Source organism: Rathayibacter sp. AY1B5, assembly GCF_002932795.1.
GTDB lineage: Bacteria > Actinomycetota > Actinomycetes > Actinomycetales > Microbacteriaceae > Rathayibacter.
In genome coordinates, this window is the sequence record NZ_PSWM01000031.1 from 1 (window position 1) to 50,552 (window position 50,552).

Sequence of the window (50,552 nt, forward strand, 5' to 3'; positions counted from 1 at the left end):
GTCCGGGGTGGGTGCGGCCGGGACGGCGGGGCTCGAGGCGCCGTCGCTCGAGGCGCCGGGGGCGGCCGTGCTCGGGTCGGCAGCGTCGGGGACGGCAGCGTCGGGGACGGCAACGTCCGGCTCCGCACCGTCCGGCCCCGCACTGTCGAGATCGGCACCGGAGTCGGCAGCGTCCTGCTCGGCCGAGCCGGGCTCCTCTCCGCGCGCCCCGGCAGCGGACGCCTCAGCCGCCACCGCCTCCTCCGCCGCACCAGCCGGGTCGAACCGCGCCAGCGCCGCCGTGATGTTGTCGTGGCCGCCGCGCTCGTTCGCCCAGGCGACCAGCGCCTCCGCGAGCGTGACCGGATCGGCGCCCACCCGTTCCTGCGCGTCGCGCAGCACGCGCGCGAGGTCCTCGGCGGCGGACGCGTAGTTCCAGAGCCCGTCGGAGCAGACCAGCACCCACCCCGGCTCGATCAGTTCCTCGGTGGTGACCCGCGGCTCCTCGTCGTGTGCGTCGGCGCCGAGCCAGCGGGTGATGGCGTGCGCGTCGGGCGCCGTCTCGGCCTGCTCCCGCGGCACTCCCGAGGCGATCTGCTCCTGCGCCCACGAATCGTCGACCGTGAGCTGCCGCGGCTCGCCCGCGTCCGGCATCCAGTAGCTGCGGCTGTCCCCCACGTTGCCCGTGACGAGCAGCGCGCCGTCGAGCACCGCCGCGGTGAAGGTGCACGAGGGCGGATTCGACCGCTTCTCGGGCACGGCCGCGTCGATCGCTCCGGAGGCGCGCGCGGTCGCCATCTGCAGGAGCGCGCGCCAGCGGTCCCCTCCCGCGCTCCCGCCGCCGACCTCGGCCTGCAGCGCGCTGAGTGCGGCGCGGGCGGCGGCGAGCGACGCCTTGTCGGAGTCGGGCGTCGACGAGACCCCGTCGCAGACCACGAGCAGCGCCGTCTTCAGAGAGCCGTCGTCGCCGGTGGTCGCCCCCAGCGCCATCGCGTCCTCGTTGGCCGGGTGCCGGAGTCCGCGGTCGCAGACCCCGCCGACCAGCGGGTGCGGCGCCTCCGCCCAGTGCTCGCGCTCGCTCGGTGCGGGGCGTCCGCACTGCTCGCAGTAGCCGTCCTCGGCGACCGCTCCCCCGCAGGAGACGCAGGTGGCGGATCCTCCGACAGCGACGGGCGGAGCGGAGGGAGTGGCCGCGACGATCAGCGGTGTCCCGCAGGCCTCGCAGAACGCGTCGCCCGTCGTGACCGGCTCGCCGCAGTTCGGGCAGGGCGTCGACAGCGCGCCGCTCATGTCAGCGTCCAGCGTCGGACCTCGTTGGCCCGGTCGACGAGGCGCAGGCGCTCGTCGCGCTCGCGGGTGGAGGCGGCGAGCGCGCGATAGGAGGCCTCGAGCCCATCGCGGATCGCGGCCTCGTTCGCCTCGACTCCGCCGAGGGTCGCCCCCTCGGCCGGGCCGTCGCGCCGCACCAGCTCGAGGGCGGAGGCGAGGACCTGCGTCGTGAGCTCGAGGCGGGTCCGCTGATCGATCGACACGGAGTCGACGCTCGCGAGAGCGGCCGAGAGCGCCGGCAGCCCGCGGCCCGACTCCGCCAGCAGCTCCGCCCGGCGGCGGCGCGCGTCGGAGTAGGAGGAGCGCGTGGGCGCGACGATGTCGAGGGCGTCGAGCGCCCCGTCGAGGTCGGAGCGCAGCTGCCGCACCCGGGCGAGCCCGAAGGCGGCCGGTGCCGTGTAGTTCGCGTCGGCGCGGGCACAGATCACGTAGAGGGACTCGGCGACCTCGGGCTCACCGCTCGCCTCGCACGCCGCGGCGAGCGCGAGCTTCGGGGCGAGCTCGCCGGGGACCTGCCCGTAGACGGTGTTGAAGGAGGCGCGGGCCCCGATGTCGTCGCCGCGCGCGAGCTGCGCGAGGCCGCTCATCCAGACCGCCCGCCACTCCCACGGGTCCTCCGTGAGGATCTCGCCCGTCGCGCGGGCCGCCTCCTCCCAGCGCTGCGCCTCGATCGCCGCCCGGGCGCGGGCGAGCCGCACCTCGACCGTCACGGTGGGGGCGAGCTCGAGAGCGCGCAGGCGCACGATCGGGTCGGCCACGTTCACGCCCGCGAGCCACGACCGCGCGGGATCGGACTCGTCGCGGCGGAGCGCCGGCAGCGCGTCCCACGGCGGGACGCGGTCGACCACGTCGGCCACGGGCGCCTCGAACAGGGCCGACTCCGTCGAGTGCAGCGCGGGGTGCCCCGGACCGCGATCGGTCGCGACGACCTCGCGCAGCACCCCGAGCAGCTGGCCGCGCATCTCGTCCACCGTGGCGAAGCGGTCCTGCGGATCGGGAGCGCACGCCTTCGCGATCAGGCGGTAGAAGGAGTCGTAGCGCTGGAACAGCGGCGTCTCGGACACCGGCGGCAGCGAGGCGACGAAGGTCGTCTGGTTGCCGCGGAAGTCGAGCACCAGCGAGGCCAGCGTCCGGCCGATCGTGTAGACGTCGGAGGCGACCGAGGGACCGAGGTCGGCGACCTCCGGAGCCTGGTAGCCGACGGTGCCGTAGATGGCGGAGTCCTCGTCGTCGATCCGGCGCACTCCGCCGAGGTCGATCAGCTTGACCTGGTCGCCCACCTGGATCATGTTGTCCGGCTTGAAGTCGCAGTAGAGGAGCCCGTGGTCGTGCAGGTAGGCGAACGCGGGAAGGACCTCGAGCACGAAGGCGAGCGCCTGGTCCACCGGCAGCGGATCCGCGGCGCCGCCGTTGGCGTCCAGCCGCTCCTTCAGGATCTGCTTGAGGCTCGGCCCGCCGACGTACTCCATCACGATGTAGCCGGCGCCGTCGTGCAGGACGAAGTTGTAGATCTCGACGATCAGCGGGTGCTCGACCTCGGCCAGGAACCGGCGCTCGGTGACGGCCGCGGCGTACGCATCGGGGTCGCCGGAGTTGAGCAGGCCCTTGAGCACCACCCAGCGTCCCGAGACGTTCCGGTCGCGCGCGAGGTAGATCCAGCCCAGGCCGCCGTAGGCCAGGCAGCCGACGACCTCGTACTGGCCGCCGACCACGTCGCCCTTCACCAGCTGCGGGGTGAACGAGAACGGCGTGCGGCAGTTGGGGCAGAACCCCTCGGTGCGGCCGGGCCGACCGTCGCGCCCGCGGCCGACGGCGGTGCCGCAGTGCGAGCAGAAGCGCTTGCGCTCGGGGAGGACCGCCTCGGTCATCAGGGCGGCCGTCGGGTCGGCGGCCGGGCGGGACGGGACCGTGGTGAGCCCGGCGCCGAGCCTCGGGCCGCGCAGGCGGGTCGAGGTGGTGCCGACGCGGCGGGTGACCTTCGAGCCGGTCTGCGCGGTGCGGGCGGAGCCGAGGGCAGCGGTGGCGAGGCGGGCGGAGGAGGTGCGAGTGCTGCGCGCGGTGGCCGACTCCTCCGCGGGTCCGGGTGCCGCGGCACCGGGCGCGCCCTCGACGAAGCCGGTGCCGAAGGCGGCGGAGGCGGTGGCCGGCGGGGAGGCCGGGGCGGCGCGGCGCGCGGTCGGCGTGGAGGCGGCGGCGCCCTCCTCGGGCGGGAGGCCGCAGACGTTGCAGTAGCCGTCCTCGATCGTCCCGGTGCAGCCGGGCGTCGCGGTGCAGCCGGGCGTCGCGGTGCAGGGGGCGCCGTTCATGGGGTGGCCTTCCGGTGGTGCGCGGGGACGGGATGCGGGAGGTCGCGGGTGACGACGTCGTACTGCTCGACCAGGTGGCGGGCGAGCGGGACGGAGCAGGGCACCGCGTCGAGGGCGGCGCGCACCTCCTCCTCGGCCGCGACGCCGACGGCGGTAGCAGCGCGACCGTTGCCCTCGGCCCGCTCCCGCAGCGCCCGGAGGCGGAAGCCCAGAGCGGCGCGCTCGCGCAGGGGCGACGTGTAGGCGGCCTCGACCGCGTCGAACGCGCGGCCGACGGCGGTGAGCCGCGCGAGGTGCGCGTCGAGCGCCTCGCGGTCGGACGGAGGATCGCCCAGCCGGGAGACGTCGGGCACGGCCAGCCGCGGCGGGTCGGCGATCTCGCGGCGGCAGCGGGCCACGAGCTCGCGCAGCGGCGCTTCGCGGCGCTCGGCCGCCTCCGCCAGCTCGCGCGCCCGCCGGCGGTCGCGCTCGAGTCCGCGCCGCTCGGACGCGGCGATGATCAGGTCGCGCTCGAGCCGGGCGGAGTCGCTCTCGAGCTGGCCGAGCGGCCCCGACACGTCGGCTCCCCGGCCCGCCCGCTCGGCGAGCGCGTCGAGGCGGGAGCGCAGCACGCCGACCCGCTCCGCCCGCTCGCGGTCGACCGTGCCAGCCCCGTCGCGGGTGAGATCGCGGCAGCGCTCGATCTCGGCGCGCACCCCGACGATCCGCCCGGCGACGTCGGTGCCGCTGGGGTCGAGCTCGAGCCGGGAGCGCAGCTGGCCGACGACCGCGTCGCAGAGGCGCACGGCCTCCACCAGCGAGACCGCGCCGCTCCCGGAGGCGTCGAGACGGCCCCAGATCAGCTGCGACATCCGCTCGCGCGCCACCACGTCGACGCGGCCGGAGTCCCAGACCGTCTCGAGCTCGGCGAGACGCCGGGTGACGGATTCGCGGAGGGACTGGGCGAGCACCACGTCCGCCGTGTAGTTCTCGGCCTGCGGCGACGCCAGCGCGGCGGCGTCCAGCCGCGAGAGCTCTCGCGTGGTCCGCTGGAGCCAGCGGGTGAGAGCGGCGAGGTACTCGAAGAGCTCGCGCTGCGGCGCGGCCTCCCCCAGCCGGCCCGGAGCGACGGGGGTCCCCTCCGCGAGACCGGTGCTCATCGGCCGTACACCGGGGCCGGCGGCGATGCCTCGCCGAGGACCCCGAGCCAGCGCTCGTAGATGCTCTGCCAGCGGCCGTCGGAGCGGATGCTCTCGAGGGCGGCGTTGACGAAGCGCACGAAGTCCGGGTCGTCGGCGGGGAGGCCGAGGCCGTAGGGCTCCGAGCTCAGGGCGTCGCCGACGACCTTCGCGTACGGGTCCTGCGCCACGAAGCCCGCGAGGATCGTGTCGTCGCCCGCGATCGCGTCGACCTCGCCGGCCTGGAAGAGGGCGAGGCACTGCGAGTGCGTGGCGGCCTCGACGGCCTCCACCTGCGGGTAGTCGTTCTGCAGGCGGCTGAGCGTCGTGGTGCTGCTGGGCGCGCAGACCTTCTCGCCGTCGAGGTCGCCGATGCCCGTGACGGGGGCGCCGTCCGGGTCGTCCGAGACGAGCACCTTGAGGCCCGCGTCGTAGTACTCGGACGAGAAGGCGATCGAGCTCCAGCGGTCGCAGGTCATCGTGAGGGTGCGGGCGACCATGTCGACCTGCGGGGCGCCGTCACCGCCGGTGAGCGCGGGGAGGCGCTGAGCGGAGGTGATCACGACGTAGTCGATCGAGTCGGTGCCGAGGATCGCGCGGGCGACCTCCCGGGCGATGTCGACGTCGAAGCCCTCGATCGACCCCGTGATCGGGTTGCGCGCGCTCATCAGGAGGGTGTCGGCCGAGACGCCGACGCGGAGGGTGCCGCGCCCGCGGATCTCCGCGAGCCTGGTGCTGCCGGTCACGCCGGTCGGCGCGTAGGAGGTGACCGCCGAGGGCGAGCAGTCCGACGCGGCCGGAGCGGCGGGAGCGGCCTCGCTCGCCGTCGGAGTCGGGGTCGCCGCGGCGAGGGGCGTGCCGAGGTCGTCCGCCCCCGTCGTGCAGCCGGTGAGGGCGAGCGCCGCGGCGGTGGCCAGGGCGAGGGCGGCGGCGCGCAGGCGGTTCATCGGTACTCCTCCAGTCGCTGGGCGATGCCGCGCCAGGCGGACACGGCTCCGGCGAGACCCGCCGCCAGCAGGATCCACGAGACGAGGGTCGCGAACTCCGCACCCCTGTCGAGCGTGGTGGCGGCGGCCAGGGCCTTCTCCTGCACCACGTCGCGGGCGTCGTCGGAGAAGGTGGTGAAGAGGTCGTTCGGGGTGCCGTTCCCGGTGATCGTGGCGACGCGGACGGCCTGGTCCCAGTTCCCGGCGTCGTCCGCCGCGCGGATCTCCTCGTGGAACGACTGCCACTGCCCGAACTCGTCGACGAGCCGCGTCCTCGCCAGCTCGTCCTGCAGGCCTCCCGAGAGCTTCTCCCGGGCGGAGTCGACGGCCTGCGTGTAGCGCTCCTCGAGGGCGGCGCCGGAGCCGCGCTTGATCAGCGTGAAGCTCTCGAGCGACTTGGCGTCGCTCGCGGCGATCAGCGCGTTCGAGACGGTGAGCGCCTCGCGGTAGGACTCGACCCGCGCCGTCCCCGCGTCCGCCGCGACCGATCCGTAGGCGAGCGCCCCGCCGACGCCGACGACCAGGAGGAGGGCGGTCCCCGTGGCGAGCGGGCGGTTGAGGTAGCGGTGCGTGCGGCGGGCGAGCCAGAGCTGCGCCGCGAGGAGGAGGACCAGCATCACGAGCGAGCCGATCATCAACAGGACGCTCCAGCGGACCGCGTCGTAGGCGGCCGCGACCCGGTCGGCACCGGAGTCGACCAGCCCGTCGAGGTCCTCGAGGATGCCGCCGTCGCCGGAGAGCGCCGTCGACGCCTGGTCGAGGTAGGCCGAGGCGACGGGGAAGCCCTGCCGGTTGTTGGCTCGAGCCTGCTCGATCAGCCCGCTGTAGGTCGTGATGCTGCTGGCGACGCGGGCGAGGGCCTCGGTGTCGGCCGAATCCGCGGCCGAGAGCCCTGCGATCGCCGACGCGGCGCCGGTGAGGCTCGAGACGTAGGACGCCCGCAGCTCGGTCGGCTCGAGTCCGCCGACGAGGAAGGTGTTGGCGGCGATCGCGTTGGCGTCCACGAGCAGCGTGCGGACGTTCTGCACGCCGAGGAGCTGGGCCGACTGCTCCCGGGCCGTCGTCGCGGCGCGCGCCTGCATCGCTCCGGCCTGCTGCGCGAACACGCCGAACAGCACGGCGGCCAGCGCCGTCAGGGCGAGCAGGAGGCGCAGAGTGCCCGGAGTCGTCGCGGTCGCGCGGGCCAGCAGCGACGGCCTGCGCCGGGCCGCCCGGTTGGCGACCTCGACGAGGGGCGGCTCGGGGATCCTCTCCGCGGGCGGCGCGGCGGGTGCGGTGCTCAACGGCTCTCCTCCTCGGGGTCGTCGGTGACGGGGGGCGCCGCGCCGCTCGGGGCTGCGTCCGGCTGCCCGAAGGCCTCCTCCGAGCCCGCGACCGCGCCCTCGGCGTCCTCGCCGGGCCCGTCCGGGCCGCCCGAGGCGTCGGGGCTCTCCACGACGTCCTCCGGCAGCAGGATGCGCAGCTCGTCGAGCGTCGGCTCCTCCACGTCGCGGAGCCGCCACGCGTGCCGGGCGATCGCCGCGTCGAGGACGTTGCGGACCCAGCGCCCGTTGCCGAACGCCTCCGTGCGCTGCTGCGCCGAGGCGAGGCCCGCGAACGCGGCGAGCGCCTCCTCCGTCGGCTCGAAGTCCGCGGAGGCGGCGAGGCGGCCGAAGATCGCCGAGAGCTCGTCGTCCGAGTAGTCGGCGAAGTCGATCGTGGTCGAGAAGCGGCTGGCGAGACCCGGGTTCGTGTCGAGGAAGCCCTGCATCGGCCCGGAGTAGCCGGCGACGATCACGACGAGGTCGCCGCGGTGGTCCTCCATGTCCTTCACCAGGGTGGTGACCGCCTCTGCTCCGTACTGGTCGAGCGCGAGCGCGTAGGCCTCGTCGATGAACAGGACCCCGCCGCGCGCGGAGGCGATCACCTCCGCGGTCTTCGTCGCGGTCTGCCCGAGGTAGCCGGCGACCAGCTCCGAGCGGTCGACCTCGACGAGCACGCCCTTCGAGAGGATGCCCAGCGATCGGTAGATCCGCGAGACCAGCCGCGCCACCGTCGTCTTGCCCGTGCCGGGGTTCCCCGTGAAGACGAGGTGGCGGGTGAGCGTGGGCGTGCTGAGTCCGGCGGCCTGGCGCAGCGTGTCGATCCGGAGCAGCTGAGTCTGCCGCTTGATCTCGCTCTTCACCCGGTCGAGCCCGATCAGCGCGTCGAGCTCGGCGAGCAGGTCGTCGATGGACTCCGGCGGATCGAGCGGCTCCGGCTCCGAGGCGGGCTCCGCAGCGGCAGCGGCGGCGGGGGCCGGCTCGTCCTGCGGGCCGTCGTGCTCGGTCCGGCGGAGGCGCTCGAGGATCTCGTCGACCCCGGGCACGCCGGCGGGCAGACCGGTCGGCAGGTCGGCGCTCGCGGCACCGTCCGGCGTCCGGCCGGTCGTTCGCAGTGCTCCCCCGCCCGTCGTCGCAGCGGCTCCCCGGGCGCCCGGGACGGCCGAGAGCTGGGCCGCGGCGGTCGCGGAGGCGGAGGCGATGCCGCCGATGCCCGGGTCGCCGAGAGCGCTGGCCGCCGATACGACCTCGGTGAGGGCGCGGGCGTAGGGGGCGGCGTGCGGAGAGCCGGCGGCGACCAGTGCGGCGAGCTGATCGGTCGGCCCCGACCGCCAGCGCCGGCCGCTCGAGGCGGCGGTGAAGAACGCCTCCAGGCCGCCCGTCGCGCCGGTCGCGGCGAGCCAGTCCGGCCCGGCGCCACGGATCGACTCGGCGACGGCGGCGGCCAGACGCGCACCCTCGTCGCGGACGGCGGCGGCATCGAGTCCGGCGGCGGTCCCCGCGAGCACGAGGGCGTCCAGGGCCGGGGCGAGCGCGGTCACGAGGCGCTCGGCGGGGTCAGCGAGCCGGATCCGGACGGCGCTCCCGGCTGCGGAGGCGCGTCGAGACCGCTCGGGGAGAGCGAGGACTCCGTGAACTTCTCGGCCAGGAACTGCCCGTGCGCGATCAGCGCCGAGGCGTCCTGCCGTGAGACGGCGTCCGAGATGCGGTCGAGCGTGCCTCCGAGGAGGTCGAGCTGGTCGCAGAGGATCATCAGCGAGGTCTTCCCCCTGTGCACGGCGCGGCGGTCGGCGAAGTCCCTCGGCAGGCGGAGGTAGCCCTCGACCGCCTCGGGGAGGTAGCTGGTCGCGGTCGCGACGACGGTGTGGCCCTGCCGGCTCATCCCGCCGAGGCGGTCGAGGCGGGGCACCATCTCGCGGACCGTCTCGTCGATCCGCTGGATGCGCGCCGCGACGATGCCGGGCACCTGCCCCTCGGTCCGCGCGCCGACCCTGTCGAGCGCCGCGAGGATGTCCTCGCTCGTCGGGACGCTCGGCAGAGCGGGCGCGGTCTCCTCCGGTGCCGCGGGGGCACCCGTGAACAGTCGGGAGAACCAGCCCATCGGCTAGCGGCCGAGATCGAGCGAGGACGTCGCGTCGATGTCCGAGTTGCTGCGGCGGGCCCGCTCGACGTACTCGCCGGCCTTCGCGGTCTCGGTCTGGAGGACTCCGACGGTCTGGGCCATGCTGTCGAGCGCCTTGATCTTGAAGTCCGAGATCGAGTCCATCGTCTGGTAGATGTTCGCGAACGCGGCCTGCAGCTGCGGCAGCCCGACCGTGGCCGAGGCGGCCTGCGACTGGATCGAGGCCGACTGGTCGGCGAGCATGCGCGAGGTGGCCTCGATCATGTTGGACGTCGTGGTGTTCAGCGCCGTGATCTGATCGAGCACGAGCCGCTGGTTGGCGAGCGCCTGTGCCACGATGACCGCGGTCCGCAGCGCCGAGACGGTCGTGGTCGTCGCCCGGTCCACGCCCTTGATCAGCTCGACGTTGTTCTTGATGACGACGTCGATCGCGAGGTAGCCCTGGATCGACACGGCCAGCTGGGTCAGCAGGTCCTGGTGCTTCTGGCGCGCGTAGAAGAGGACGTCCTCGCGCAGCGCCTTCGCCCGCTCCGGGTCGGTCGCGTCGAGCTCGGCGATCTTCGCCGAGAGCTTCACGTCGAGCCGCTCGGCGACGTAGATGTACTCGTTGAGACGGGTCATCGTCTCCCAGAGGTTCTGCTTCTCGAGGTTCAGGGCCGCGTTGTCCTTCCGCAGCTCGTCCTGCCCGTCGTACAGGGCCTGGATGATCGCGTTCAGGTGCGACTGCGCGCTCTCGTACCGGCGGAAGTAATCGGTGATCCTGTTGCCGAACGGGATGAAGCCGAGGATCTTCTTCTGCAGGTTGTCCTCGGACGGGTCCAGGTCCTCCACCGTGCGCCGCAGCTCGAGCAGCGTCCTGCCGATGGTCGAGCCCTCGGCGAGCCCGCCCTCCTTCAGAGCGCGCACCGGCGTGCTCAGCAGCCGGTTCGACGAGTCGGCGGCCGAGCGGATGTCGGCGTCGCCCATCGTGCGGATGTCGTTGGCCCGGGTCGCGAACTCGGGGCTGCGCGCCTCCGTCGCCAGGAGCGTGTCCAGGTAGCCGTCGACCTTCGCCTCGAGGCCGGGCAGAGCGGCCTCCGGCACCTTCGGAGCGATCGACGGCGCCGAGGTGGTCGGCACCGCCGCCACCGGCTCCGGCGGCGTGAGCGAGAGGGCGTTCTGGACGGGCGGCTGCAGGGCCTCGGTCATCGGGATCCTCACCGTTCCTGGCGCTCGGCGCCGACTGGGATGAACGTCCGCCCAGCATATCCCGGGCCCTCCCGCGGGATCCCCGCGAGCCGCCTCGTCCGAGGACTCGACGCGAGAGGGCGGCTGTGGAGGAGCGTCGGCCGCCGGTCAGACCGCCTTCGGACGCCTCCGCAGCGTCGCCACCGCGACTCCGGCCAGGGCGAGCGCGCCTCCGAGCAGCGCGGCGAGCGGCGGGGTCTCGCCGAGGACGAGCCAGGACAGCAGCACGACCACCGCGGGCACCGCGTAGGTGGACGCCGCGGTGCGGCCCGCGCTGGAGCGCGCGAGGACGTATCCCCACGTCGTGAAGGCGACGGCCGTCGGGAAGATCCCGAGGTAGACCACGGCCAGGATCGAGGAGAGCGGAGCGGCGGCGAGCGCCTCGACGAGCTCCGGGGCGAAGGGCAGGCACGCGACCGTGCCGGCGAGGCAGCCGAGCCAGGTCATCGTCGGCGCGTCGATCCGGCCCAGCAGGCGCTTCTGGAGGGTCGCCGCGCTGCCGTAGACGACGGCGGCGACCAGGCCGAGGGCGACACCGATCACGTCGAACTGCCCGGTGGAGGTGGAGAACGCGATCACCGCGACGCCGGTCAGCGCCACGAGCATCCCCGCGAGGAGGCGGCGGGGGAACCCCTCCCCCAGCAGCAGCCCGGCGAGCACGGCGGTGATCATCGGCGCGATGTTGACCAGCAGCGCCGCCGTCCCCGCGTCGACGTGCCGCTCCGCCGCGTTGAGCGCCAGGTTGTAGACCCCGAACCAGGCGACTCCCCAGCCCAGCACGAGCAGGAGGAGGCGCCCGCGCGGGACCGCCGCGCGCGGGTCGGGAGCCGCCTCCGAGCGGCGCCTCCGGGCGGTGAGGACGACACGCACGACCGTGAGCGCGAGCGACCCGACCACGATGCGGCCGAGGGTCAGCGCGCCCGGGCCGAAGTCCTCCGTCGTGGCGCGGATGCCGACGAAGGCCGACGCCCAGAGCAGGACGGTGACCGCGATCGCGCCCCACAGCAGGAGGGCGTCCCTCGTGGAGGGCGGGGCGGAGGAGGAGACGGCGGTCATGAGGCCATCGTGGCGCTGCCGGCGATTCAGCACCAGTTCCGTTCACTGTCGGATCATTCAGCGGGACTGTACGGTCGTCCCATGCTCGACGTGCACCGGCTCCGCATCCTCCGCTCCGTCGTCGCCTCCGGCTCGATCGCGGGAGCCGCCTCCGGCCTCGGCTACACGCCCTCCGCCGTCAGCCAGCACCTCACCGCTCTGCAGCGCGAGACCGGACTGACCCTGCTGGAGCGGGTGGGGCGCGGCGTCCGCCCGACTCCCGCCGGACGCGCCCTCGCCGCCCAGGCGGACCGCGTCCTCGAGCGCCTCGCCGAGGCGGAGGCCGTGGTGGAGGAGCTGCGCGAGGGCCGCTCCGGCCGCCTCTCGGTGACGTACTTCGCCTCCGTCGGCAGCGCCTGGATGCCGGAGGTCGCCCGCCGGCTGACCGCTGCGTTCCCCGGCCTCGCCCTCGACCTGCGCCTGGGTGAGGAGCTCGACGACGACCTCGGGGCGCGCCCCGACGTGCAGCTCCTGGTCGCCTCCTCCGAGCCGACCGCTCCCGGGTTCACGGCGCACCACCTCCTCGACGACCCGTACCTCGTCGTCCTGCCCGACGGACATCCGCTCGCCTCCCGGAGCGAGATCGACCTCGCCGAGCTCGCTACCGAGCGCTGGGTCGACAACGACCTGCCCACCGGCTGGTGCCGCCGGAACGTCGTGGAGGCCTGCGCCGCCGCCGGATTCGCGCCGCCCTTCCACGTCCAGGCGAACGACCACATCACCGCCGCCGCGTTCGTCGCCGCGGGAATGGGAGTGACGGTCCTGCCGGAGCTCGCGGCCCACCGCCTGCCCGACGGCGTCCGCGCCGTGCCCGTCGTCCGCCCCCGGCCCGTCCGCTCCCTCGAGGCCGTCGTGCGGAACTCCGCCGCCTCCTCCGCACCGGTGGCCCTGGTGCTGGAGACGCTGAAGGCCCTCGCCGCGCGCCGCTGAGCGCGCCTGGACGGGCGAGCTCGCAGCACATCGGAGCACGATGGGCGCGTGAGCTCCGTCGAACCCGTCACCCGTTCCGCGCCCGCGCTCGGCGGGCCGCGCATCCTGAAGCAACGCTGGACCGAGGCGACGTTCCTGCACTGGCGCGTCGACCCCGCCCTGGTGGCGCCCCACCTTCCGGCCGGGACGAGGCCGGACGAGCACGACGGCTCCTCCTGGGTGGGCCTGATCCCGTTCCGGCTCTCGCGGACGGCCTTCCTCGGCGGCCCGCGGGTGCCCTGGCTCGGCACCTTCCCCGAGGTGAACGTCCGGCTCTACTCCGTCGACGAGCAGGGACGACGCGGAGTCGTGTTCGTGTCGCTCGACGCCTCGCACCTCCTTCCCGTGCTCACCGCGCAGGCGGTGTTCGGGCTCCCCTACCGCTGGGCTCGGATGAGCATCGAGCACCGCCACGGCGCGGTGATCTACGACACGATCCGGCACGCGGACTCGGCCGCCCGCTCCCGGATCGTCGTCCGCCCGGGCGAGGCCGTCGGCGAGGACCCGCTCGCCTCGTTCCTCACCGCACGCTGGGCCTACCACGAGCGTCACCTGGGCTCCACCTGGTACGGCCGCAACCTGCACCGGCCGTGGCCGCTGCGCCGCGCGGCGCTTCTGGCGCTCGACGACGGACTGCTCGACGCCGCGGGCTTCCCCGGGCTGGCGTCGCGCGCGCCGGACTCGGTGCTGTACTCGCCGGGAGTGGAGACGGTGTTCACCGTGCCGCGGCGGGTGTGAGAGCCGCCCCGCTGCGGGTCGCGACGCTGCTCCGGCGGCGCCGTTCAGGGCAGGCGGAGAGCGCTCGTCCTCGGAGCGGTGACGGTGCGGGGAGGCAGCCAGCCGCGCTGGACGGCGAGCACCCCCGCCTGGAAGCGGCTGTCGGCGCCGAGCAGCTCGAACAGGCCGGCGATGTGGCGACGACAGGTGCGCACACTGATGTCGAGCCGGCTGGCGATGACCTCGTCGGTGAGTCCCGCGGTGAGTCCGGAGAGGATCGCGGACTGGACGGCCGACAGCCCCGCGTCGCCCGCCGGAGGGGCCTCCGCGCGGAACGGCGCGGCGAACTCCCACGCCGCGTCGAACACGTGCACGAAGGCCGAGATCACATCAGGAGAGCGGATGACGAGTGCGGCGCGGTCGTCCTCGTCCCGCTGGCGGGAGACGAGGGCGAGGGTGCGGTCGAAGACCAGGAGGCGGAACGGCACGAGCGGCAGCGTGCGGAACTGCGCTCCCAGGGGCTCCAACTCGGCGACGGTGCGCTGAGTCGGCAGGTGGTCGCGGCGGCGATCGTGGTACATCGTGCGACGCGAGACGCCCTGCGCGAGGAGTGCCCGGTCCTTCTCGTTGCTCTCCTCGTGCCGCTCGACACTCGCTCCGCTTCCCGGCTGGACGATGAGCACCTCGCGGGACACGCGCCGACCGACGTCGATCAGCAGGCGCATGACCGTCACCGGGTCCTCGACCACCTCGACCTGCGAGACGCTCGCCACGGTGTCACGGGCCTCGCGGTACGCGGGCAGCAGGGCCATCAGCTCACTGCGCTGCTTCGTCACGGCGGCCCGCAGATCGTGGATGCGGCGCTCGTCCTCGTCGACCAGGCCGGCGAGCGCGACATCGGGCGCGGTCGCGGCCAGCGCCTCGCCTCCCTCGTGCAGCGGGGTGAGGAGCCGCCGCGCGACGAGTTCGTCCCGTGCCTCGACGAGCTCGCGGACCCGCACGCCGAGATCCATCGACGCGCCGTCGATCGTCCATTCGGAGCGCGCGCACACGTACAGATACAGCTCGACGGCATGCTCGCTCAGCACTCGACTACTCCCCCCGGACGGACCCGCCGATCCTACTCACCGATCCGGGGTGGGAGCTCGGCGAGCCGGTCATGACGGCCACAGGCCGTCGGCCCACGCACGTTCGACGGGCAGCGCGTGCGCCGGACGGCGCGGCGCCGGCTCCTCCGAGTGGCACGGCTCCGAAGGGCGCGGCTCCGAGCCGGACCGCTCCTGGTCGGCCGGCTCCGGGTCGGACCGCTCCGGGTCGGCCGGGGCGCCCGCGGCGGCCTCCTCCCGGTCAGGCACGGCGCCCTCGCCGGAGCGACACGACGGCCAGCACCGCCAGCTCGGCCGCGAAGACGAACGAGACGACGCCGAAGACGAGCGCGCCGCCGAGCCGGAACAGCGGTGTCATCGCGGCGAGGGCGATCATGGGTGCCGTCAGCGCGACGACGAGAGGCCCGCGACCGGCTGCCGGCCGGGCGCGGACAGTGCCGACGATCGCGAGCGCGGTCGCGGCGACGGCGACGAGGACCAGGGCGATCGTCACTCCGATCACCTCGAGGCCGCCGAGCAGGGATGCGCCGAGCGCGATCCAGGCGAGGGCTCCGACGGCCGCAGCGGCGGTCGTGCGAGCGGCGACGGGGGTGCGGGTGGTGGCCGAATTGCTCATCGGTTCTGTCCTTTCGTTGACGGTCGAGGATCTGTGGACGACAGGGCCGTCCAGTCCCGCGCGTGGATCCCGAGCAGGGCCTCCTCGCGCGGGAGGTACCCGAGCCGGTTCATCAGCATGTGGTTCTGGTGGAACACGAGGTGCTGCGGGGTGCGCGGCACCTCCATCCTCCCCGCCGCGGCGAGGTGGTCGTCGATCGCGCGGAACCAGCGGCGGCGCCACGCCTGCACCCCGGGCAGGGCCGCCGTGCGCCGCAGGCGCTCGCCGACCGCGTCCCGGTGCCCGGCGGCCTGCGCCTCCAGAGCGACGCGCAGCGTCTCGTCGCCGAGGACGGCCCCCGTCCACCATCGCGAGTGGATGTGCCAGAAGCGCGACCAGGAGACGGCCCGTCGCGCGGGCCATCGACCCGCGCGGGCGCCGTGCAGGAGCGCACCGGCCGCATCGGCGAGCAGGAGCGCCGCGAGCGCATCGCGTGCGCCGCCCTTCTCGTGCTCCGAGACGCCCCAGAGCGCGAGCTCCGACGAGAACTCGAACAGCCGCTCCGCCAGCTCGACGCCGTCGAGACCGCCGTACTTGTCGATCTCGGGCTCGTAGACCGCGGGCCGCACCCCGACCGCGTCGCCGGCACCCGCGAGGAGGGCGGCGCCCGCTCCGGGCACGAGCTCGATCGGCCGCGCTCGGGGCGCGGTCGTGATCAGTTCGAGGTGCGCGCCGAGGTCGTCGACGCTGCGCACGAGGCGGTCGAGGCTCGCCCCCGGTCCGAAGACGCGCAGGCGCAGGTGCGGCCCCCTGCGATCGACGTAGCGGAGGAAGAACCAGCGGCTCGCGCCGAGCGCCCGCACCTCGGCGAGCACGGGCGGCAGGAGCCCCGCGACCACATCGTCGGTCGCGTCCACTCCTCCGGTGTACAGGCACGCGTACCACCACTGCGGGGCGTCGGCGAGCTCGACCGGCCGTGACGCGGCCCCGAGGAGCATCACCGGTCCTCACCCCCGAGCAGCACGACGTGCTCGACGGCGCGGAGGGAGCCGTCGGAGGCGCGCGCGTACTCCGAGGGAGCGGGCAGCGCCTCCGTGAATTCGACGCCGCGCAGGTCGTCGCGTCGATGGGCCTCGGCGAGCATCGTCTCGAGCAGCCGGAGCGAGTGCGGGCTGCGCAGATCGATCGCGACGGGCTTGCGGCCCACCGGATCCAGCGCGATGCGCGCCCTGACGAGGCGTGCGAACACCAGCGGCGGCAGTCCGTGCTCGCGCCGCCAGCGTCCGACCGAGCGGAGCAGCTCGACATCGCCGCCGGATCCGGACGGCGGACCGCCGGCCGGCAGACCGGCGGGGAGCTGGGAGGCGGGCACGGTCCAGAGCGCGCGACGGGTGACGATCCTCCCGGTGGTGCGCCGTGGGCGCGACACGACCCGGCCGGCGTCGGCGAGGACCGCGAACGCGGGCGATCCGAGGCGCGGCAGCCGCCACGGGTCGGCGAGGAGGGCGAGGATCCGCTCCGGCCCGCTGAGCAGGTGCGACGGCACCAGTCCGAGGTAGAAGGGCACGACGGGCGTGCCGTCGGCGGTCAGCAGCTCGATCGACTCGGTGGCCGGATCGTGGTGCAGGCGGAGCCCCGCGAACTCGACCGCGGCGGCACGCTCCTCCGTCACCGGAGCCTCGACCGGCAGCGACAACCGCGGCAGCGTGCCCGCGGCAGCGGACTGCATGCCGTTGACCTCCCACGAGGGCACGAACTCGACGGCGAGCCCGCCCCGCGCGAGACGGCGGGCGCGATCGGCGAGCAGGGGTCGGAGACCGGCGTGCAGCGCGCCGAGACGGCTGACGAGTCCCCCCTGGCCCCCGAGGAGCTGGTTGACCACGAGCAGCGGCGTGCTCCCGTGCACGACCTGCACGGCGACGGCGGCGGTGGCGGTCGGCATCGACCGGCCGAGCGGAGGCTCCGGCACCTCGATCCCCGACGCGTCGGCTCCCGGTCCCGCGAGCGCCGCGCGGAGCGCCTCATCGGCGCTCGCGGCGAGCAGCCAGCGCCACGGGTCCTCGATCGTGCCGCCGACTCCGCAGCGCTCGACGACCGCGGCGACGAGCGCCCGGTACGCGGGCGAGCGGGTCGTGCGGCGGGCCACGGAGCCGGCGAAGCGCTCGAACTCGTCCTCGAGATCGGGCGCGGGGCCGGCGACGGCGACCGACGGAGCCGCGTCGACGTAGACCTCGAAGCGGCGGCGCCCCGCGCTCACGCCGCGATCGGCGAGAGCACGCTCGGCCCGGTCGCGCAGCGCCGCTCGACGGCGGCCGCGCTCGACCCCGGTCAGGGCGGTGACGGCGCGCGCGTCGGCGGCGAGCTCGGCGAGCAGGGCTCCGGCGGGATGCTCGGGGATCGAAGCGTCCAGCCGCGCGGCGAGCACGTCGAGGGGGTGGCGCTCGGCGTAGCCCCAGGGCGCGACGACGCGCAGGAGCCCCGCGTCGAACATGCGGAGGTAGGCGGCGAACGGATCGCTCCCTCCGAGCTCGTCGAGGAGGCGTCCGAGCGGTCTGCGTCCGCCGCGCTGCAGCGCCTCGAGCACTGCGCCGGTCTCGCGGAGGGCCACCCGCAGGGTGCTGCGCCAGACGAAGTCGGGGGTCTCGAGCAGCTCCGCGACGGCGACGGGCTCGCGCACCGGGTCGAGACCGCCGGTGGGCAGCGGCTCGATCTCGAGGGCGGCGACGGCGGTCTCGTCGCGGGCGAGCACGTCGAGCCAGGCCGCGGCGTAGGCGTGGGTGACCGCGGCGGCCGGGGCGGAGGGTGCGGGCGCGTCGGCGAGCGCGACCGTGGTGAGCGTGCCGAACGGGCTGGTCTTGCAGGCGGCGCGGGTGGCGTACGAGAGCAGGCTCCTGGCGGCGTGGCGTCCGGGATCGAGGGCGGCGCGGCCGGGAGCGGCGGCGAAGTCCGGGCTGGCGTCGGCGATGGCGCCGATCACCTGGGGGTCGTCGCGCAGGGCCGTGAGCGCGGCTGTGGCTCTCGCGGTCCCTCGGTCGACGGCGTCGCGATGGCGATCGCCGAGCACGGCGCGCAGGCCGGCCGCCTCCGCCCAGGCGGTGACCGCCTCCGCGTCGGAGGGACGCCCCGCCAGCGCGATCCCGATCGCGGCGAGCAGGGCGGGGTCGAGGGCCGCCGGAGTCGCCGAGCGGGTGCAGCGGCGCAGGGCCAGCACGGCGCGGCGGAGGGTCCGGTCGTCGTCGAGGAGCGGGACGAGGCGGTGCAGAGCGCCGCTGGCCGCCACGCCCAGAACCGGGAGCCGCGCCTCGAGGTCGTCGAGGCGGGCGGCGAGCTCGTCGGCGCCCTCGGGCGCCTGGGGCAGCCGCTCGGCGTCGAGGCCTGCGACCCGATCGAGACGGAGGCGCTGGACGGGCGTGCGCGGGGCGGGGACGGTGATGCTCATGAGAGGACCTCCACGAGTCCGATGACGGTGCGGGCGACCCCCGCGACCAGAAGCACGAGGAAAGCGAGGCAGGCGAGGGCGTAGCCGACGAAGAATCGGTGGCGGCGGGCGGACAGCGCGGCGACTCCCTGCGGCAGCGGGAGGCGCAGGAGCCGGTGGGTGAGGAAGGAGAGGGCCTGGCCGCGGACGTTCACCTCTCCGGCGAGCGCCGAGACGGCGTGGTACCCGTCGGACGGGGTGACCGGGTTCAGGTTCATGACGGTGAGGAACGCCTGGAAGACCAGCAGCACGAACGCGAGATCGCCGACCTCGCCGGGCGCGGTCAGCGCGACGGCGGCCGCGACTCCGAACCAGAGCTGGTCGTTGACCGGGCCTGCGAGCGAGAGGAAGGCCCGGGACCGCCGGTCCGGGACGCGGTAGGCGTCGGTGCGATCGACGTATCCCACCGGCATGACGTAGAGCATCAGCCCGATCCCCGCCTCGCGGACGGGAACGCGCAGGTACTGGCAGACCAGCGCGTGCGAGAGCTCGTGCGCGGCGATCTGCGCGAACAGCAGCGGATAGACGAGCCAGAGGTGGGCGGGTGGGCGCCAGTCGGCGCCGGCGGTCGCCAGGGCGAGGACGCCGAGCACGGCGCCGAGCGCGGCGAGGGCCACCCACAGGGCGACCAGCTGCGACCCCGGCACGGAGCGCAGCGGTGCGATCAGCGGTTCGAGCGCTCGGTCGACGCTGCGCGTCAGCGGCAGGCGCAGCAGGTGCTCGCGGCGCATGAACCGAGCGATGCCGCGGCGGCCTCCGACGCGCGCAGGCGGCTCGTCGAGGGCGCCGGCCTGGCGCAGGCCGTGGGCGAGGCGGGCGAGGCGATCGGCGACCTGGTCCGCGTCGCGCTCGCCGCGGATCCGCTCGACGAGTTCGGATCCGGCGGCACTGCCGTCGAACAGCGGCAGGAGGGGGACGACCTCGCGGCCGATCGCGATGTAGCGGCCCGACGCCCCGATGTGCAGGAGGGGCTTGTCGTCGAGGCCGGCGAGAAGCTCCGCGTCGGCGCGCAGGCGCGGGCGGCTGTCGCGGAACCAGTCCACGGGCGCGTCCTCCAGTGCGGAGGCGGTGCCGCGGACAGTGGTCGTGGTGCTCACGCTGTTCCTCGTTTCGAACGGATGCTGAGGGGAGGGTGGAGAGGGTGGTCGTGCCGCCCGCGGTGGAGCGGGCGGCACGACGGGTCAGTCGCCGGCGCTCGAGAAGGAGCTGCCGGTCGAGGCCGAGGAGGCCGGGCAGGACGCCGAGCCGCCGGTCGCGAACGAGCCCGCGGTGGTGAAACCGGCTGCCACCTGGTTGTCGAGCTCCTCGACGGAGAGGTCGTGCGCGAGGAGGTCGTCGGCGAAGAGGTCCTGGTTCTCGCTGGCGTTCTGAGTCATGGTGTGTCCTTTCGAAGGGTGATGCGGTGGGTGGTGCGGATGTCGGCGATCAGCCGAACGAGGAGGCGGATCCGCCCGAGCTCGCCGTCGAGGCCGGGCAGGAGGCCGAGCTGAACGTGCCGGCGGAGCCCCAGGTGCCCAGAGCGGTCTGAGCGTCGAGCTCGTCGACGCCGAAGTCGCCGTCGAGGTCCTGTGAGGTGAGGTCGTCCATGGGAGTGGTCCTTTCGTCGTGGGAGGAGTGAGTGAGGAGGAGTGCCGGCGCGGCTCAGCCGAAGCAGCCGACGGTGCCGAGGGTCGAGGCCGACGAGGCGGGGCACGAGGCCGAGCCGACCGTCGAGCCCGAGCTCAGCGACGCCAGGGCGGCGTCGCCCGGCAGCTCGGCGACATCGAGGGCCTCGATGTCGACCGAGAACAGGTCGTCGTCCGAGGACGAGGAGGCGGGGAGTGCGGTCATGATGCGGTCCTTCCGGTGGTGGTGGTGGTGGTGACGATGTCGCCCTCCACGGCCGGATGGCCGAGGGAGGCGGCGAACAGCTGGGCGTTCGCGTAGCCGTCGACATCGAGGAGTCGACGAAGTCCAGAGGTGAGGAAGCCCGCGAAGGGGCTGCCCGCGAGTCCGAGTCCCGCGGCCTCGTGCAGCGCCGCCGTGACGGCCGCGGCGGCGCGCGTATTGACGAAGCGCTCGCCGTGGTCGCCCCAGCGCTCGAGCGCATCGGCGAGCGGCGCGATCGCGATGAGGATGACGGGCGACCAGGCGTACTCGATCTGCAGCACCAGGTCGTCGGCGCTCTCCTCGTCGAGCTCGGCGAGCGGCACGAACTCGTCGCCCTCGAGCCGGAGGATCGCGGGTGACGAGCCGGTCATGCGCCGCGCGGCGACGAGCAGCTCGATGCCGAGTCCCGCCTCCGCCTCGCCCGGCCACGTGGACGCATCGGCCAGGTGCCCCGCCCGCACGATCTGCGCGACGGCCTCGGCATCGACCCACTGCTCGCGGTAGAACCGCACCGACTCGCGGCGCTCGAGCACCTCGTCGAGGCTGTGGAGGCGCGGGGTCGCGTCCCGTCTGACGGGAACGGTCGGCAGGCCGGTCGGCCGCACCCCCTGCACTCGCGGGCGGCGGGGGGCCGCAGGCGACGGGCGGGTGGCGAGGGCGGCGGGCGAGAGCCGCACGCTCTGCTGCAGCTCGCCGATCAGCTCGTGCTGGGCGCGGAGCCCCCTCATCGGCGTCGGGATCGTGGTCATCGCGCGGTACCTCCGGTCGTGGTGGATGCGGCGGCGGCGTGCAGCGACACGACGGCCGTCACCGGCTCGGCGTCGAGGTCGATGCCGAGGAGGCGGCCGATCGCGGCGTCGTCCCAGGCCGGAGCTGCGTCGGCACGCAGTCCGTGCTGCGCCGCCAGGAGTCGTGCGTGGGTCACAGCGACCCCCGCATCGAGGTGGACGATGCGCCAGGCGAAGGCGGCGTACTTCGACGCCACCCGGCCGAGCGCACCGGTGAGCACCAGCACGGCGTCGGCGTCGGGATCGGCTCCGGCGATGCGGGCCTCGGGGTCGGCCCAGGGCAGTTCGGCCCAGGTGTCGTCCCCGCGCTGGTAGCCGTAGACGCCCGCCGGCAGCCCCGCCACTCTCCGGGCGAGCACTGCGGCCTGCACGGAGCCGAGGTTGCCCCCGGAGGCGGCCCAGCGGTGCACCTTGCCCTCTCGCGGGGTGCCGCTCTCGCGGTTGCCCGCGGTGCGGATCACGAGGTCGGCGAGGACGCCGGCGGTCAACGCGGACCCTTCGGTCTCGCGCTCGGCCAGCGCCACGGTGCGCGCGCTCGGCCAGCGCTTGGAGTCGCGCTGCAGCACGATGTTCGACTGCTTGTAGTGGACCTGGTGGTCCTTCGGCGAGGCGAGGGCGCGCGGCGGGAACGCAGTCGACGCCTCGAAGGCGTAGGCGAGCGGGATCCCGTCGGGTGTCGACGGCACCGCCACCAGTCGGTCCTGCACCAGGGTCTCGAGGTCGAGCCGCACGAGAGACTGCTGCGACAGCGGCGTCCCGACCCGCGAGAGCAGGGCGGCGACGTCAGCGGCGACGAGAGCGGCGGCCAGCGGGTGGTCCAGGGCGCTCGGGTCGTCGTGGGTCTCCCCCGCGATCTGGTCGGCGATGTCGTCGAACCGTGCGGTGTAGGAGGGATCGACGTAGGGCCCGTAGTACAGCCGGCGCCCGCGCAGCCGGACCGGCAGCACGCCCACGCCGGCGGCGGCGGCGCGCTCGGCGTCCCTGCGCAGCGGTGCGGAGTCGCCGACGAGGATCAGCAGACTCCGACCATCGACGGAGGCGGTGCCCGGCTCGGCGAGTCGGACCTCGCCGATCTCGGTGAGTCGCAGCTCCGCGGTCAGCTCCTCGGCGAGTCCGGACGCGGTCGGTCCGGCTGCGACGAGCACCCGGCTGGTCCGCAGCCGCTGCACGGCCTCGGCGCCGGAGGCGTTCACCCGGGTCGAATCGATCGAGCGGGAGTAGAAGGCCAGTGCGGCGGGGTCCGCGCCGGTGACGTCGGGGGCGCCCTGGGCGTCCTCGAGCAGTCCGCTGGCGTAGAGCAGAGCGACGGCCGAGTGGGTCGCCCGCAGCGCCCGCCCGGTCTCCGCGGCGAGCTCCTCGATCGAGCGGGAGCCGTCGAGCAGCGGCAGCAGAGCGCCGAGCACGGCGCCGGCCGCACGGCCGCCGAGCAGCTGCCGGGTCGGCCCTCCCTCGACGAGCACGCCGTCGTCGCCGGGGACGACGACCAGGCCGGGGGCCAGCCGCGGGCGCCGCGGGAGGCGGAACTGCGGATCGGTCAGCGCGGCGACACCCATCGCCTCGGCCCCGAGCACTCCGGATTCAGACATGGTGGACACTCCTCCGGTCGGTCGCGCCGAGGGCGGCGAGCTCGGTCGCCAGCGCCGACCAGGTGGAGTCGGGCCGGGGCACTCCGCAGCGCTCGCAGCCGTGCACAGGGATCAGCTCGGTGCGGTGGGTGGTGCCGTTCAGCAGGTGCACCGTGCGGACGACGTTGCGCTCCTCGGCGACGCGCCCCTCCCGCACGGCGGTCGCGATGCCGGCGAGCAGAGCGACGGCGACCGAGACGTGCTGCGGAAGGTGCCCGACGGGGCCCGCGGACGGATCGTCGGCGTAGCGGCGCCACAGCGCCTCCGCACGTTCGAGACCGCCGTCGTGCTGCCGCTGGCGCCGCTCGAGGCAGCGCTGGCAGCCGCCGATCGTGTCGGACGGGCCGCCCGAGCCGCCCGGCACGAGGGTCGGGCCGACCCGGAGCCGGGGGTGGACGAGGACGGCCTGGGTGGTGGGCACACCCGTCTCGACGGAGGAGCGGTCGACGGCCTCGAAGAGCGCTGCCGACTCGCGCCAGGCGAGAGCGATCCGCAGATCGGGGTGCGGCCAGTAGGAGGGGTCGAGGCCGCGGTCGGCGGTGACCCGGTCGGTCGCGGTGACGTCGCCCGCGGCGTGCAGCACCGCAGTGAGGCGGTCCGCGACGGCCTGGGCCGCATCGCCCGAGGCGAGGAGGTGAACTCTCATGATGTCGTCCTTGATCTGCCGGCCCGGGTCAGGCGAACGGCTGCGGGAGCGGATTGAGGCCGGCCTCGTCGGCGGCGGGATATCCCATCGCGACGGGGGCCTCGTAGAGGCGGGGGTGGGCGAGGTAGCGGCCGGTGTGCACGAACGAGAGCGGCATCAGCTCGGGCACGATCACCCGGACCACGCGGAAGCCGGCTGCCCGCGCCTCCTCGGTCGTGATCTCGACCACGACCACCTCGGCGCCGATGGCGTCGAGACGCTCGACCATGCCGTGCAGCTCGGTCTCGGGGTCGCCGCGGAGCTGCGACGGGATCTCGGACAGCCGGCGCGTCGCAGTCGAGGTGAGCAGGAAGTCGTAGTCGCGGATCCGCTGCGGCTCACCCATGTAGCTGGCTCCGTGGAACACCGATGTGAAGTCGGCGACGTCGTCGGGCCGGCCGCGCGAGGCCTGCATGGCGATGCGCGACGACGCGGACTCCCGGAGCATCTTGGCGACCGAGTCGACCGGGTCGAGGGAGGTGTTGCACATCACGAGCTGGCCGAGCACCTCGTTCTCGGGGGTGACGTCGACGGAGTAGAAGGTCGGCACGCCGACGTCGGTCGTCGCGTCGTAGAAGCGGGTCTGCACGTGACTGGTGCGGTAGCGCTCGAGGAACGGTGCGAGGCGCTCGTCGTCGACGTCGATGTCGAGCTGCGGCCATGGGATCCGCTGCAGCCAGGTGAGGGCGATCGAGTCGCGCTCGATGACCTCGCTGAGCCCGTTGATCACGGCCTGAGCGAGCGACGTGTGGGTCGCGCATCCGGTCGAGATCGGCATCGTGAAGCGCTCGGTCGGCGTCCGGGCCGGGATGTGCAGCCAGGTGGAGACGGCCGGCACGTACACGGGCCGCGAACGGGTCAGCGACCAGCCGCGCGTCCAGCGGAGGGGCGCGGTCGTGTCGACCGGGGCGTGGATCGAGCGCGGGTGGGCGAGTTCCGCCTCCGAGCACTGCGGGAAGCGGCGCAGGTCGATGCCCTCGTCGCCGAGCTCGTCCGATGCGGCCCAGATCAGCTGGTCCTCGGGGACGAAGCACGACGCGTAGCGCTCGATCGCCTCAGCGAGGCAGAGGCGGGAGGCCTTCTCGGGGTCGAGGGCGCCGCCGGCGCCGTCGATCCCGCCGCGAGTGGACCCTCCGCGGGTCGATTCCCGGACGTTCGGCGAGACGGGCGAGAGGTCGCCGATCTGCGCGACGTAGATCGGGAAGCCGGGTTCACCGGGCTGGTTGGGCAGCCGGTCGACTCCGTGGACGACTCCGAGCGGGCCGACGAGGCGGTCGAGATCGGCGAGACGGCCGAGGTCGTGCTGCGCGCCGGTCATCGCTTCTCCCCCTGGTCCCAGCGGAAGAGCACGGTCGCCAGTCCTGCGGCGAGCGCCGCGACCGCGGCCATGACGCCCCAGGCGACCCCGATGTCCACGGCGTCCACCGCTCCGACCAGATCGACCGAGAGGGCGTTCGCGAGCACCGTCGTCGGCAGCCAGGAGACGACCGCCTGGACCTCGGGAGGGAACACGCTGAGCGGGATGACGGACCCGGAGAGCATCAGCGCCACGGGGATCAGCAGCGAGACCACGGTGGTGGTCGCCTCCGAGTTCGAGGCCCGCGAGCCGATCAGGTAGCCGATCGCGAAGAGCATGGTCAGGCCGATCAGGGCCGTCACGATCAGCCGGGGCACGGCGGCCGGGCTGAGGTAGCCCAGCACCGCGGTGACCGCGATCACGAGAGCCAGCTGCGCCACTCCGAGCAGGAACCGGGCCGGCGACTGCGACAGGATGAACGTCGAGCGCCGCAGCGGAGTGGTGCCGAGCAGGCGCAGAGTCCCCTTGCCGCGCAGACCCACGACGGGCACGGCGGTGCCGAGCAGAGCCAGGGTGAGGAACGAGACCATCACGATCGAGGCGAGGCTGTTGCGCAGCGGATCGAAGACCGCCGTGCCGTCGCTGTAGCCCGCCGAGATGCTCGTCCGCGCGATCCCCTCGGCGGCGACGCTGTCGACCAGGCCGCGCCACTGCGGCTTCTCCTGCGCGTCGAGCAGCACGGTCGCGCCACCCTCCTGCACGGTGACGATCGCCGTCGACCCCGGGGCGGTCGTGCCCGGAGCCGCCTCGGTCGCGGTGAAGCCGTCGGCCTCGAGCCGGTCGACGAGCGCGGCGCTGCCGGACGACTCCGCCACCGTCACCACGGGCCGGGGCGACTCCGCATCGATCGTGTTCGCCAGGAACCAGAACAGCCCCAGGAAGAACAGCGGGAAGAACAGGAGGAAGAACATCGTCTTCCCGTCGCGGAGCAGCTCGCGCGCGTTGGTCAGGCTCAGCTCGGCCAGCGCGGAGCGCGGCGGGGCCTCGAGAGTGGCGGTCATCGGTTCTTCCGTCCCTTCCGCTTCGTCCCGCGGGAGCGGGACTCGTAATCGCTCGTCTCGGCGAGTGCGAGGAACACGTCCTCGAGTGTCCGGGTCGCGACGGTCAGGTCGCGGGGCCGCCAGCCGGCGGTGGTCAGGTGGGCGATCAGATCGTCGGAGTCGCTGGTCACGACCTCCACGCGCTGCTCGTCGGCGCCGGGCGAGGTCTCGAGCGAGACGACCCCCGGATGAGCCAGCAGCGCGTCCGGAGCGGCCTCGAGCGGGAGCGTGAACGACACCCGGCGATGCGCGGAGCGCTGGCGCACCAGCTCCTCGGGGGCGCCGACGGCGACGATCGCGCCGTCGACGACGATCGCGACGCGGTCGCAGAGCACGCTCGCCTCGTCCATGTGGTGCGTGGTGACGACGACCGTGGTGCCCCGCTCGCGGAGCGAGGCGATCAGGCTCCAGAGACTCTGACGCGCCGCCGGATCCAGACCGGCCGAGGGCTCGTCCAGCACCACCAGCTCAGGATCGCCGATCAGGGCGACGCCGAGCAGGAGGCGCCGGCGCTGGCCGCCCGAGAGCCGCTTCACGCGCACCCCGGCCTGGTCGGCCAGGCCGATCCGCTCGGCGATCTCGGCGACCGGCCGCGGTGCGGTGTGCAGCGAGGCGAACAGGCGCAGCGTCTCGGCGACGCTCAGAGTGTCGTAGAGGCTCGCCTCCTGCGGCTGCACGGCGACGCGGGCGGTGAGGGCGGCCCGGTCGGCCGCAGGATCGAGACCCAGGATGCGGACGGAGCCGGCGCTCGGGCGACGCAGCCCCACCAGCAGGTCGATCGTGGTGGTCTTGCCGGCGCCGTTGGGACCGAGGAGGCCGAAGACCTCGCCGCGACCGACCCGGAGGTCGAGACCTGCGACCGCACGGAACTCGCCGTACGTCTTCACCAGACCCTCGACGACGACGACGTCGCCGTCCGAGGAGCGGCCGGCCGTCTGCGGTGCGGCTGCCGGTCGTTGCAGGATGCTCATGCTCTTCCTTCGTTCTGTGTCGGTGGGACGCGGGTCGGAGGGACGGGGCCTGCGGCTCACCAGTCCCAGATCTGCGGACGGACGACGCCGGGGACGACGCGCTCGACGATCCGCTCGAGCTGCTGCACGTGCTGCGTGTCCTGCACGTCCTGCACCTGCTGCAGGCTCGCGGCGCTGAGCGCATCCGCCGAGGCCGGTCCGGCGGCGGCGGTCGCGAGTCCCACCGCCACGGCGGCAGTGATCAGGAGCTGGCGGGTCTTCGACATGGGCTGTCCCTCGTTCCGGTGGTCCGTGCCGGAGAGGAAGGGATCCTCGTCGGCCTGTGGATCGAGACTCGCCGACCCTCGAGGGGGCCACAACGTCAGCTTCCGGGCATGCCCTCTGCTGCCATCGAGAGCCCGCCGCCGGCCCGGAACGGCGGGGGAACGGCGACCTGAGGCGCCGCGGCAGCTTCCGGACGTGACAGCTTCCTGACGTCGTCGACGGCCTGCGTCAAGGGGGGTACGGGGCGCCGCACCCGGCGCGTACTGTTCAGCGGATGACAGCTGACAACGACACCCCCGTCGCGCCCGCCGCGGTCCTCTTCGACATCGACGGGACCCTCGCCGACACGAACTTCCTCCACGTCGAGGCGTGGTCGCGCGCCTTCTGGCAGGCCGATCTCGTCGTCCCCGCCTGGCGGATCCAGCGGGCGATCGGCGCCGACTCGTCGGAGCTGCTCGACATGCTCCTCGAGGACGAGGTGGAGGAGGAGCGGCGTGCGCTGGTGAAGTCGCTGCACACGAAGAACTACGCCGAGACGACGGCCCGCATCGTTCCTCTGCCGGGCGCTCGCGAGCTCGTCGCGACGCTCGTCGGTCGAGGCGTCCGCGTCGTCCTCGCCACCTCGGCGCCGCAGAACGAGCTCGACGCTCTTCTCGACGTCCTCGACTTCGGCGGGTCCGTCCACGCCGTCACGAGCGGAGCGGACGTCTCCACGGCGAAGCCCGCACCCGACCTGATCTCGATCGCGCTGGACCGAGCGGGGGTCTCCGCCGACCGCGCCGTCATGGTCGGCGACGCGACCTGGGACGTCCTGGCCGCCGAGCGCGCGGGCCTCGCGACGGTGGGAGTCCTGTCCGGCGGCACCTCGGAGCACGAACTCCGCGAAGCCGGGGCCGTCGCCGTCTACGAGGACGCGGCGGCCGTCCTCACCGGTCTCGGCGAGGGGCCTCTCGCGAGCCTCCTGCGCTGACCGGCGAGGGTCCGAGGAAGCTCGCGAGACTCAATCGCGGGGTCGGCGCCGCAGCACCAGCAGGGTCACCCCGATGGCGGCGGCGACTGCGGCGAGAGCGCCGCCGATCCAGAGCACGTCGCCGAGAAGTGCCGGATCCGATCCCGACTCCGTCCGGGCCTCATCGGCGGTCTCGGCTCCGCCTCCCGAGACCGCGACGGTCCCGTTGCAGTCCGGGATCGAGTCCGACCCGTCGGCGAGCGCAGCGCCGTCGGCCGGCGCCCAGTCGAAGGCGTACTGACCCGAGACGGGGTGCCCGTCCGTCGACACGACCTGCCAGGTCACCTCGTACTCCCCCGCAGCACCGAGCTCGAGCGGCATCGACGCCTCCGGCCCGACGACGCTGACGCAGCCGTCGCCGTAGTACAGCCCGTCCGGCCCGACGACGCGCAGAGCCGCCGCCGTCCCGTCCGTCCCGAGGACGAGCAGGTCGTCGTTCGTCGTCAGCACCAGCGTTCCCGGCTGCTCTGTCACCGTCGAGTCCGCCGCGGGAGTCGTCGAGACGAGGTAGTTGTGCGCGCTGGCGGGCGCCGCCACCGCGATCGAGCCGAGCAGCCCGATCGCGGTGGCGGCGACCAGGGCCCTGCGACGGGTCACGCCGACGCCCGGGGTCCGCGGCGGCGGGAGGCGAGCCCGACGGCCACGCCGACCGCACCGACGACGAGCCCGCCGACTCCGAGGATGCGGGCGAGCACGTCGTCGCCGCTCGTGGCGGTCGTCGCGGAGGCGGTGGTCGCGACCGCGTCGTCACCGTCGCCGTCGTCGTCGTGTCCGCCCCCGTGACCGGATCCCGCTTCCGCGGCGGTCACTGCGACGGTGGGTGCGGGCAGCTCGGGCTCGTCCTGGCCGTCGACGGTCGGCTGGTCCCACGCGGTGCTGCCCGTCTCGCAGGTCTGCAGCACAGGGAACTCGAGCGTGGAGCCCGCTGCGTCCTCGGGGAGCTGCAGCTGGAGGGCGACCGTGTCGCGGTAGCCGTCGGCGAGGGGCGTCTTCGCCGTGTAGACCACGTCCGAGACCCGCTGGGTGGCGGTGTTGCCGTGGGAGTCCGTGACCGGGTCGGCGATCGCGACCTCGTTCTTCACGACGTCCCAGTTCGGGTTGATCGTGGGGCTGACCGAGTTGATGCCGTCGGGCATCGTGATCGTGAGTCCCGTCGTCGGCGAGCCCTCGCAGCCGTGGGCGAGCGAGAACGTGACCACCGTGTACGAGCCGGCGGCCGTGCTGCTCGCCGCCGCGGTCACGTGAGCGCTGGCCGCGGCCGGTGCGCTGAGAGCCAGCGCGACGGATCCGGCGGCGACGAGAGCGCCACTGCCGACGAGGCGGAGACGGGAGGAAGAAGAAACAGCAGAAGAAGAGCGGTTCATGACAGTCGTGTCCTTGGGGAGGTCCGGCCGTGGGCCGGAAGGTCAGGACGCAGCGCGGATTCGCGGTGCGCGCGGGAGCACCGACCTGAGCCGCTCCCGCGCGGGAGGGACGTCAGGCGGCGCGCAGGGCGCGCAGCGGCGGGCCGCGGTGCCTGAGGATCGAGAGCACCGTGTCGAGGGTGAGGGGCGACCGCGGCTCGGCCGCGTTCGTCGGAGGAACGCCCGGAGCCCCCGCGAGGACCGGGGCGGACGCACGGGTGACGATCCGGACGACGACGCGCTGCAGGCCGGCTCCGAGAGTCCAGAACAGGCGCTCGCCGTGCCGCAGTGCCGCGACCGTGAGCGCGGCCGCAGCGAGGTGGGCGACGAGCATCAGCGGAGCATGAGCCGCGTGCCCGCCTCCGCCGGCGATCAGCTCGATGGTCGATCCGTCGTGGAAGTGCGCGCCGGTGCCCGTCGTGCCGACCACGCTCACCTCGCCTCCGCTGCCCGTCACGAGGAAGAGCCCGTGGTAGGCGATCTGGCTGACGAGGACGGCGGCGGTCAGCCGAGGGAGGGAGAGGCGGCGCCCCGAGAGGAGGACGCAGACGACGACGGCGAACGCCGCGGCGAGGGCGAGGACTGCGGGAGCGGGGGTCTCGGCGCCCGCGAGCGTGTGGGAGGCGGCGGCCGTGGCGGTCGCGGCGAGAGCGGCGGCGATGCCGCGTGCCACTCGTGCGCCTCGGGTCTGCACTCGCTCGTCCTCTGCTCGTCGTGTCGACGCGTGCGCGCGACGTCTCCAGGGTAATCGACTGGGCGGAGCACCCCGCCGGCTCCCGGTTCCCTGCCGTTACGAAGCCGTTACCTAGATCACCGAAAGAAACCCAAACCCCCGCAGGGAGGGCTCCGAACACCTGTCAACGGCCGCGACACGGTCCACACAGAACAGGTCCTCCGCATCGAGTGGGGGCCGTCTCACGAAGGAGTAATCCCATGCGATCCACCAAGCGTTCCGCCCTCGCCGCATTCGCCCTGCTGGGCACCGCCGCCCTCGGCCTCACCGCCTGCTCGAGCGGAAGCGGCTCGACCACCGCCGCCAGCGACGCGGCGACCGAGATGTCGACCCCGATGGCCACCTCGTCGGCCTCCGCCTCCTCGACCCCCATGGCGACCATGGACCCGGCCGCGAACCTCGTCGGCCCCGGCTGTGCCGCCTACGCCGAGCAGGTCCCGGACGGCGCCGGCTCGGTCGAGGGCATGTCGCTCGACCCCGTCGCGACCGCCGCGTCGAACAACCCGCTGCTGACCACCCTGACCGCTGCGGTCTCCGGTGGCCTCAACCCCGACGTCAACCTCGTCGACACGCTGAACAGCGGCGAGTTCACCGTCTTCGCCCCCGTCGACGACGCGTTCGCCAAGCTCGACGCCGCGACCGTCGACTCCCTCAAGACCCCCGAGGGCGCCGCCACGCTGTCCTCGATCCTCACCTACCACGTCGTCCCCGGCCAGATCGCCCCTGACGCGATCGCCGGCGACCACGCCACCGTCCAGGGCGGCAACCTCACCGTCACCGGTTCCGGCGACGACCTGAAGGTCAACGACGCGTCCGTCATCTGCGGTGGCGTCCAGACCGCCAACGCGACCGTCTACCTCATCGACACCGTGCTGACCCCCCCGGCCAGCTAATACCCCTCAGCGGCTCCGGCCGTTGATCACGCCGAAGGGCGGGCACCGCGAGGTGTCCGCCCTTCGGCGTTCCTGCGCGCGGGGGCGGTGATGCGGGCGGAGCGGCGGCCTCCCCGGTCGGGACCCTCCCGCCACGAGACCTGAACGGCGAGAAGCCCAGCGCCTGCTCGTCCCCGGCACGACGACCCCTCGGGACACACGGAAAGAGGCGCGGACCCCGATACGGGGGTCCGCGCCTCTCGTCGTGCGGGCCGCGCTACTCGGCCGGCGTGCTGATCTCGCGCAGGACGCTGTCGCCGGGGCGGGCCTCGATCATCTCGGCCTCGATCTCGGCCCGGTCGAGCAGCTCCTCCATGCGGCGGCGGCGGTTGCGCGTGATGAGCGTCACGACCGTGCCCGTCTTGCCCGCGCGGCCGGTGCGGCCGGAGCGGTGGAGGTACGTCTTGTACTCGTCGGGAGCGTCGGCCTGGATCACCAGGTCGATGTCGTCGACGTGGATGCCGCGCGCGGCCACGTCGGTCGCGACCAGCACGTCGACGCGTCCGCTGGTGAGCAGCGCGAGGTTGCGGGTGCGGCGCGACTGGTTGAGGTCGCCGTGGAGGCTCGTCGCGGGGATGTCCGCGTGGTCGAGCTGCTCCGCGAGCTGCTCCGCGAACGCGCGGGTCCGGGCGAAGATCAGCGTCTTGCCCTGGCGGGCGGCGAGCTGCTCGATGATCTCGGCCTTGTCGCGGTGCTCGATCAGGAGCACGCGGTGGTCGATGGTCGAGGACGCCTGGTCCTCGCCGGCGACCTCGTGGACGCTCGGCTCGACAAGGAACTCGTCGACGAGCGTCGCGACGCCCTTGTCGAGCGTGGCCGAGAACAGCAGGCGCTGGCCGCCGTCGGCGGTCTGGCGGAGGATGCGCTGCACCGGCTCGAGGAAGCCGAGGTCGCACATGTGGTCGGCCTCGTCGAGCACGGTGATGGTGATGTTCGAGAGGTCGAGGCGGCCCTGCTCGACGAGGTCCTCGAGCCGGCCCGGCGTCGCGATGACGATGTCGACTCCGCGCTGGAGGGCTCCGACCTGCTTGTACTGGGGGACGCCGCCGTAGATGGTCGTCGTGAACAGGCCGACGGAGCGGGCGATCGGCTGGATCGTCCGGTCGATCTGCATGGCGAGCTCGCGGGTCGGCGCGAGGATGAGCGCACGCGGAGCGCGGCCGGGCTTCCGGCCCTTGGCTCCGTTGTTCTCCATCAGGCGCTCGACGACGGGGGCGCCGAAGGCGATCGTCTTGCCGGAGCCGGTCTTGCCGCGTCCGAGGACGTCCTTGCCGGCGAGCACCTCGGGGATGGTCGCGGCCTGGATCGGGAACGGCGCGGCCGCTCCGAGCTCGGTCAGCATCCGGACGATGTTCCCGCCCAGGCCGAGGTCGCCGAAGGTGACGCCCTCGACGTCGACGGCGAGCGTGGCCGTCGCCTCGAGGCGCTCGAGCACGACGTCGTCGGCCTGGTGCGGCGCACGGGCGTCACGGCTGGGGTAGAAGTCCGAGCCGGAGTCGCGGCGCGAGGGCCGGGAGTCGCGGTCGAACGAGCGGGTCGGGCGGTCGCCGCGGTCGTGGCCGCGCGAGGGACGCGCGTCCCGGTCGAAGGAGCGGGCCGGGCGGTCGCCGCGGTCGAACGAGCGGGCGGGACGCTCGCTGCGGTCGTAGCCCCGCGAAGGGCGCTCGTCGCGCTCGCCGGTGCGGGCGGGCCGGTCGTCGCGCCCGTAGGAACGGGCCGGACGGTCGTCACGGTCGTTCGAACGGGCCGGACGCGCATCGCGGTCGAAGGAACGCGCCGGACGGTCGCTCCGGTCGAAGGAACGCGCCGGACGCTCGTCGCGCCCGTAGGAACGGGCCGGACGCTCGTCGCGGTCGTTCGAACGGGCCGGACGCGCATCGCGGTCGAAGGAACGCGCCGGTCGCTCGTCGCGCCCGTAGGAACGGGCCGGACGCTCGTCGCGGTCGTTCGAACGGGCCGGACGGTCATCGCGGTCGTTCGAACGGGCCGGACGCGCATCGCGGTCGAAGGAGCGCGCCGGACGGTCGCCCCGGTCGAAGGAGCGCGCCGGACGGTCGCCCCGGTCGAAGGAGCGCGCCGGACGGTCGCCCCGGTCGAAGGAGCGCGCCGGACGGTCGTCGCGATCGTTCGAGCGGGCCGGACGCGCATCGCGGTCGTATCCGCGGGCCGGACGCTCATCGCGGTCGTTCGAACGGGCCGGACGCGCATCGCGGTCGTATCCGCGCGAGGGCCTCTCGTCGCGGTCGTTCCCGCGGGCGGGGCGATCGGCGCGCTCGGTGGCCCGCTCAGCGCGCTCGTCGGCGTTCCAGCGGGCCTTCTTGGGGGCGTTCTCGTCGACGGCGCGGAAGCCGCGGTGGCCCTCGCTGCGGGAGCCGGGCTTGGCGCCCGGGAAGCGCGAGCGGCCGCCGAGCTGCGACTTGCCGCTCGAGGCACCGAAGCGGTTGGGCTCGAAGTTCTTGGCCGGACGTCCGCCGGCGGGCTTCTTGTTCTTGGGCATGGCAGTTCTTCCTGGGTTCAGGTCGTGCGCGAGGAGGCGACGCCGGAGGAGCCCCGTCGTGTGGGGCGTCCGTGCGCTGGACTGCTGCAGGGCAGCAGGGGGAGAACCCGGGCGAGTCGTTGACCGGGGCCGATTCACACATGTGATTCGTCTCACGACGACTGTCGGAGACTCGGCCCACTTGACTAACAAACCCATCCGCACGAGAACGCGCGGTGTCAAGAGCCGACCGAGCGAGTCTACACGCGGCCCGGGAGCCTGGCTAGGGCGTGCCGCCCACCGCCGCGCCCGTCACGCCGCCCCGCCCGTCACTGCGACGCCCGCCGAGCCCGGTATGCGGCCACGTTCGCGCGGTTCCCGCAGTTGCCCGTGTCGCAGTAGCGCTTCGAGCGGTTGCGCGAGAAGTCCACGAGCACCGCCTCGCAGTCCTCCGCCGCGCAGACGCGGATCCGCTCGCGCTCGTCGCCGCGGATCACGTCGACGAACGCCATGGCGGCCTCGACCAGGACGCGGGTGGCGAGCGGGCTCTCGTCGCGCGTCGCGTGGAGGTGCCAGCCGTAGGGTCCGTGCCGCACCAGCTGCGGGAGGGCGCGGCCGGAGTCGAGCATCCCGTTGACGACGGGGACGAGGTCCTCCTCGGCCCGCGTGAGCCAGAGGGTGCGGAGGGAGGAGCGGATCGCCCGCACGGCCTCCAGCTCCTCGGCCGATCCGTCGCGGCTGCCCGTGTACCTGTTCTCGAGGAGGAAGTCGTCCAGCTGCTCGATCGTCGCCATCTCGTCCTCGCCGGACGGCGAGAGCTCGGGGAGCGTGTTGACGAGGGTGGCGGTGGAGGTCAGCGACGCCTCGACGTCATAGGCGAACACCATGTTGACTCCTGACAGTGCGGCTCAGTAGTGTGCGATCAGCTCGCTGTCACGAGTGTAATCCTTTTGACTCCTGAAGGAGCCGGCCATGACCGCCGAGAGCACCGCCGCCGTCACCCTCCCCGCCGCGAGCGCGCCCGCGCCTGCACGGCGCCTCGGCTCCGGCCTGGTCGCAGCGCTGGCCGCGTCGGCGGCGTTCGGTCTGGGCGGGCCGTTCGTGAAGCCGCTCCTGGAGGCGGGCTGGACGCCGGCGTCCGCGGTCCTCTGGCGGGCGGGCGGCGCGGCCCTGATCCTCGCGATCCCGGCGGTCCTCTCCCTCCGCGGCCGCTGGCCCGTGCTCCGCCGCAACCTCGGCACGATCGCCCTCTACGGGGTGTTCGCCGTGATCGCCGCGCAGCTCTGCTTCTACAGCGCGATCGAGCACATGTCGGTCGGCGTCGCCCTGCTGATCGAGTACCTCGCGCCGGTGTTCCTCGTCCTCTTCGCCTGGGCCCGCACCCGCCGGCACCCCGGCCGCTCCACCCTCGCCGGCTCCGCTCTCGCGCTCGGCGGCCTGGTGCTCGTGCTCGACCTGTCCGGCGAGTCCGCGCCCGAGCTGGTCGGCATCGCCTGGGCGCTGACCGCCTCGCTCGGCCTGTGCGTCTACTACGTCATCGCCGGCCGCGTGGATCCGGAGCTGCCGCCGATCGCGCTCACGGCGGGGGCGATGACGGTCGGCGCCGCGATCCTGCTGGCCCTCGGGGCGCTCGGTGTCACGCCGCTGCGCGCGACGTTCGGCGAGGTGGTGTTCGTCGGAGCGGAGGTCAGCTGGCTGCTCCCCGCGGGCGTGATCCTCGGCATGTCGACGGTGCTGGCGTATCTGCTCGGGATCGAGGGCGGACGCCGTCTCGGCACGCGGATCGCCTCCTTCGTCGGACTGACGGAAGTGCTGTTCTCGATCGCGGCCGCGTGGCTGATCCTCGGGGAGCTGCCCGCGCCGATCCAGTTCGGCGGCGGCGCGCTGATCCTCGCGGGGGTCGTCCTGGTCCGGCTGCAGCGCGAGCCCCGCACCCCCTGATCGCGGGGGTGCCGCCTGCGGGGCGCCGGGCACCCCGTACGCTGATCGCACTCATGCGCGAGCCCACCCGATCCCCGCGACGCGTCGCCGCGGTCCTGGCCGCCCTCGTACTGCTCCTCACGGGCTGCGCGAGTACGACTCCCGTGTCGGAGCCGGTGGCGCAGGCGCTGGGAGCGGCACCCGGTCCCGACTGGTCCGGCGTGGATGTGACGGCCGACGTCGTCTACGACGAGAGCACCGGGCAGAGCGTCGACGTCTGCTCCTCCCCCGCCCCGTCGGCGCAGCCGCGGCCCGCCGTCCTCGTCGTGCACGGCGGCAGCTGGGCCCGCGGAGGCAAGGCCGACGCGAACTGGCGTCCGATCTGCCAGTGGCTGGGATCGGAGGGGTTCGTCGCCGTCTCGGTCGACTACCGCCTCGCACCCGCCGCCGTGTTCCCCGCGCAGCTCGACGACGTGACGGCCGCTCTCGACTGGCTGCTCGAGCCGGAGCAGACCGCGCGCTTCGGCATCGATCCGGAGCGGGTGGCGGCGTTCGGCGGCTCGGCCGGCGGCACTCTCGCCTCGTTGCTCGGCACGCTGCCGGCGACCTCGTCGCGCCTGGCCGCCGTGGTCGACCTGAGCGGCCCCTCCGACCTCAGCGCCGCCGGCCTCGCCGACGACGACCCGGTGGTCGGAGTCGCGGCCGCCGTGCGCACTTACCTCGACTGCGCGGACCTCGCCTCCTGCCCGGCCGCGACCGCCGCCTCGCCCCTCGCGCAGGTGGACGGCTCCGAGCCGCCGTTCCTCATCGCCCACGCGGCGCACGAGCGGGTCGCGCTCAGCCAGTCGACCCGCTTCGCCGAGGCGCTGCGCGGAGCGGGAGCGAGCGTCGACCTCCTCGTCCTCCCCGGCTCGCTGCATTCGATCGCGCTGCTCGACGACGCGCTGCGGGCGCGGGTCGTCGAGTTCCTCCGCGCCCGCCTCGACTCGTGAGCGGAGTCGTCGTCCGCCTCGAGGACGCAGCCGGAGCGGAGGGCCTCCTCGCCGCGGTCCCGCCCCCGAACGCCCGTGTCCTGGTCGCCCGGATCGACGGAGCGGCGGCCGGAGTGCTGGTGCTCGCTCCCGGCCCGGACGACTTCGCCGAGGTGCTGGAGCTCGTCGTCGCCTCCGTCCACCGGCGCACGGGAGTCGCCCGACGGCTCGTCGCGGCGGCGGAGTCGTGGGCGCGCGTGCAGCGGATCCGCACGCTCCGCCTGGCCGCCGCTCCGGCGCTCGCCCCTGCGGCCGACGCGCTCGGCTTCACGGCGATCGACGGATTCGGAGCCCACGTCGGCGACGACGCGGTGCTCTGCTTCGCGCGACCGGTCTGAGCAGCGCCCACCCCGATCCGAGTGCCGCTCCCGGGAGGAGGCCCCGCCCTCGTCCGGCGCGCACCCCCGCCGTCAGTCGATCGAGCAGCCCGGCTCGTCCGACAGCGCCCGCTCGATCCGGGCGCGGTGCTCGTCCGACATCGGCGGGAGCGCGTCGGGCGCGAACCAGCCGACCTCGGTCGACTCGTCGTCCGCGACGTGGGCGTCTCCCGAGATCCAGCGGCAGCGGACGACGTGGTCGAGGTACTGCGAGCGGTCCCCGTTGGGGTACTGCATCGGCGGGAGGGTGTGCACCTGCACGAGGCGCTCGACCTCGATCTCGACGCCCGCCTCCTCCTGCGCCTCGCGGCGGGCGGTGCCGGCGACGGTCTCGCCCGGGTCGATGATCCCGGTGACGGCCGTCCAGGCGCCGGTGTCGGCGCGCCGGACGAGCAGGACCTCGAGCACCGGCTCCTCGCGGAGGATCACCGCGGTCACACCCGTGAGCCAGAGCAGCTCGGTCCCGATCCGCTCGCGCAGCCGCAGCACGAACTCGGGAGTCGCCATCAGTGCGCTTCGGGCCGGAAGTCGAAGGCGACGATGCCGGCCGTGTCGACGAACGGCCCGACGAACTCCTTGAACGCGTCGTGCGCCGGGTCCCAGTGCGCGGGATCCTCGACGGCCGGCCGGCCCAGGTAGTAGTGCAGGTCGCCCTCGGACGAGAAGGTCAGCAGGAACGCGCGGTCGAAGCCCTCGCCCGCGCCCTCGATGCTCAGCTGCGGCCCGGTCTCGATCGACTCGATGTAGGGCCGTCCGTCGCGCACGCACTCGTCGGCCAGGGCGAGGAAGCGGCGGGTGACCTCGTCCGCCTCGGCGACCAGCGCCGTCGGGCGGAAGCGGATCAGGACGAGGTGCCGGAGCGTGCCCGGGCCGAAGTCGCGGGCGACGAAGCGCTCCGGACCGATCTCGTCGAGGACCGCGGTGGCGCGCTCCGGTCCGCTTCGCCAGCGCGAGCCGACCGTCTCGGCCGCATCCCTGATGTCCGTCATGCCGACGCCTTCCCGGCGCGGGCGGCACGCCGCCGCTCACGATACCCCTCGACCAGGTTGTAGACGACGGGCAGGACCACGAGGGTCAGCACCGTCGAGGACACCAGGCCGCCGATCACGACGATCGCCAGCGGCTGCGAGATGAAGCCGCCGTGGCCCGTGATCCCGAGCGCCATCGGCAGCAGGGCGAAGATCGTCGCGAGCGCGGTCATCAGGATGGGCCGGAGCCGCCGCTCGGTGCCGTGCAGCAGCGCCTCCCGCACCGGCATCCCGCGGTCGCGGTACTGGTTCACCAGGTCCACGAGCACGATCGCGTTCGTGACGACGATGCCGATCAGCATCAGCACGCCGATCAGGGACGGCACGCCCAGCGGCACGCCGGTGACCACCTGCAGGAGGATCGCGCCGGTCGCCGCGAACGGCACCGACACCAGCAGGAGCAGCGGCTGCAGGAGCGAGCGGAACGTCGCCACCATCACGACGTAGACGATCAGGATCGCGACCAGCAGCGCGATGCCCAGCTGCGAGAACGCGTCGGCCTGGTCGGCGGTCACTCCGCCGAGGGAGGCGTCGACACCGGCCGGGAGCGGCGTCGCGTCGATCGCGTTCTGCACGGCGACGTTCGCCGAGGCGAGGTCGTCGCCCTCCGGGGTGACGGTGAGGGTCGCGGTGCGCTGGCCGCGCTCGGTGGTGATGCTCGCCGGGCCGTCCGTCTGCTCGACCGCCGCGAGGGTGGAGAGCGCGACGGTGCCGGTGAGGGTCGGCACCTCGAGGTTCCGCAGCTCGTCCACCGTGGCCGGCGGCTGCCCGTCGGCGAGGTAGATCGAGAGGGTGCGGTCGTCGATCACGACGCTGCCGACCTGGCTGGGCTGGAGCGCCTGGCTGACGATCGTGCCCACGGCGACCTCGCTGAGACCCGCCCGGGCCGCGGCGTCGCGGTCGACCCGCACCGCGATGTAGGGCAGCGAGGAGGAGAGGTTGCTCTCGGCCTGGCTGATCCCGTCGGTCCCGCGCAGGGCCTCGAGGAGCTGGTCGCTCGCGCTCTGGAGGTCGCTCTGCGACGCGGTCGAGAGGTCGACCTCGATGTCCGAGGAGGCGCCGAAGCCGGAGGAGGCGGCGACGCTGATGTCCTCGGCCGAGGCCACGCCCGACAGCGCGTCGCGGACGTCCGCCTGCACGGCCTCCTGGTCGGCCGACTCGTCGGTGGTGACGGAGTAGCGGATCGAGCTGCCGCCTCCGCCTCCTCCGCCGAAGGCGCTCTGCAGCCCGCCGGAGGAGCCGACCGTGAGCTGGACGGTCTCGACGCCGCCGACGCCGAGGATGGCCGTGCTCGCCTGCTGCGCCGTCGCGTCCTGCGCATCGAGGCTCTGGCCGACGGGGACGGTCTGGGTGACGGTGAAGGTGTCCTGGCCGCTGGAGCCGAGGAAGTTCGTCTTCATCAGCGGATACAGCGCACCGGTCCCGACGAGCACGAGCAGCGCCAGGAGGACGGTGACGACCGAGTGCTTCAGGGTCCAGTGGATGATCGGGCCGTAGACCGACTGCAGCCCGCGCGCCCGGCGGGGAGCGGCGTGGGCGCCGTGGTGCGGGGCCTCCTCGACCGGCGCGGCGGTGTCGGTCGGGACGCGGGTGTCGGCCGGGACGCCCGAGCCGGGTGCCCCTCCGGCCGCCGCGCGCTCCTCCGCGAGCGCCGCCTGCGCGGCCTGGCGCACCGCCGGCCGCTTCGAGGGGCGGAGGAACCAGTAGGCCAGCACCGGCACGATCGTCAGAGCCACCACGAGGGAGGCGAGCAGGGCGATCGACACGGTCAGCGCGAAGGGCCGGAACAGCTCGCCCGTGGTGCCGCCCACGAACGAGATCGGCAGGAACACCGCGACCGTGGTGATCGTGGAGGCGGTGATCGCGCCGGCGACCTCGCGGACGGCGACCGCGATGGTCCGGGCCCGGTCCTCGCCGGCGTCGAGGTGCCGCTTGATGTTCTCGATCACGACGATGGAGTCGTCGACCACACGGCCGATCGCGATGGTGAGCGCACCGAGGGTCAGGATGTTGAGGGTGTAGCCGGCCGTCTGCAGGCCGATGAAGGTGATCAGCACCGAGGTCGGGATCGAGATGGCCGTGACCAGGGTCGAGCGCACCGAGAGCAGGAACAGCAGGATCACCAGCACGGCGAAGACGAGGCCGAGCGCGCCCTCCTGCGCGAGCGACGCGATCGACTCCTGGATGTAGGGCGCCTGGTCGAAGACCGAGGTGAAGGCGGCGTTGTCGCCGATCGACTCCTCGAGGTCCGGGAGCAGCGCGGTCACGCCGGTCGACACGTCGACGGTGTTCGCGGCCGGGAGCTTGGTGATCGAGAGGGTCAGGGCGGGCTGGCCGTTGACGCGCGAGATCGAGGTGACGGGGGCGTCGGTGACGGCGACCGTCGCGACGGAGCCGAGGGTGGTGACGGTCGGCTCGGCGGTCACGACCGCTCCTGCGCCTCCCGCCGCCGCGCCGGCCTCGGAGCCGCCCGCGGATGCACCGGCGCCCGCGGACGCACCGGCGCCCGCGGAGGCACCCGCGCCGCCGGAAGCGCCCGCACCCGCGGAGGAACTCGCGGACGGCAGCAGCGGCAGCGCCGCGATCGCGTCGGTGGAGTCGAGCTTGACGCCCGACTGCACCGAGAAGGTCGACCCGTCCTGGGTGATCTGGCCGCCTGCGACGAGCACGCCGTTCTGCTGCAGGGCCGAGCGGATGTCGCCGGTCGAGAGGCCGGCTGCGGCGAGCGCCGCGGCGTCCGGGGTGATCGTGACGCGCTGGGCGGTCTCGCCGACGAGCGCCGCCTCGCGCACGCCCTCGACCTTCTCCAGGTCCGGGATGACCGTGGTGCGCAGGCGCTCGGCCAGCGCGTCCGCGTCGCCGTCGCTCGACACGGCGAGCTGCAGCACCGGCAGGTCGTCGAGGGAGCCGGTGACCACCTGCGGGTCGACGCCGTCCGGCAGCGTGCTCGTGATCCGGTTGATCGCCTGCAGGATCTTCTGCTCGGCGGTGGCGAGGTCGGTGCCGTAGGTGAAGGACGCCGAGATGAGGGAGGAGTCCGTGGAGGACGTCGCGCTGGTCGTCTCGAGCCCCGGCACCCCCTGGATGGCGGTCTCGATCGGCGTCGAGACGTCGTCGTTGACCACCTCCGGAGCGGCGCCCGGGTAGGACGTCACGACGGCGAGCTGCGGGAAGGAGATCGACGGCGCGAGCTCCTGCTTGAGCCCGGTCAGGGCGACTCCGCCGAAGACGGCTATGACGACGGTGACGAGCGCGATGAGCGCCCGGTTCTTCATGCTGAGGACCGCGAGGAGATGCACCCCCCGAGTCTTCCATCAGCCGACTGAGTGTTCGGAGGGACGCGGCGTTCCGGACGGCGACGAGCGACCCGCGCCGCCGGTCGGCCCCGGGCGCCCTCAGCCCAGGCGGACCTCCGCCGTCGAGGACCCGACGGGCAGGCTCACCCCAGCGCCCGCCCCCGCGCTCGAGAGCGCGAAGTCCCCGGCGAAGGCCCGGACGCCGACGCGCCCCTCGGCGTCCGTCCGCAGCACCGTCGGCTCGAGCCACCACTGACCGCGGATCCGCGAGCGCAGCGCCTCGTAGGCCGGCTTCGGGCTCCCGTCGCGGCGGAGGAACCCGCCCGGCGCTCCGAGCCAGGCGCCGGCGTCGTCGAAGCCCCAGTAGGTGATCGCCTCGACCGCCGGATGCGCGACCAGCGTCTCGTAGTGCCGCACCATCTCGTCCGCCTGCCGCGCCTCCCCCTCCGGAGTGGTCGGCCAGTCCTCGACCACGTGGTCGTTGAGGTCCTCGATCTCGGCGGGCATCAGCTCGCCCGAGACGAGGGTGGTCTCGGTCCAGTGCAGCGGCAGGCCGAAGCGCGCGAACCTGTCGCAGATCGCCGTGATCTGCTCCTCCCCGCGGAACCCCTGGTGCATGTGCGACTGGAGGCCGATCGCGTCGGGCCGGATCCCGGCCTCGAGCACGTCCTCGATCAGCCGCTCGTACTCGGGCCCGAGGTCGAAGTCGTTCAGCACGAGCACCGGTCCGGTGCCGAGGCTGCGCGCCTCCGAGAAGGCCAGCTCGACCATGCCGACGCGCCCCTTCTCCCGGGCGAGGCGGGTGACGGCGTTCGTCACGCCGTCCGGCTCGTTCGCGAAGCGCGGCATGATCACGACCTCGTTGATCGCGTCCCAGGTGTCGATCAGCCCGGCGAAGGCGCCCACCTCCCGGCGGATGCGCGCGCGGAGGAGCTCCTCGGCCTCGTCCAGCGGCAGCGCGTCGAGCCACTCCGGCTTCACGTAGTGCCAGACCAGCGGGTGCCCCTTCAGGCGGACGCCGTCCGCGGCGAGCGCGCGCGCCTCGGCGAGCACCTCCTCCGTCGCGGTGCGGCCGCGCTCCGGCTCGAAGCGGCCCCAGTAGACGGGGAGGGTCGCCGTGTCGAACAGGTCGAGCCAGAGCCGGCGCTCCTCGGCGCGCGCGGGGTCGGTGCTCGGAGGAGTGCAGCCGAAGCCGAAGGCGTGGCGGCGCTGCTCGATCGTCACGTCGGCGTGGGCGAGCGGAGCGCCGTCGGCACCGAGGACGGTGACGAGGGCGTCGGCGAGACGGGGGCTGAAGTCGGTCATGAAGGGCCTCTCAGGCGGGGTCGCGCTCGTCGAGCGCCGTGTACTCGGATCGGGTGAGCGGGAGGACCGCTCCGTGCTTGGTGTCCTCGGGCAGGTCGAACTCCTCCGCGAGCTCCCAGCGGCCCGAGGCCGGGTCGGTGCTCGTGTACGCGCGGTAGCCGTAGGGGCGGACGGCGTACTGGTCGACCCAGAGCGACCAGCGCTCCTCGCGGTGGTGCCGGAAGACCAGCGGCCCCTCGACGCTCGGGCCGAGCTCCTGCCCGATCCCCCGGGCGACGGTGGCGAAGTCGTCCGCGAGGAGGGAGGAGCCGACCTGCTGGAACACCTGCATCGTGTCGGGGGCGTCGTCGTGCTGCTTGGCGAAGCGGTGGACGGCCGTGCCCTCGATCAGCAGCGTCATGTCGATCACTCCGCCGGGCAGCCGCAGGTAGGTCTCGGGCTCGGTGAACGTGCGGAAGTCGCGCGTGCGGGCGAGCAGGATGCGGCTGTCGCCCGTCTCGCCGGTGGTGGGATCGCCGTCCTCGGCCAGGCCGGAGGACCAGTGCACGAGGAAGTCGCCCGAGACCGGGTCGTAGACCGACTCCGGCGCCCAGGCCATGCCCGCGCCCTCGGGTGCCACGGTGACGGCGCGCGGCTCGGACCACTCCAGGAGGTCCGAGGAGTCCCAGACCACGAGGTCGCGGCTGCCCCGGTGCCGGTAGAGGTCCCAGTCCGGGCCCTCGGGCCGCCACACGCGGAGATCGGTGGCGACGAGATGGAAGCCCCGCGGCCCGCGGACGATGTGGGGATCCCGGACGCCGCCCGTGCCGCCGGTCCACTCCAGCACCGGCCCGAGCGCACGCCAGCGCAGCGGATCGTCGCCCCGGCTGAGCGAGAGGAAGATCTTCTCGCTGTGGCCGATCCGGTCCTCCACGAAGTGGACCAGCAGGTAGCCGTACCCGTCGCTCATGAGAGAACGATCTCACACGCCCGGCGGGCGCTCCACCTCAGACCACGTCGGCGAGGTACCCCGGGTCGGCAGCCGGGTGCCGGGCGACCTGCGCCCACGCCGTCGCGAGCGCCTCCACGGCCCGGTCGGTCGCCTCGGGCGAGTAGCCGATCGGGATGCGGAGGAAGCGCTCGAAGGCGCCGTCGATCCCGAAGCGCGGGCCCGCGGTGATCAGCAGCCCCGCCGTCCGGGCGGCGAGCGCCAGCTGCGAGCTCGCCGGCCGGCCCAGGCCCACCCAGGTGGAGAGGCCGCCCGAGACCCGCGGCACGCTCCACTCCGGGATCGCGCGCGCCAGGGCCGCCTCGAGGTGGTCGCGGCCCGCGCGCAGCTGCGAGCGCCGCAGCTCCAGCACGCCGTCCATCCGGTCGAGCATGTCCGCGACCAGGAGCTGCTCCAGGATCGGCGTGCCGAGGTCGCTCGCCGAGCGCGCCAGTGCCAGCTTGCGGATCACCGCCCGCTCGGCGCGGATCCAGCCGATCCGGATGCCGCCCCACAGCGTCTTGCCGACGGAGCCGATCGAGAGCACCGTCCCCTCGGGTCCGTAGGCGGCGAACGGCAGCGGGCTCATCCGCCGGTCGATGTCGAGCTCGGCCGTCGTCTCGTCGGCGATGATCAGCGTGCCCTGCCGGGCAGCGGCGCTGATCGCCCGCTCCCGCAGCTCGGGGGCCATGGAGCGGCCGGTCGGGTTGTGGAAGTCGGGCATCAGGTAGGCCAGGCTCGGGCTCGTCCCGCGCAGCGCGGCGATCAGGCCCTCCCCGTCCCAGCCGTCCGCTCCGTCGACGTTCACCGGCACGAGCCGCGCGCCGGCCAGCCGGAGGGCCTCGTAGGCGTGCGGGTAGGTCGGGGCCTCGATCAGCGCCCGGTCGCCCCGCGCGAGCAGGGTGCGGGCCACGAGCGCGATCGCGTGCTGCGCGCCGATGGTCACCATGATCTGGCCGGGCTCGGTGCGCAGGCCCCGCACGGTGTAGCGCTCGGCGATCGCGCGGCGCAGCACCGGCAGGCCGACCGTGTCGTAGGAGCCGGAGTCGAAGTGCTCGGGCGCCGCCTGCGCCGCGCGAGTGTACGCCTCCGCCAGCTCGGGGACGGCGGGCAGGGCCGCCTTGGTGAAGTCGAGGAAGTCCGGCGCGAGCGAGGGCACCGCGTGCACGGCCGCTCCGGGCAGACGGGTGACGCTGCCGGAGCCGCGCACGCTGACGAGGTAGCCGCTGTCGCGCAGCTCGCGGTAGGCGGCGGCCACGGTCGTACGGCTGACGCCGAGGCGGGCCGAGAGCTCGCGCTCGGCGGGCAGGCGGCTGCCCGCGGGGATGCGGCCGTCGATCCCGAGGAGGCGGATCCGGTCGGCCAGCGCGAGGTAGGCGGGACGGGTGCCGCGCTGCTCGCGCCAGTCGCCGAGGAGGGTCTGCAGGGCGCGCGCGCCGAAGTGGACATCAGCCATGCGTCCAAGGTAGCCGGATTGGACCGCGCGAAGAAGGCCAATGTCGCGCTGTGATGTGTCCATGACGATCACCGCTCCTGCCCCGGCCGCCGCTCCCCCGGCGAGCCAGTGGCGCCTCCGACCCGTGCCGCGCCTGCTGGTCGGCCTCGTTCTCTACGGTTTCGCCGACGCGATGATGATCCGCGCGGCGATCGGGGTCGACCCGTGGACCGTCTTCGCCCAGGGGGTCGCGCACCAGACCGGCCTCGGGATCGGACTGCTCACGAACGTGATCGGCCTGCTCGTCCTGCTGCTGTGGATCCCCCTCCGGCAGCGGCCCGGCCTCGGCACCGTGCTGAACGTGCTCGTGGTCGGCACGATGATCGACGTCGGGCTGCGCGTGCTGGCGACGCCGGAGGAGTGGTGGGCGCGCGGCCTGCTCTTCGCCGGCGGTCTGGTGCTGCTGGCGGTCGCGAGCGGGATCTACATCGGCGCGCACCTCGGTCCGGGACCGCGCGACGGCCTGATGCTGGGCCTGCACACCCGCACGGGGCTGCCGATCTGGGTGGCGCGCTCCGGCGTCGAGCTCACGGTCCTGCTCATCGGCTGGGCCCTCGGCGGCGACGCCGGCCTCGGCACCCTCCTCTTCGCGGTGCTGATCGGGCCGCTCTGCTCGGTGACCCTGCCTCTGCTCGGGGTGCGGAGGCACTGACCCGCGCACGTCGAAGGCCCCGCCTCCCGGACCGGTTCCGGGGGGCGGGGCCTTCGCGATCGGATCGGCTAGCGCTTGGCCGCGATCTCCGCGCGCATCCGCGACGCCTCGTCCGAGTCCTGGATCGAGGCGATCCCCTCGGTGATCGAGGTGCCCGAGGCGGGGGCGTCGTGCTCGTCCGCTCCGAGCGTGGTCTCGTCGAAGGGCGAGCGTCCGCCGAGGACCTCGCGGACCTGCACCATGTCGATCTGCTTGGTCCAGGTGCCCACGAGCAGGGTGGCGACCGCGTTGCCGGTGAAGTTGGTGACCGCGCGGGCCTCGGACATGAAGCGGTCGATGCCGACGATCACGCCGACGCCGTTGACCAGGTCGGGGCGGAAGGACTGCAGGCCACCGGCCAGCGTGGCCAGGCCCGCTCCGGTGACGCCCGCGGCGCCCTTCGAGGCGATCATCATGAAGAGGAGGAGGCCGATCTGCTCCGGGACGGACATCGGCGCGCCGGTGGCCGAGGCGATGAACAGCGACGCCATCGTGAGGTAGATCGCCGTGCCGTCGAGGTTGAAGGAGTAGCCGGTGGGCACCGTGATGCCGACGACGGGCTTGGAGACGCCCAGGTGCTCCATCTTCGCGATCAGGCGGGGCAGCGCCGCCTCCGAGGAGGAGGTGCCGACGATGAGCAGGTACTCGCGGGCCAGGTACTTCATCAGCGAGAAGATGCTGACGCCGGTCACGAGTCGCAGCAGCAGTCCGAGGACGACGATCACGAAGATCGCGCAGGTGATGTAGAAGCCGATCATCAGGGTGGCGAGAGCGACGACGGCGCCCCAGCCGGTCTTGCCGACGACCGCGGCGATGGCGCCGAACGCGCCGATCGGGGCGACCCAGAGCACCATCGAGAGGATGCGGAAGACCAGGACCTGGAGCTGCTTGATCGCTCCGAGGATCGGCTGGCCCTTGGCGCCCATCTTCTGCAGCGCGAAGCCGACGAGCAGGGCGACGAAGAGGGTCTGCAGGATGCTGCCGTCCACGAGCGAGGAGAACAGCGAGACGGGGATGATCCCGAGGACGAAGTCGCTGGTGCTCTCGGCCTTGAGGTCGCTGGTGTCGTAGGTGGCGCTCGAGATGTCGAGGCCCTCGCCCGGGTGGAGGATGTTGCCGACGACGAGGCCGATCGCCAGGGCGAAGGTCGACATCACGATGAAGTAGCCCAGCGCGAGTCCGCCGACCTTGCCGACCGTGGCGGCCTTCGCGATGGAGCCGATGCCGATGACGATGGTGCAGAAGATGATCGGCGCGATCATCATCTTGATCAGTCCGACGAAGGCCTTGCCGACGGGCTCCAGCGTCGCCGCGAAGGCGGGAGCGACGAGTCCGACCACGACGCCGGCGACCACCGCGATGATGACGGCGATGTAGAGCCAGTGGTTCCGGTCGATGCGCCGCCGGGTCTTCGGAGGGGTGACCGCGGGGATCAGCCGGTCGGACGGCGTCTGAGGCGTCTTCGCCATGGGGGTGTCCTTCTCTTCGTCGAGGTGAGGGGGTAGGACGATGGTGGCCCCGCCTCCGGAGCCCGGCACGGTTGCGTTCATACTGTTCACGGCGGGGCGCCCCGAGCGCTCGCCCACGAGGGAGTGGCATGGTCAGGACGCCGAGCGCACGCGGACCGCGCGGCAGCATCGCCGCGCGCCTGTTCGCCGTGCAGCTGCTCAGCATCCTGCTGATCACCGTGGCGGCCGTCGCGGTGCTGGCCCTCGACGCGCGGAGCCGGGCGGGCGACGAGGCGGCCCAGCGGAGCCTCGTCGTGGCGCGGACGGTGGCCGACAACCCCTTCGTCCTCGAGTCGGCGGCCGGCGCGGATCCCTCGGCGAGCCTGCAGCCGTACGCCGAGGAGGTCATGCGGGACACCGCCGTCGACTTCCTCACGATCATGGCTCCCGACCGCACCCGGTACACCCACCGCGACCGCGACCAGATCGGCCTGCCGTTCCAGGGCACGATCGAGCCGGCGCTGGAGGGGCGGACCTTCACCGAGACGTACACCGGCACGCTCGGTCCCTCCGTCCGCGCCGTCGCGCCGATCGAGGACGCCGACGGCGCGGTCGTCGCGCTCGTGTCGGCGGGCGTGACGCTCTCGGCCGTGGACGCCTCCTTCGCCGCCCGCGTGCAGGTCGTCGCCTGGGGCGCGGGCGGGGCGGTCGCGCTCGGCGCGCTCGGCTCGTGGCTCCTCGCCCGCTACCTGCGGCGAGTCACCGGCGGACGGGGCCCCGAGCAGATGAGCCAGGTCTTCGCCTACTACGAGTCGGTCCTGCACTCGGTGCGGGAGGGGCTGCTGCTGGTCGACGACCGCGGTCGGCTGGTGCTCGCCAACGACCACGCGCTGGAGCTGCTCGGGCTCGAGGACGTGCGGACGCCGGTGCCGGTCGCGGAGCTCGACCTCCCCGGCGCCCTGCGCGAGCTGCTGCAGGACGACGAGCCCGTCTCGGACCGCCTGGTCGTGGCCCGCGAGCGGATCCTCGTGGTCAACGAGCGGCCCGCCGCCTCCCCCGGCGCCCGCCCCCTGGGCACGGTCGTCACGCTCCGCGACCGCACCGAGCTGCAGCGGGTGAGCGGCGAGCTGGAGTCGCTGCGCACCCTCTCGGACGCGCTGCGCTCGCAGACCCACGAGTTCTCGAACCGCCTGCACACCATCGCGTCGCTGATCGAGCTCGGCCGGCCCGACGAGGCGCTCGCGTTCGCCGCCGGGGAGCTGAACCTCAGCCAGCGCCTGGCCGACCGCGTCCTCGGCTCCGTGCAGGAGCCGGTGATCGCCGCTCTGCTGCTGGGCAAGGCCGCGCAGGCCCGCGAGCGCGGAGTGGAGCTGCACTTCGAGACGCACCTCGAGCCCGGCACGCAGGGCCTGGAGCCCGGTGACCTGGTGACGGTGCTGGGCAACCTGATCGACAACGCCCTCGACGCGGCCGCCTCCTCCGCTCCGGAGCGCGAGCCGTGGGTGGAGGTCTACCTCGGCCTCGCGGAGGGCGAGCTGGTGGTGCAGGTGTCGGACAGCGGCCCCGGAGTCGCCGGCGCCGCCGACGTGTTCGCGCGCGGCTACTCGACGAAGGAGTCGGACGGCTTCGGCCGCGGCATCGGCCTGGCGCTGGTGCAGCAGGTGGTGGAACGGCTCGGCGGCACGATCGAGGTCTCGCGCCACGTCGGTGCGGTGTTCACGGTGCAGCTGCCGCTGCCCGCGCGGGTGGCGTCGTGATCCGGGTGCTCGTCGTCGAGGACGAGCCGCTGACGGCGAGCGCCCATGCCGACTACGTCCGGCGGGTCGACGGCTTCGAGGTGGCCGCGGTCGCCGGCAGCGGGGCGGAGGCGATCCGGGCGCTGCGCACGGACCCGGGCATCGCGCTGATCCTGCTCGACATGAACCTGCCGGACATGGGCGGCCTCGACCTCTGCCGGGCCGTCCGGGCGGCGGGCCTGGACGTCGACGTCATCGCGATCACCGCGGTCCGCGACGCCGCGAACGTGCGCGCCTCCGTCGCCGCCGGGATCGTGCAGTACCTGATCAAGCCGTTCGTCTTCAGCGCGTTCGCCGCCAAGCTCGCCAGCTACCGGTCGTACCGCGAGCGGATGCACGGCGCCGACGTCGCCAGCCAGCACGAGGTGGACGGGGCCTTCGCGGCGCTGCGCACCTCCAACGCGCCGGGTCTGGCCAAGGGGCTCTCGGCTCGGACCCTCGAGGCCGTCACCGCGCTGCTGGGCCCGGTCGGCCTCTCTGCGGCCGAGCTCGCCACCCGCCTCGACATCTCGCGGGTGACGGCCCGCCGCTACCTCGAGCACCTCGCCGACTCCGGAGTCGCGGACCGCGCGCCCCGCTACGGCTCCCCCGGCCGCCCGGAACTGGAGTACCGCCGCCGCTGAGCGCGCGTCAGGCGGCCCGCAGCGCGTCGGCGATCTCCTCCTCGATCAGGTCGTAGTTGATCGCCGCGCCCACGCGCAGGCCGTCGGCGGACGAGGCGACGACCTGCGCCATCGGCTCGACCAGAGAGCCCGCGGCGAAGACCCCGGCGACGCCGGTCCGGCCCATCGGATCGACGGCGAGGTGCCGCGCGACGCCCGACGGGTGGTCGGCGAGCTCGAGGCCGAGCCCCTCGGGGAGCCGCGCCTCGACCCGCGGGCCGACGACGAGCGCGTCGAGCTCGTGCCGTCGACCGTCGATCACGACGCCGACCAGGCGGTCGTCCTCGACGAGGACCCTCTCGACGCGGCCCGGCACGAGCGCGATCCCGCGGGCGGCCAGCGCCGCCGCCTCGTCGCCGGCGGGCGCGGGTGCGCCGTGGAGCAGGATCGACGTCCGGTCGCTGAGCTGCCGGAACATCTGCGCCTGGTGCCCGGCGAACGAGCTGCCGAGCACGCCGATCCGCCGGCCGCGCACCTCGAAGCCGTGGCAGTAGGGGCAGTGCAGGACGTCCCGTCCCCAGCGGGCGTGGAGCCCGGGGATCTCCGGCAGCAGGTCGCGGACGCCGGTCGCGAGCAGGAGGCGGCGGGCGCGGAGGACCGTGCCGTCGGCGAGGGTCGCGGTCACCCCCTCGGGTCCTGCGGAGGCATGGACGGCCTCGCCCGCGACGACCCGGGCCCCGTAGCCCTCGGCCTCGGCGCGCGCCAGGCGCACCAGCTCCGTCGGAGGGACGCCGTCGCGGGTCAGCACGTTGTGGGCGCCGGGCGAGGGGGCGTTGCGCGGAGGTCCGCCGTCGACGACGAGGACGTCGCGGAGACTGCGGCCGAGGGCGGTGGCGGCGGCGAGGCCGGCGAAGGAGGCGCCGAGGATCAGGACGTCGGCGGGGGCGGGGACGGTCGGGCCGGTGGGGGCGTCGGTGGAGGTCATGGGACGATGCTCCGCCGCCCCGGGGTGCGCCGCGAGGATCCGTGCCGTTCCGGCATGCGGCGCGACCACCCGTGCCAGGATGGCCGCGTGCC

Annotated in this window: 47 protein-coding genes; 10 read left to right on the top strand and 37 right to left on the bottom strand. The window is 73.9% G+C overall.

What is annotated here, in order from left to right:
* The 9 genes from C5D44_RS15675 to C5D44_RS15715 all read right to left on the bottom strand — a co-directional run.
* Positions 1 to 1,269 (bottom strand): PP2C family serine/threonine-protein phosphatase (locus tag C5D44_RS15675; RefSeq protein WP_146088072.1); only part of this gene is annotated, 1,269 nt, incomplete at its 3' end.
* A complete protein-coding gene (locus C5D44_RS15680) occupies positions 1,266 to 3,614 on the bottom strand; it encodes a serine/threonine-protein kinase (RefSeq protein WP_104282205.1) in 2,349 nt (782 codons plus the stop codon). The genes C5D44_RS15680 and C5D44_RS15675, both read right to left, overlap by 4 nt.
* On the bottom strand, positions 3,611 to 4,753 hold the full coding sequence (locus tag C5D44_RS15685; RefSeq protein ID WP_104282206.1) for a hypothetical protein: 1,143 nt from the start codon (positions 4,751 to 4,753) through the stop codon (positions 3,611 to 3,613). Before C5D44_RS15685 ends, C5D44_RS15680 begins: the two co-directional genes overlap by 4 nt.
* Positions 4,750 to 5,718, bottom strand: coding sequence for a glutamate ABC transporter substrate-binding protein (locus C5D44_RS15690; protein ID WP_104282207.1), 969 nt, complete (start codon positions 5,716 to 5,718; stop codon positions 4,750 to 4,752). Before C5D44_RS15690 ends, C5D44_RS15685 begins: the two co-directional genes overlap by 4 nt.
* Positions 5,715 to 7,040 (bottom strand): hypothetical protein, encoded by a 1,326-nt coding sequence (locus tag C5D44_RS15695; RefSeq protein ID WP_104282208.1) that lies wholly within the window; start codon positions 7,038 to 7,040, stop codon positions 5,715 to 5,717. The genes C5D44_RS15690 and C5D44_RS15695 overlap by 4 nt, the downstream gene beginning before the upstream one ends.
* On the bottom strand, positions 7,037 to 8,599 hold the full coding sequence (locus C5D44_RS15700) for an AAA family ATPase (RefSeq protein WP_104282209.1): 1,563 nt from the start codon (positions 8,597 to 8,599) through the stop codon (positions 7,037 to 7,039). Before C5D44_RS15700 ends, C5D44_RS15695 begins: the two co-directional genes overlap by 4 nt.
* Positions 8,596 to 9,159: a hypothetical protein gene (locus C5D44_RS15705; RefSeq protein ID WP_258065179.1), complete on the bottom strand. Its 564-nt coding sequence runs from the start codon at positions 9,157 to 9,159 to the stop codon at positions 8,596 to 8,598. The genes C5D44_RS15700 and C5D44_RS15705 overlap by 4 nt, the downstream gene beginning before the upstream one ends.
* A gap of 3 nt (positions 9,160 to 9,162) precedes the next feature.
* Entirely contained in the window at positions 9,163 to 10,368 is a 1,206-nt protein-coding gene (locus C5D44_RS15710) for a toxic anion resistance protein (RefSeq protein ID WP_104276874.1), read from the bottom strand.
* A gap of 147 nt (positions 10,369 to 10,515) precedes the next feature.
* Positions 10,516 to 11,463 (bottom strand): DMT family transporter, encoded by a 948-nt coding sequence (locus C5D44_RS15715; protein WP_104276873.1) that lies wholly within the window; start codon positions 11,461 to 11,463, stop codon positions 10,516 to 10,518.
* A gap of 81 nt (positions 11,464 to 11,544) precedes the next feature.
* On the opposite strand from C5D44_RS15715, the gene C5D44_RS15720 reads away from it, so the two are divergent.
* Both C5D44_RS15720 and C5D44_RS15725 read left to right on the top strand, forming a co-directional pair.
* Positions 11,545 to 12,432: a LysR family transcriptional regulator gene (locus C5D44_RS15720; RefSeq protein WP_104276872.1), complete on the top strand. Its 888-nt coding sequence runs from the start codon at positions 11,545 to 11,547 to the stop codon at positions 12,430 to 12,432.
* Positions 12,433 to 12,480: 48 nt separating this feature from the next.
* Positions 12,481 to 13,209 (top strand): YqjF family protein, encoded by a 729-nt coding sequence (locus C5D44_RS15725; RefSeq protein ID WP_104276871.1) that lies wholly within the window; start codon positions 12,481 to 12,483, stop codon positions 13,207 to 13,209.
* A gap of 44 nt (positions 13,210 to 13,253) precedes the next feature.
* Here C5D44_RS15725 and C5D44_RS15730 read toward each other — a convergent pair whose 3' ends face one another.
* The 15 genes from C5D44_RS15730 to C5D44_RS15805 all read right to left on the bottom strand — a co-directional run bounded on the left by C5D44_RS15730 (position 13,254) and on the right by C5D44_RS15805 (position 26,968).
* Positions 13,254 to 14,276, bottom strand: a complete 1,023-nt coding sequence (locus C5D44_RS15730) for a helix-turn-helix transcriptional regulator (RefSeq protein WP_104282210.1) — start codon at positions 14,274 to 14,276, stop codon at positions 13,254 to 13,256.
* Between the two features lie 259 nt (positions 14,277 to 14,535).
* Positions 14,536 to 14,910, bottom strand: a complete 375-nt coding sequence (locus C5D44_RS15740; RefSeq protein ID WP_104276868.1) for a hypothetical protein — start codon at positions 14,908 to 14,910, stop codon at positions 14,536 to 14,538.
* Positions 14,907 to 15,887 (bottom strand): lantibiotic dehydratase C-terminal domain-containing protein, encoded by a 981-nt coding sequence (locus C5D44_RS15745; RefSeq protein ID WP_104276867.1) that lies wholly within the window; start codon positions 15,885 to 15,887, stop codon positions 14,907 to 14,909. The genes C5D44_RS15740 and C5D44_RS15745 overlap by 4 nt, the downstream gene beginning before the upstream one ends.
* Entirely contained in the window at positions 15,887 to 18,328 is a 2,442-nt protein-coding gene (locus tag C5D44_RS15750) for a hypothetical protein (RefSeq protein ID WP_104282212.1), read from the bottom strand. The genes C5D44_RS15745 and C5D44_RS15750 overlap by 1 nt, the downstream gene beginning before the upstream one ends.
* A complete protein-coding gene (locus tag C5D44_RS15755) occupies positions 18,325 to 19,464 on the bottom strand; it encodes a M50 family metallopeptidase (RefSeq protein WP_104282213.1) in 1,140 nt (379 codons plus the stop codon). Before C5D44_RS15755 ends, C5D44_RS15750 begins: the two co-directional genes overlap by 4 nt.
* An 84-nt stretch (positions 19,465 to 19,548) precedes the next feature.
* A complete protein-coding gene (locus C5D44_RS15760) occupies positions 19,549 to 19,743 on the bottom strand; it encodes a thiocillin family RiPP (RefSeq protein ID WP_104276864.1) in 195 nt (64 codons plus the stop codon).
* Positions 19,744 to 19,792: 49 nt separating this feature from the next.
* Positions 19,793 to 19,954 carry a thiocillin family RiPP gene (locus C5D44_RS15765; RefSeq protein ID WP_104276863.1) on the bottom strand — a complete coding sequence of 54 codons (162 nt, stop codon included), beginning with the start codon at positions 19,952 to 19,954 and terminating at the stop codon, positions 19,793 to 19,795.
* Between the two features lie 54 nt (positions 19,955 to 20,008).
* Positions 20,009 to 20,197, bottom strand: a complete 189-nt coding sequence (locus C5D44_RS15770; protein WP_104276862.1) for a thiocillin family RiPP — start codon at positions 20,195 to 20,197, stop codon at positions 20,009 to 20,011.
* Entirely contained in the window at positions 20,194 to 20,985 is a 792-nt protein-coding gene (locus C5D44_RS15775) for a nitroreductase family protein (RefSeq protein ID WP_104282214.1), read from the bottom strand. Before C5D44_RS15775 ends, C5D44_RS15770 begins: the two co-directional genes overlap by 4 nt.
* Complete coding sequence (locus tag C5D44_RS15780; protein WP_146088073.1) at positions 20,982 to 22,610, bottom strand: hypothetical protein; 1,629 nt, start codon at positions 22,608 to 22,610, stop codon at positions 20,982 to 20,984. Before C5D44_RS15780 ends, C5D44_RS15775 begins: the two co-directional genes overlap by 4 nt.
* Positions 22,603 to 23,295, bottom strand: coding sequence for a hypothetical protein (locus tag C5D44_RS15785; RefSeq protein WP_104282216.1), 693 nt, complete (start codon positions 23,293 to 23,295; stop codon positions 22,603 to 22,605). The genes C5D44_RS15780 and C5D44_RS15785 overlap by 8 nt, the downstream gene beginning before the upstream one ends.
* A 28-nt stretch (positions 23,296 to 23,323) precedes the next feature.
* Positions 23,324 to 24,652, bottom strand: a complete 1,329-nt coding sequence (locus tag C5D44_RS15790; RefSeq protein ID WP_104276858.1) for a YcaO-like family protein — start codon at positions 24,650 to 24,652, stop codon at positions 23,324 to 23,326.
* Positions 24,649 to 25,692 (bottom strand): ABC transporter permease, encoded by a 1,044-nt coding sequence (locus tag C5D44_RS15795; RefSeq protein WP_104282217.1) that lies wholly within the window; start codon positions 25,690 to 25,692, stop codon positions 24,649 to 24,651. The genes C5D44_RS15790 and C5D44_RS15795 overlap by 4 nt, the downstream gene beginning before the upstream one ends.
* Positions 25,689 to 26,702 (bottom strand): ABC transporter ATP-binding protein, encoded by a 1,014-nt coding sequence (locus C5D44_RS15800; RefSeq protein ID WP_104276856.1) that lies wholly within the window; start codon positions 26,700 to 26,702, stop codon positions 25,689 to 25,691. Before C5D44_RS15800 ends, C5D44_RS15795 begins: the two co-directional genes overlap by 4 nt.
* Before the next feature lie 56 nt (positions 26,703 to 26,758).
* A complete protein-coding gene (locus C5D44_RS15805; protein ID WP_104282218.1) occupies positions 26,759 to 26,968 on the bottom strand; it encodes a hypothetical protein in 210 nt (69 codons plus the stop codon).
* A gap of 272 nt (positions 26,969 to 27,240) precedes the next feature.
* Here C5D44_RS15805 and C5D44_RS15810 point away from each other — a divergent pair, with 272 nt between their 5' ends.
* Entirely contained in the window at positions 27,241 to 27,936 is a 696-nt protein-coding gene (locus C5D44_RS15810; RefSeq protein ID WP_104276854.1) for an HAD family hydrolase, read from the top strand.
* 30 nt (positions 27,937 to 27,966) lie between these two features.
* Here C5D44_RS15810 and C5D44_RS15815 read toward each other — a convergent pair whose 3' ends face one another.
* The 3 genes from C5D44_RS15815 to C5D44_RS15825 form a co-directional block, all read right to left on the bottom strand.
* On the bottom strand, positions 27,967 to 28,572 hold the full coding sequence (locus C5D44_RS15815; RefSeq protein ID WP_104282219.1) for a copper resistance CopC family protein: 606 nt from the start codon (positions 28,570 to 28,572) through the stop codon (positions 27,967 to 27,969).
* The gene (locus tag C5D44_RS15820; protein ID WP_104276852.1) at positions 28,569 to 29,339 is read right to left on the bottom strand and encodes a YcnI family protein; all 771 of its coding nucleotides are present in this window, start codon (positions 29,337 to 29,339) and stop codon (positions 28,569 to 28,571) included. The genes C5D44_RS15815 and C5D44_RS15820 overlap by 4 nt, the downstream gene beginning before the upstream one ends.
* 112 nt (positions 29,340 to 29,451) lie before the next feature.
* Positions 29,452 to 30,051, bottom strand: a complete 600-nt coding sequence (locus C5D44_RS15825; protein ID WP_104282220.1) for a hypothetical protein — start codon at positions 30,049 to 30,051, stop codon at positions 29,452 to 29,454.
* Positions 30,052 to 30,311: 260 nt separating this feature from the next.
* On the opposite strand from C5D44_RS15825, the gene C5D44_RS15830 reads away from it, so the two are divergent.
* On the top strand, positions 30,312 to 31,004 hold the full coding sequence (locus C5D44_RS15830) for a fasciclin domain-containing protein (RefSeq protein ID WP_104223824.1): 693 nt from the start codon (positions 30,312 to 30,314) through the stop codon (positions 31,002 to 31,004).
* A 256-nt stretch (positions 31,005 to 31,260) separates the two neighbouring features.
* On the opposite strand, the gene C5D44_RS15835 is transcribed toward C5D44_RS15830, so the two are convergent.
* Together C5D44_RS15835 and C5D44_RS15840 are read right to left on the bottom strand one after the other, a co-directional pair.
* On the bottom strand, positions 31,261 to 33,540 hold the full coding sequence (locus C5D44_RS15835; RefSeq protein WP_104282221.1) for a DEAD/DEAH box helicase: 2,280 nt from the start codon (positions 33,538 to 33,540) through the stop codon (positions 31,261 to 31,263).
* 308 nt (positions 33,541 to 33,848) lie between these two features.
* Positions 33,849 to 34,406: a CGNR zinc finger domain-containing protein gene (locus C5D44_RS15840; protein ID WP_104276849.1), complete on the bottom strand. Its 558-nt coding sequence runs from the start codon at positions 34,404 to 34,406 to the stop codon at positions 33,849 to 33,851.
* An 85-nt stretch (positions 34,407 to 34,491) separates the two neighbouring features.
* On the opposite strand from C5D44_RS15840, the gene C5D44_RS15845 reads away from it, so the two are divergent.
* The 3 genes from C5D44_RS15845 to C5D44_RS15855 are packed head-to-tail and all read left to right on the top strand — an operon-like array spanning position 34,492 to position 36,808.
* On the top strand, positions 34,492 to 35,460 hold the full coding sequence (locus tag C5D44_RS15845; protein ID WP_104276848.1) for a DMT family transporter: 969 nt from the start codon (positions 34,492 to 34,494) through the stop codon (positions 35,458 to 35,460).
* A 53-nt stretch (positions 35,461 to 35,513) separates the two neighbouring features.
* On the top strand, positions 35,514 to 36,431 hold the full coding sequence (locus tag C5D44_RS15850) for an alpha/beta hydrolase (RefSeq protein WP_104282222.1): 918 nt from the start codon (positions 35,514 to 35,516) through the stop codon (positions 36,429 to 36,431).
* Positions 36,428 to 36,808: a GNAT family N-acetyltransferase gene (locus tag C5D44_RS15855; protein WP_104276846.1), complete on the top strand. Its 381-nt coding sequence runs from the start codon at positions 36,428 to 36,430 to the stop codon at positions 36,806 to 36,808. Before C5D44_RS15850 ends, C5D44_RS15855 begins: the two co-directional genes overlap by 4 nt.
* Before the next feature lie 72 nt (positions 36,809 to 36,880).
* On the opposite strand, the gene C5D44_RS15860 is transcribed toward C5D44_RS15855, so the two are convergent.
* The 6 genes from C5D44_RS15860 to C5D44_RS15885 all read right to left on the bottom strand — a co-directional run bounded on the left by C5D44_RS15860 (position 36,881) and on the right by C5D44_RS15885 (position 44,899).
* Entirely contained in the window at positions 36,881 to 37,354 is a 474-nt protein-coding gene (locus tag C5D44_RS15860) for an NUDIX domain-containing protein (protein ID WP_104282223.1), read from the bottom strand.
* Positions 37,354 to 37,836, bottom strand: coding sequence for a Dabb family protein (locus tag C5D44_RS15865; RefSeq protein WP_104282224.1), 483 nt, complete (start codon positions 37,834 to 37,836; stop codon positions 37,354 to 37,356). Before C5D44_RS15865 ends, C5D44_RS15860 begins: the two co-directional genes overlap by 1 nt.
* The gene (locus C5D44_RS15870) at positions 37,833 to 41,174 is read right to left on the bottom strand and encodes an efflux RND transporter permease subunit (RefSeq protein WP_104282225.1); all 3,342 of its coding nucleotides are present in this window, start codon (positions 41,172 to 41,174) and stop codon (positions 37,833 to 37,835) included. The genes C5D44_RS15865 and C5D44_RS15870 overlap by 4 nt, the downstream gene beginning before the upstream one ends.
* A 96-nt stretch (positions 41,175 to 41,270) precedes the next feature.
* Complete coding sequence (locus tag C5D44_RS15875) at positions 41,271 to 42,476, bottom strand: endo-1,4-beta-xylanase (RefSeq protein ID WP_104282226.1); 1,206 nt, start codon at positions 42,474 to 42,476, stop codon at positions 41,271 to 41,273.
* 10 nt (positions 42,477 to 42,486) lie between these two features.
* Entirely contained in the window at positions 42,487 to 43,425 is a 939-nt protein-coding gene (locus tag C5D44_RS15880) for a glycoside hydrolase family 43 protein (RefSeq protein WP_104276842.1), read from the bottom strand.
* Positions 43,426 to 43,462: 37 nt separating this feature from the next.
* Positions 43,463 to 44,899 (bottom strand): PLP-dependent aminotransferase family protein, encoded by a 1,437-nt coding sequence (locus C5D44_RS15885; protein ID WP_104282227.1) that lies wholly within the window; start codon positions 44,897 to 44,899, stop codon positions 43,463 to 43,465.
* Between the two features lie 61 nt (positions 44,900 to 44,960).
* Between C5D44_RS15885 and C5D44_RS15890 the strand changes: the two genes are divergently transcribed.
* On the top strand, positions 44,961 to 45,590 hold the full coding sequence (locus C5D44_RS15890) for a YitT family protein (RefSeq protein ID WP_374954082.1): 630 nt from the start codon (positions 44,961 to 44,963) through the stop codon (positions 45,588 to 45,590).
* 68 nt (positions 45,591 to 45,658) lie between these two features.
* On the opposite strand, the gene C5D44_RS15895 is transcribed toward C5D44_RS15890, so the two are convergent.
* Positions 45,659 to 47,098, bottom strand: coding sequence for a cation:dicarboxylate symporter family transporter (locus C5D44_RS15895; RefSeq protein ID WP_104276840.1), 1,440 nt, complete (start codon positions 47,096 to 47,098; stop codon positions 45,659 to 45,661).
* Positions 47,099 to 47,226: 128 nt separating this feature from the next.
* Here C5D44_RS15895 and C5D44_RS15900 point away from each other — a divergent pair, with 128 nt between their 5' ends.
* Entirely contained in the window at positions 47,227 to 48,834 is a 1,608-nt protein-coding gene (locus tag C5D44_RS15900) for a sensor histidine kinase (protein WP_104282228.1), read from the top strand.
* Positions 48,831 to 49,496: a response regulator gene (locus C5D44_RS15905; protein WP_104282229.1), complete on the top strand. Its 666-nt coding sequence runs from the start codon at positions 48,831 to 48,833 to the stop codon at positions 49,494 to 49,496. The genes C5D44_RS15900 and C5D44_RS15905 overlap by 4 nt, the downstream gene beginning before the upstream one ends.
* Before the next feature lie 7 nt (positions 49,497 to 49,503).
* Here C5D44_RS15905 and C5D44_RS15910 read toward each other — a convergent pair whose 3' ends face one another.
* On the bottom strand, positions 49,504 to 50,460 hold the full coding sequence (locus C5D44_RS15910) for an NAD(P)/FAD-dependent oxidoreductase (RefSeq protein WP_104282230.1): 957 nt from the start codon (positions 50,458 to 50,460) through the stop codon (positions 49,504 to 49,506).
* Positions 50,461 to 50,552: the final 92 nt, after the last annotated feature.

What these genes read in the sequence shown, in the direction of transcription:
- C5D44_RS15680 (WP_104282205.1), bottom strand. Translation starts at nt 3,614, where the DNA reads ATGAACGGCGCCCCCTGCACCGCGACGCCCGGCTGCACCGCGACGCCC.
- C5D44_RS15685 (WP_104282206.1), bottom strand. Translation starts at nt 4,753, where the DNA reads ATGAGCACCGGTCTCGCGGAGGGGACCCCCGTCGCTCCGGGCCGGCTG.
- C5D44_RS15690 (WP_104282207.1), bottom strand. Translation starts at nt 5,718, where the DNA reads ATGAACCGCCTGCGCGCCGCCGCCCTCGCCCTGGCCACCGCCGCGGCG.
- C5D44_RS15705 (WP_258065179.1), bottom strand. Translation starts at nt 9,159, where the DNA reads ATGGGCTGGTTCTCCCGACTGTTCACGGGTGCCCCCGCGGCACCGGAG.
- C5D44_RS15710 (WP_104276874.1), bottom strand. Translation starts at nt 10,368, where the DNA reads ATGACCGAGGCCCTGCAGCCGCCCGTCCAGAACGCCCTCTCGCTCACG.
- C5D44_RS15715 (WP_104276873.1), bottom strand. Translation starts at nt 11,463, where the DNA reads ATGACCGCCGTCTCCTCCTCCGCCCCGCCCTCCACGAGGGACGCCCTC.
- C5D44_RS15720 (WP_104276872.1), top strand. Translation starts at nt 11,545, where the DNA reads ATGCTCGACGTGCACCGGCTCCGCATCCTCCGCTCCGTCGTCGCCTCC.
- C5D44_RS15740 (WP_104276868.1), bottom strand. Translation starts at nt 14,910, where the DNA reads ATGAGCAATTCGGCCACCACCCGCACCCCCGTCGCCGCTCGCACGACC.
- C5D44_RS15745 (WP_104276867.1), bottom strand. Translation starts at nt 15,887, where the DNA reads ATGCTCCTCGGGGCCGCGTCACGGCCGGTCGAGCTCGCCGACGCCCCG.
- C5D44_RS15750 (WP_104282212.1), bottom strand. Translation starts at nt 18,328, where the DNA reads ATGAGCATCACCGTCCCCGCCCCGCGCACGCCCGTCCAGCGCCTCCGT.
- C5D44_RS15760 (WP_104276864.1), bottom strand. Translation starts at nt 19,743, where the DNA reads ATGACTCAGAACGCCAGCGAGAACCAGGACCTCTTCGCCGACGACCTC.
- C5D44_RS15765 (WP_104276863.1), bottom strand. Translation starts at nt 19,954, where the DNA reads ATGGACGACCTCACCTCACAGGACCTCGACGGCGACTTCGGCGTCGAC.
- C5D44_RS15770 (WP_104276862.1), bottom strand. Translation starts at nt 20,197, where the DNA reads ATGACCGCACTCCCCGCCTCCTCGTCCTCGGACGACGACCTGTTCTCG.
- C5D44_RS15775 (WP_104282214.1), bottom strand. Translation starts at nt 20,985, where the DNA reads ATGACCACGATCCCGACGCCGATGAGGGGGCTCCGCGCCCAGCACGAG.
- C5D44_RS15780 (WP_146088073.1), bottom strand. Translation starts at nt 22,610, where the DNA reads ATGTCTGAATCCGGAGTGCTCGGGGCCGAGGCGATGGGTGTCGCCGCG.
- C5D44_RS15785 (WP_104282216.1), bottom strand. Translation starts at nt 23,295, where the DNA reads ATGAGAGTTCACCTCCTCGCCTCGGGCGATGCGGCCCAGGCCGTCGCG.
- C5D44_RS15790 (WP_104276858.1), bottom strand. Translation starts at nt 24,652, where the DNA reads ATGACCGGCGCGCAGCACGACCTCGGCCGTCTCGCCGATCTCGACCGC.
- C5D44_RS15795 (WP_104282217.1), bottom strand. Translation starts at nt 25,692, where the DNA reads ATGACCGCCACTCTCGAGGCCCCGCCGCGCTCCGCGCTGGCCGAGCTG.
- C5D44_RS15800 (WP_104276856.1), bottom strand. Translation starts at nt 26,702, where the DNA reads ATGAGCATCCTGCAACGACCGGCAGCCGCACCGCAGACGGCCGGCCGC.
- C5D44_RS15805 (WP_104282218.1), bottom strand. Translation starts at nt 26,968, where the DNA reads ATGTCGAAGACCCGCCAGCTCCTGATCACTGCCGCCGTGGCGGTGGGA.
- C5D44_RS15810 (WP_104276854.1), top strand. Translation starts at nt 27,241, where the DNA reads ATGACAGCTGACAACGACACCCCCGTCGCGCCCGCCGCGGTCCTCTTC.
- C5D44_RS15820 (WP_104276852.1), bottom strand. Translation starts at nt 29,339, where the DNA reads ATGAACCGCTCTTCTTCTGCTGTTTCTTCTTCCTCCCGTCTCCGCCTC.
- C5D44_RS15830 (WP_104223824.1), top strand. Translation starts at nt 30,312, where the DNA reads ATGCGATCCACCAAGCGTTCCGCCCTCGCCGCATTCGCCCTGCTGGGC.
- C5D44_RS15835 (WP_104282221.1), bottom strand. Translation starts at nt 33,540, where the DNA reads ATGCCCAAGAACAAGAAGCCCGCCGGCGGACGTCCGGCCAAGAACTTC.
- C5D44_RS15840 (WP_104276849.1), bottom strand. Translation starts at nt 34,406, where the DNA reads ATGGTGTTCGCCTATGACGTCGAGGCGTCGCTGACCTCCACCGCCACC.
- C5D44_RS15845 (WP_104276848.1), top strand. Translation starts at nt 34,492, where the DNA reads ATGACCGCCGAGAGCACCGCCGCCGTCACCCTCCCCGCCGCGAGCGCG.
- C5D44_RS15850 (WP_104282222.1), top strand. Translation starts at nt 35,514, where the DNA reads ATGCGCGAGCCCACCCGATCCCCGCGACGCGTCGCCGCGGTCCTGGCC.
- C5D44_RS15860 (WP_104282223.1), bottom strand. Translation starts at nt 37,354, where the DNA reads ATGGCGACTCCCGAGTTCGTGCTGCGGCTGCGCGAGCGGATCGGGACC.
- C5D44_RS15865 (WP_104282224.1), bottom strand. Translation starts at nt 37,836, where the DNA reads ATGACGGACATCAGGGATGCGGCCGAGACGGTCGGCTCGCGCTGGCGA.
- C5D44_RS15875 (WP_104282226.1), bottom strand. Translation starts at nt 42,476, where the DNA reads ATGACCGACTTCAGCCCCCGTCTCGCCGACGCCCTCGTCACCGTCCTC.
- C5D44_RS15880 (WP_104276842.1), bottom strand. Translation starts at nt 43,425, where the DNA reads ATGAGCGACGGGTACGGCTACCTGCTGGTCCACTTCGTGGAGGACCGG.
- C5D44_RS15885 (WP_104282227.1), bottom strand. Translation starts at nt 44,899, where the DNA reads ATGGCTGATGTCCACTTCGGCGCGCGCGCCCTGCAGACCCTCCTCGGC.
- C5D44_RS15890 (WP_374954082.1), top strand. Translation starts at nt 44,961, where the DNA reads ATGACGATCACCGCTCCTGCCCCGGCCGCCGCTCCCCCGGCGAGCCAG.
- C5D44_RS15895 (WP_104276840.1), bottom strand. Translation starts at nt 47,098, where the DNA reads ATGGCGAAGACGCCTCAGACGCCGTCCGACCGGCTGATCCCCGCGGTC.
- C5D44_RS15900 (WP_104282228.1), top strand. Translation starts at nt 47,227, where the DNA reads ATGGTCAGGACGCCGAGCGCACGCGGACCGCGCGGCAGCATCGCCGCG.
- C5D44_RS15910 (WP_104282230.1), bottom strand. Translation starts at nt 50,460, where the DNA reads ATGACCTCCACCGACGCCCCCACCGGCCCGACCGTCCCCGCCCCCGCC.